General features: G+C 72.2%; 49 protein-coding genes and 1 tRNA gene (2 of these 50 only partly in view). 26 read left to right on the top strand and 24 right to left on the bottom strand.

What is annotated here, in order from left to right; all coding sequences use genetic code 11:
* The 3 genes from hpnJ to BKE41_RS05765 form a co-directional block, all read left to right on the top strand.
* Positions 1-530, top strand: partial view of a hopanoid biosynthesis associated radical SAM protein HpnJ gene (hpnJ, locus tag BKE41_RS05775; protein ID WP_012317976.1) — the end only. Its footprint begins 904 nt before the window's first position; only the last 530 of its 1,434 coding nucleotides appear in the window; its start codon lies beyond the left edge, outside the window; it ends in the stop codon at positions 528-530.
* A 103-nt stretch (positions 531-633) separates the two neighbouring features.
* On the top strand, positions 634-1,476 hold the full coding sequence (hpnK, locus tag BKE41_RS05770; RefSeq protein WP_070998697.1) for a hopanoid biosynthesis-associated protein HpnK: 843 nt from the start codon (positions 634-636) through the stop codon (positions 1,474-1,476).
* Positions 1,477-1,508: 32 nt separating this feature from the next.
* Positions 1,509-2,384 (top strand): helix-turn-helix domain-containing GNAT family N-acetyltransferase, encoded by an 876-nt coding sequence (locus tag BKE41_RS05765; RefSeq protein ID WP_053622396.1) that lies wholly within the window; start codon positions 1,509-1,511, stop codon positions 2,382-2,384.
* A gap of 39 nt (positions 2,385-2,423) precedes the next feature.
* Here the strand turns inward: BKE41_RS05765 and BKE41_RS05760 are convergent, their stop codons facing one another.
* Positions 2,424-5,090, bottom strand: a complete 2,667-nt coding sequence (locus tag BKE41_RS05760; protein WP_063110481.1) for an MMPL family transporter — start codon at positions 5,088-5,090, stop codon at positions 2,424-2,426.
* A gap of 621 nt (positions 5,091-5,711) precedes the next feature.
* On the opposite strand from BKE41_RS05760, the gene hpnH reads away from it, so the two are divergent.
* A complete protein-coding gene (gene hpnH, locus BKE41_RS05755; RefSeq protein WP_012317972.1) occupies positions 5,712-6,875 on the top strand; it encodes an adenosyl-hopene transferase HpnH in 1,164 nt (387 codons plus the stop codon).
* Between the two features lie 78 nt (positions 6,876-6,953).
* Here hpnH and BKE41_RS05750 read toward each other — a convergent pair whose 3' ends face one another.
* Genes BKE41_RS05750 through BKE41_RS05735 form a run of 4 tightly spaced genes read right to left on the bottom strand, consistent with a single transcriptional unit; the run spans position 6,954 to position 9,661 of the window.
* On the bottom strand, positions 6,954-7,574 hold the full coding sequence (locus BKE41_RS05750) for a GNAT family N-acetyltransferase (protein ID WP_070998695.1): 621 nt from the start codon (positions 7,572-7,574) through the stop codon (positions 6,954-6,956).
* A gap of 34 nt (positions 7,575-7,608) precedes the next feature.
* A complete protein-coding gene (locus tag BKE41_RS05745; RefSeq protein ID WP_012317970.1) occupies positions 7,609-8,391 on the bottom strand; it encodes a hypothetical protein in 783 nt (260 codons plus the stop codon).
* 23 nt (positions 8,392-8,414) lie between these two features.
* Positions 8,415-8,615, bottom strand: a complete 201-nt coding sequence (locus tag BKE41_RS05740; protein WP_012317969.1) for a hypothetical protein — start codon at positions 8,613-8,615, stop codon at positions 8,415-8,417.
* A complete protein-coding gene (locus BKE41_RS05735) occupies positions 8,612-9,661 on the bottom strand; it encodes a hydantoinase/oxoprolinase family protein (protein ID WP_024830870.1) in 1,050 nt (349 codons plus the stop codon). The genes BKE41_RS05740 and BKE41_RS05735 overlap by 4 nt, the downstream gene beginning before the upstream one ends.
* 9 nt (positions 9,662-9,670) lie before the next feature.
* On the opposite strand from BKE41_RS05735, the gene BKE41_RS05730 reads away from it, so the two are divergent.
* Both BKE41_RS05730 and leuD read left to right on the top strand, forming a co-directional pair.
* On the top strand, positions 9,671-10,402 hold the full coding sequence (locus tag BKE41_RS05730) for a HisA/HisF-related TIM barrel protein (RefSeq protein ID WP_083374287.1): 732 nt from the start codon (positions 9,671-9,673) through the stop codon (positions 10,400-10,402).
* A 69-nt stretch (positions 10,403-10,471) separates the two neighbouring features.
* The gene (leuD, locus tag BKE41_RS05725; RefSeq protein ID WP_024830872.1) at positions 10,472-11,074 is read left to right on the top strand and encodes a 3-isopropylmalate dehydratase small subunit; all 603 of its coding nucleotides are present in this window, start codon (positions 10,472-10,474) and stop codon (positions 11,072-11,074) included.
* A gap of 71 nt (positions 11,075-11,145) precedes the next feature.
* Here leuD and BKE41_RS05720 read toward each other — a convergent pair whose 3' ends face one another.
* Positions 11,146-11,817, bottom strand: coding sequence for an O-methyltransferase (locus BKE41_RS05720; RefSeq protein WP_012317965.1), 672 nt, complete (start codon positions 11,815-11,817; stop codon positions 11,146-11,148).
* A 94-nt stretch (positions 11,818-11,911) separates the two neighbouring features.
* Here BKE41_RS05720 and BKE41_RS05715 point away from each other — a divergent pair, with 94 nt between their 5' ends.
* Entirely contained in the window at positions 11,912-12,568 is a 657-nt protein-coding gene (locus BKE41_RS05715; protein WP_043073243.1) for a TetR family transcriptional regulator, read from the top strand.
* 51 nt (positions 12,569-12,619) lie between these two features.
* Here the strand turns inward: BKE41_RS05715 and BKE41_RS05710 are convergent, their stop codons facing one another.
* Positions 12,620-12,961 carry a carboxymuconolactone decarboxylase family protein gene (locus BKE41_RS05710; RefSeq protein WP_012317963.1) on the bottom strand — a complete coding sequence of 114 codons (342 nt, stop codon included), beginning with the start codon at positions 12,959-12,961 and terminating at the stop codon, positions 12,620-12,622.
* A 172-nt stretch (positions 12,962-13,133) separates the two neighbouring features.
* Between BKE41_RS05710 and BKE41_RS05705 the strand changes: the two genes are divergently transcribed.
* The 4 genes from BKE41_RS05705 (at position 13,134) to BKE41_RS05690 (ending at position 16,205) form a co-directional block, all read left to right on the top strand.
* Positions 13,134-14,348: a lytic murein transglycosylase gene (locus tag BKE41_RS05705; protein ID WP_175654116.1), complete on the top strand. Its 1,215-nt coding sequence runs from the start codon at positions 13,134-13,136 to the stop codon at positions 14,346-14,348.
* Positions 14,345-14,728 (top strand): RidA family protein, encoded by a 384-nt coding sequence (locus BKE41_RS05700; protein WP_024830876.1) that lies wholly within the window; start codon positions 14,345-14,347, stop codon positions 14,726-14,728. Before BKE41_RS05705 ends, BKE41_RS05700 begins: the two co-directional genes overlap by 4 nt.
* Positions 14,729-15,240: 512 nt before the next feature.
* Positions 15,241-15,870 carry a cache domain-containing protein gene (locus BKE41_RS05695; RefSeq protein ID WP_070998694.1) on the top strand — a complete coding sequence of 210 codons (630 nt, stop codon included), beginning with the start codon at positions 15,241-15,243 and terminating at the stop codon, positions 15,868-15,870.
* On the top strand, positions 15,867-16,205 hold the full coding sequence (locus BKE41_RS05690; RefSeq protein ID WP_052516844.1) for a hypothetical protein: 339 nt from the start codon (positions 15,867-15,869) through the stop codon (positions 16,203-16,205). The genes BKE41_RS05695 and BKE41_RS05690 overlap by 4 nt, the downstream gene beginning before the upstream one ends.
* A gap of 95 nt (positions 16,206-16,300) precedes the next feature.
* On the opposite strand, the gene rplS is transcribed toward BKE41_RS05690, so the two are convergent.
* From rplS to argB, 3 genes are all read right to left on the bottom strand, one after another.
* Positions 16,301-16,699 carry a 50S ribosomal protein L19 gene (gene rplS, locus BKE41_RS05685; RefSeq protein ID WP_012317959.1) on the bottom strand — a complete coding sequence of 133 codons (399 nt, stop codon included), beginning with the start codon at positions 16,697-16,699 and terminating at the stop codon, positions 16,301-16,303.
* 282 nt (positions 16,700-16,981) lie between these two features.
* Positions 16,982-17,731, bottom strand: a complete 750-nt coding sequence (locus tag BKE41_RS05680; protein ID WP_063110474.1) for a pyrimidine 5'-nucleotidase — start codon at positions 17,729-17,731, stop codon at positions 16,982-16,984.
* A gap of 203 nt (positions 17,732-17,934) precedes the next feature.
* Positions 17,935-18,828 carry an acetylglutamate kinase gene (gene argB, locus BKE41_RS05675; RefSeq protein ID WP_012317957.1) on the bottom strand — a complete coding sequence of 298 codons (894 nt, stop codon included), beginning with the start codon at positions 18,826-18,828 and terminating at the stop codon, positions 17,935-17,937.
* A gap of 311 nt (positions 18,829-19,139) precedes the next feature.
* Between argB and BKE41_RS05670 the strand changes: the two genes are divergently transcribed.
* From BKE41_RS05670 to BKE41_RS05660, 3 genes are all read left to right on the top strand, one after another.
* Positions 19,140-20,483 (top strand): UDP-glucose/GDP-mannose dehydrogenase family protein, encoded by a 1,344-nt coding sequence (locus tag BKE41_RS05670; protein ID WP_070998692.1) that lies wholly within the window; start codon positions 19,140-19,142, stop codon positions 20,481-20,483.
* Positions 20,484-20,851: 368 nt separating this feature from the next.
* The gene (locus BKE41_RS05665) at positions 20,852-28,294 is read left to right on the top strand and encodes a type I polyketide synthase (protein WP_199825827.1); all 7,443 of its coding nucleotides are present in this window, start codon (positions 20,852-20,854) and stop codon (positions 28,292-28,294) included.
* The gene (locus tag BKE41_RS05660) at positions 28,291-29,658 is read left to right on the top strand and encodes an aminotransferase class I/II-fold pyridoxal phosphate-dependent enzyme (RefSeq protein ID WP_012317954.1); all 1,368 of its coding nucleotides are present in this window, start codon (positions 28,291-28,293) and stop codon (positions 29,656-29,658) included. Before BKE41_RS05665 ends, BKE41_RS05660 begins: the two co-directional genes overlap by 4 nt.
* Before the next feature lie 171 nt (positions 29,659-29,829).
* Here the strand turns inward: BKE41_RS05660 and BKE41_RS05655 are convergent, their stop codons facing one another.
* The 3 genes from BKE41_RS05655 to BKE41_RS05645 all read right to left on the bottom strand — a co-directional run bounded on the left by BKE41_RS05655 (position 29,830) and on the right by BKE41_RS05645 (position 34,420).
* On the bottom strand, positions 29,830-31,014 hold the full coding sequence (locus BKE41_RS05655) for a polysaccharide biosynthesis/export family protein (protein ID WP_070998689.1): 1,185 nt from the start codon (positions 31,012-31,014) through the stop codon (positions 29,830-29,832).
* 193 nt (positions 31,015-31,207) lie between these two features.
* Positions 31,208-32,698, bottom strand: a complete 1,491-nt coding sequence (locus BKE41_RS05650; protein WP_070998687.1) for an LTA synthase family protein — start codon at positions 32,696-32,698, stop codon at positions 31,208-31,210.
* 219 nt (positions 32,699-32,917) lie between these two features.
* Complete coding sequence (locus BKE41_RS05645) at positions 32,918-34,420, bottom strand: capsular biosynthesis protein (RefSeq protein WP_070998685.1); 1,503 nt, start codon at positions 34,418-34,420, stop codon at positions 32,918-32,920.
* A 337-nt stretch (positions 34,421-34,757) separates the two neighbouring features.
* Between BKE41_RS05645 and BKE41_RS05640 the strand changes: the two genes are divergently transcribed.
* The 4 genes from BKE41_RS05640 to BKE41_RS05625 all read left to right on the top strand — a co-directional run bounded on the left by BKE41_RS05640 (position 34,758) and on the right by BKE41_RS05625 (position 38,281).
* Positions 34,758-36,065, top strand: coding sequence for a capsular biosynthesis protein (locus BKE41_RS05640; protein WP_012317950.1), 1,308 nt, complete (start codon positions 34,758-34,760; stop codon positions 36,063-36,065).
* A gap of 115 nt (positions 36,066-36,180) precedes the next feature.
* Positions 36,181-36,948 carry an SDR family NAD(P)-dependent oxidoreductase gene (locus BKE41_RS05635; RefSeq protein ID WP_012317949.1) on the top strand — a complete coding sequence of 256 codons (768 nt, stop codon included), beginning with the start codon at positions 36,181-36,183 and terminating at the stop codon, positions 36,946-36,948.
* On the top strand, positions 36,948-37,808 hold the full coding sequence (locus BKE41_RS05630; protein WP_012317948.1) for a formyltransferase family protein: 861 nt from the start codon (positions 36,948-36,950) through the stop codon (positions 37,806-37,808). The genes BKE41_RS05635 and BKE41_RS05630 overlap by 1 nt, the downstream gene beginning before the upstream one ends.
* A gap of 62 nt (positions 37,809-37,870) precedes the next feature.
* Positions 37,871-38,281 (top strand): flagellar basal body rod protein FlgC, encoded by a 411-nt coding sequence (locus BKE41_RS05625; RefSeq protein ID WP_012317947.1) that lies wholly within the window; start codon positions 37,871-37,873, stop codon positions 38,279-38,281.
* Here the strand turns inward: BKE41_RS05625 and BKE41_RS05620 are convergent.
* The 3 genes from BKE41_RS05620 to BKE41_RS05610 all read right to left on the bottom strand — a co-directional run bounded on the left by BKE41_RS05620 (position 38,274) and on the right by BKE41_RS05610 (position 42,450).
* Positions 38,274-39,668 (bottom strand): amino acid permease, encoded by a 1,395-nt coding sequence (locus BKE41_RS05620; RefSeq protein ID WP_070998683.1) that lies wholly within the window; start codon positions 39,666-39,668, stop codon positions 38,274-38,276. The genes BKE41_RS05625 and BKE41_RS05620 overlap by 8 nt on opposite strands.
* Positions 39,669-39,782: 114 nt before the next feature.
* The gene (locus BKE41_RS05615) at positions 39,783-40,457 is read right to left on the bottom strand and encodes a hypothetical protein (protein WP_053620703.1); all 675 of its coding nucleotides are present in this window, start codon (positions 40,455-40,457) and stop codon (positions 39,783-39,785) included.
* Positions 40,450-42,450 (bottom strand): hypothetical protein, encoded by a 2,001-nt coding sequence (locus BKE41_RS05610; protein ID WP_070998681.1) that lies wholly within the window; start codon positions 42,448-42,450, stop codon positions 40,450-40,452. Before BKE41_RS05610 ends, BKE41_RS05615 begins: the two co-directional genes overlap by 8 nt.
* A 302-nt stretch (positions 42,451-42,752) precedes the next feature.
* Here BKE41_RS05610 and rpsO point away from each other — a divergent pair, with 302 nt between their 5' ends.
* The 3 genes from rpsO (at position 42,753) to BKE41_RS05595 (ending at position 45,858) form a co-directional block, all read left to right on the top strand.
* Positions 42,753-43,022 carry a 30S ribosomal protein S15 gene (gene rpsO / locus BKE41_RS05605; RefSeq protein WP_012317943.1) on the top strand — a complete coding sequence of 90 codons (270 nt, stop codon included), beginning with the start codon at positions 42,753-42,755 and terminating at the stop codon, positions 43,020-43,022.
* Between the two features lie 221 nt (positions 43,023-43,243).
* A complete protein-coding gene (gene pnp, locus BKE41_RS05600) occupies positions 43,244-45,463 on the top strand; it encodes a polyribonucleotide nucleotidyltransferase (protein ID WP_070998680.1) in 2,220 nt (739 codons plus the stop codon).
* Positions 45,464-45,636: 173 nt separating this feature from the next.
* Complete coding sequence (locus BKE41_RS05595; protein ID WP_012317941.1) at positions 45,637-45,858, top strand: YgaP-like transmembrane domain; 222 nt, start codon at positions 45,637-45,639, stop codon at positions 45,856-45,858.
* Between the two features lie 78 nt (positions 45,859-45,936).
* On the opposite strand, the gene BKE41_RS05590 is transcribed toward BKE41_RS05595, so the two are convergent.
* A complete protein-coding gene (locus tag BKE41_RS05590; protein ID WP_012317940.1) occupies positions 45,937-46,200 on the bottom strand; it encodes a GlsB/YeaQ/YmgE family stress response membrane protein in 264 nt (87 codons plus the stop codon).
* 182 nt (positions 46,201-46,382) lie between these two features.
* On the opposite strand from BKE41_RS05590, the gene BKE41_RS05585 reads away from it, so the two are divergent.
* Positions 46,383-46,739, top strand: a complete 357-nt coding sequence (locus tag BKE41_RS05585) for a RidA family protein (protein ID WP_024830885.1) — start codon at positions 46,383-46,385, stop codon at positions 46,737-46,739.
* Complete coding sequence (locus tag BKE41_RS05580) at positions 46,736-47,863, top strand: polyamine ABC transporter substrate-binding protein (protein WP_024830886.1); 1,128 nt, start codon at positions 46,736-46,738, stop codon at positions 47,861-47,863. The genes BKE41_RS05585 and BKE41_RS05580 overlap by 4 nt, the downstream gene beginning before the upstream one ends.
* 22 nt (positions 47,864-47,885) lie before the next feature.
* Here the strand turns inward: BKE41_RS05580 and BKE41_RS05575 are convergent, their stop codons facing one another.
* From BKE41_RS05575 to BKE41_RS05560, 4 genes are all read right to left on the bottom strand, one after another.
* On the bottom strand, positions 47,886-48,557 hold the full coding sequence (locus BKE41_RS05575) for an ankyrin repeat domain-containing protein (protein ID WP_070998678.1): 672 nt from the start codon (positions 48,555-48,557) through the stop codon (positions 47,886-47,888).
* Positions 48,558-48,762: 205 nt separating this feature from the next.
* Positions 48,763-49,176 (bottom strand): DUF3597 domain-containing protein, encoded by a 414-nt coding sequence (locus BKE41_RS05570; RefSeq protein WP_012317936.1) that lies wholly within the window; start codon positions 49,174-49,176, stop codon positions 48,763-48,765.
* 121 nt (positions 49,177-49,297) lie between these two features.
* A complete protein-coding gene (locus BKE41_RS05565) occupies positions 49,298-49,621 on the bottom strand; it encodes a hypothetical protein (RefSeq protein WP_024830887.1) in 324 nt (107 codons plus the stop codon).
* 22 nt (positions 49,622-49,643) lie between these two features.
* Complete coding sequence (locus BKE41_RS05560; RefSeq protein WP_071000638.1) at positions 49,644-51,449, bottom strand: DEAD/DEAH box helicase family protein; 1,806 nt, start codon at positions 51,447-51,449, stop codon at positions 49,644-49,646.
* 285 nt (positions 51,450-51,734) lie between these two features.
* Here BKE41_RS05560 and BKE41_RS05555 point away from each other — a divergent pair.
* A tRNA-Tyr gene (locus BKE41_RS05555) sits at positions 51,735-51,818 on the top strand.
* 17 nt (positions 51,819-51,835) lie between these two features.
* Here BKE41_RS05555 and ruvC read toward each other — a convergent pair.
* On the bottom strand, positions 51,836-52,459 hold the full coding sequence (ruvC, locus tag BKE41_RS05550) for a crossover junction endodeoxyribonuclease RuvC (RefSeq protein ID WP_012317933.1): 624 nt from the start codon (positions 52,457-52,459) through the stop codon (positions 51,836-51,838).
* A gap of 128 nt (positions 52,460-52,587) precedes the next feature.
* On the bottom strand, positions 52,588-52,908 hold the full coding sequence (locus BKE41_RS05545) for a YnfA family protein (protein WP_012317932.1): 321 nt from the start codon (positions 52,906-52,908) through the stop codon (positions 52,588-52,590).
* A 104-nt stretch (positions 52,909-53,012) separates the two neighbouring features.
* On the opposite strand from BKE41_RS05545, the gene BKE41_RS05540 reads away from it, so the two are divergent.
* Together BKE41_RS05540 and BKE41_RS05535 are read left to right on the top strand one after the other, a co-directional pair.
* A complete protein-coding gene (locus BKE41_RS05540) occupies positions 53,013-53,993 on the top strand; it encodes a tyrosine recombinase XerC (protein ID WP_012317931.1) in 981 nt (326 codons plus the stop codon).
* 189 nt (positions 53,994-54,182) lie between these two features.
* Positions 54,183-55,004: a response regulator gene (locus BKE41_RS05535; RefSeq protein ID WP_244633098.1), complete on the top strand. Its 822-nt coding sequence runs from the start codon at positions 54,183-54,185 to the stop codon at positions 55,002-55,004.
* A 128-nt stretch (positions 55,005-55,132) separates the two neighbouring features.
* Here the strand turns inward: BKE41_RS05535 and lpdA are convergent, their stop codons facing one another.
* On the bottom strand, positions 55,133-56,280 hold the 3' portion of the coding sequence (gene lpdA / locus BKE41_RS05530) for a dihydrolipoyl dehydrogenase (protein ID WP_012317929.1). The gene runs 256 nt beyond the window's last position; the window shows 1,148 of its 1,404 coding nt (coding positions 257-1,404); its start codon lies off the right edge, out of view; it ends in the stop codon at positions 55,133-55,135.

The raw sequence follows: 56,280 nt of genomic DNA, 5'->3' as shown, positions 1-56,280 counted from the left end.
TGGTCGGCTACGAGTCCGGCAACCAGCAGATCCTGCACAACATCAAGAAGGGTATGCGGGTCGAGGTCGCCGAGAAGTTCACCAAGGACTGCCACGACCTGGGCATCGCCATCCACGGCACCTTCATCCTCGGCCTGCCGGGCGAGACCAAGGAGACGATCCAGGAGACGATCGCCTTCGCCAAGCGGATCAACCCGCACACGATCCAGGTCTCGCTGGCGGCCCCCTACCCCGGCACCTTCCTGTACAAGCAGGCGGTGGAGAACGGCTGGCTCGACATCGAGAACGCCGAGCTCGTCGACGAGAACGGCGTGCAGGTCGCGCCGCTGCACTACCCGCACCTCTCGCACACCGAGATCTTCACCTCGGTCGAGGAGTTCTACAAGAAGTTCTACTTCCGGGCTCCGAAGATCGCCTCGATCGTCAGCGAGATGGTGCGCTCGCCCGACATGATGAAGCGCCGCCTGCGCGAGGGCGTCGAGTTCTACCGCTTCCTCAAGGAGCGTCAGGGCACCGCCAAGGCGGCGTAAGTCCGGGGTCCGGGGCCCACGGCCCCGGCGGGGTGTGGGGCAGAGCCCCGCACCTCTTCCAGGGCTCCGCCCTGGACCCGTCGACACCCGTTACGAGGTTTGCGTGAAGCGTCTGGTCGTCACCGCGGATGATTTCGGGCTGAGCCCCGAGGTCAACGAGGCCGTCGAGCAGGCCCATCGCGACGGGATCCTCACGGCGGCGAGCCTGATGGTCTCGGCGCCGGCCGCCGCCGACGCGGTGGCCCGGGCCAAACGGCTGCCGTCCCTGCGCGTCGGGCTGCACCTCGTCCTCGTGGAGGCGTGGCCGACCCTGCCGGCCGCCGAACTGCCCGACCTGACCGACGCGGCCGGCCTGATGCGCGCCGACATGGCCCGCCTCGGCCTCGACTTCGCCCGCAGGCCCGCGGCCCGGCGCCAGCTCGCCGCGGAGATCCGCGCGCAGTTCGAGGCCTACCGGGCGACCGGCCTGCCGCTGGACCACGTCAACGCCCACAAGCACTTCCACGTCCACCCGCTGATCGCCGGGGCGGTGCTGCGCATCGGCCGCGACTTCGGGATGCGCGCCCTGCGGGTACCCCGGGAGCCGCGGGAGATCCTGCGCCGCGCCGAGCCCGGTGCCCGGCCACGGCCGGCCCTCGACATCGCCCCCTGGGCGGCGCTGCTCGCCGTCCGCGCCCGGCAGGCCGGGCTGCTGATCCCCGACCGCACCCTCGGCCTCGCGTGGTCCGGTGCGATGACGCCCGCCCGCGTCGCGGCTCTGCTGGCCGAACTCCCGGACGGGCTGACCGAGCTCTACACCCACCCGGCCACCGCCGGCGGCTTCCCCGGCGAGGCGCCGGGCTACCGCTACGCCGACGAGCGGGACGCGCTGATCACCCCCGCGTCCCTGTCGGCCGCCGGCGCGTCGGGCGCGGCCCGCGGCGGGTTCTCCGACTTCCTGGGTTGATCCAGGCCGATATCTGACTTTAGTCAGATACCATGGATCCTGCCGAGATCGCCCGCGTCCGCCGCTTCGCCCGCGCCGTCACCGCCGAGGTCGGCGCGCTCGACTCCTCGTTCCTCGGCCGAGGCCGTCCCCTGGGGGCGGCGCGCGTCCTGAACGCCGTCGGGGCGGGGCGCGCGGAGATCGGCGAGATCCGCGCCTATCTCGGTCTCGATTCCGGCCTGATGAGCCGTCTCCTGCGCGGCCTGGAGGAGGAGGGACTGGTCGCGACCGCACCGCATCCCGCGGATGCCCGCCGCCGGGTCGCGTCCCTGACCGAGGCCGGGCGGCGCGAGTTCGCGGCCTACGAGGCGCTGTCGGATGCCCGCGCCGTCGCCCTGCTGGAGCGCGCGCCGCAGGTGTCGGCGCTCTTGCACGCCATGGACCGGATCGCCCTGGTCCTCGGCCGCGACGCCATCGCGATCACCGAGGCCGATCCCGCGAGCGCGTCCGCCCGCGCCTGCCTCGCCGCCTACTACGCCGAGCTGGCGAGCCGATTCGCCGGCGGGTTCGACGTCGCCCTGTCGTGCGACCCCGAGGCCGGCGCCCTGGTGCGCCCGCGCGGCACCTTCCTGCTCGCCATCGCGGACGGCCTTCCGGTCGGATGCGTCGGGCTCAAGGGGAGCGGCGGCGCGGTGGCGGAGATCAAGCGGCTCTGGATCGATCCCGCGGCCCGCGGGCTGGGCCTCGCCAAGCGGCTCATGCAACAGGTCGAGGCCGCCGCCCGCGACCTCGGGATCCGGACGCTGCGCCTCGACACCAGCAGCGCCCTGCCCGAGGCCCTAGCGCTCTACCGGCGGTCGGGCTGGGTGGAGATCGACCGCTTCAACGACGACCCCTACCCGGACCACTTCTTCGAGAAGGCCCTCTGAGGATGCCCCGGGGCGCGGGCCGGCGCGGTTCGGCCCCTCCTACTTGGCCGGCACCGGATCCTGGTGCGCGGCGGTCTTGCGCAGGGCCGCGCCGGCCGCCTTCTCGGCTTCCGGACGATCCTCGTCGGGCTGCTCGGGCGGCTCGCCGAGGGTCGCCGGCACCACGAAGAACGCCGCCACCAGGGTGAAGAACAGCGACAGCGCCAGCAGCTTGCCCATGCTCGCCGTGCCGGGATGGCTCGACAGGACCAGCGATCCGAAGGCGCTGCCCGTGGTCAGCGCCGAGAAGAAGATCGCCCGGGTCAGGCTGGAGGCGAGCATGTCGGTCACGCCCGCCCGCCACGCGATCACGTAGTAGATGTGGAACGCCACGCCGACCGCGAGCATCAGCGGCAGGGCGATGATGTTGGCGAAGTTCAGCGGCATGCCGACGATGCGCATCGCCATCAGCGTCCAGAGGGTCGCGATCACCAGCGGGCCGAGGGTCATCGCCACGTCCCACGGCTTGCGCAGGGCGACCGACAGGATGACGAAGATCAGCACGAAGGCCGTCACCGCCGCCTGCACGAAGGCGCCCAGGATCGTGTAGCTCGACTGCGTGGTGGCCACGGGCGCGCCGGTGGCGTGCGGGGCGACCTTCAGGACCTCGTCCGAGAACCGGCGGAGCACCGTGTCGTCGTTCGAGTCGCCCTTCGGGTGGACCTCGATGCGCGCCCGGCCGTCCGCCGCCACCCAGTCGGCCTTGAGCTGCGGCGGCAGGTTCTCCAGCGTGATCTTCTCGGGATGCAGCAGGTCGCGCAGGCGCGCGAGCAGCGGCACCAGGTCCTTGGTCAGCGCCACCGAGGCCGCCTCGCGCATCTGCACCGGGCCGGCGGCGAGCTTGTCGAGGGTGCCGGCGAGCTGCTTCGCTTGCTGGGCGCCCTTCGCGTCCCCCTTGGCGTCGGCGGTGAGCCCGTTGAGCGCCGCGGCGGCGTCCTTGAGCGCCTTGACGTTGTCGGCATCGGTCGGCGGCGGCGGCCGGCGGCCGGGATTGAGCACCGGGTCGAGGAGCTGGGCCGTGTCGGCGATCTGGGCCAGCTTCTTGTCCTGATCCCGCGGCACGAAGGTGTCGATGCTGTTGACCGAGGCCGTCACCGGAAGCGCCAGCAGCGTCTTCGACAGCGCCGGGACCGCCTCGACGCTGGGCGCCAGCACGTCGATGAAGTTCGGGCTCGTCTCGGGATTCTTGATCAGGTCCAGGTAGGTCGCGATGGACTGCGTCTTGGGGCTGCGCAGGTGCATCGGGTTCGAGTCGAACGGTAGGTGCCAGAGCAGCGGAGCGCCGGCCAGGGTGATCAGGCCGACGACGATCAGGATCGGCTTGCGGTGCCGGATGATCCACGGATCGACGCCGACGAGCCACTCGGTCTGCACCGCCGCCTTCTCGCCGACCGGCTTGAACACCGCGATCAGCGCCGGCAGCAGGGTCAGCGAGAACACGAAGGCCACGATCATGCCGACGCCGGCGATCAGGCCCAGCTCCGACACGCCCCGGAAGGCCGTGGGCAGGAAGGCGAAGAAGCCCGCCACCAGCGACACCGCGGCGAGCGTCAGCGACCAGCCCACGCCCCGGGCCGCGGCGCGGATCGCGCTCTCCAGCGTCGGCTGCTCGTAGCGGTCGGCCCGGTAGCGGACCGAGAACTGGATGCCGAAATCGATGCCGAGTCCGACGAACAGGGCCGCGAAGGCCACCGAGATCGGGTTCAGCTCCTTGACCATGACGAGGCCCAGGGCGGCCGTGACCACGAGGCCCGCGAAGGTGGTGATGATCACCGCGCCGACGAGCTTGCCCGAGCGCAGGGCCAGCCACAGGAACAGCACGATCGCGCCGACGATGATGCTGTTGTTGAGGCCGGCATCCTCCGACAGCGTCGCGAACTCCTCGTCCGCCACCGCCACCGTGCCGGTCAGGCGCATCCGCAGGCCGTTCTGGGCGTCGATCCCCAGATCCTTGGCGACGTTGCGGATCAGCTTGGTCGCCTGGTAGCCGGGCTCCAGGGCGTTGAAGTCGAGGACCGGCTGGATCACCACGAACTTCATCTTGTCGGTGACGCTGGTCTCACCCCCCGACAGGAGCTCCTGCCAGGACATCCGCGCCGGCTGACCGGCCAGCACCTTCTGCAGGGTGGCGTCGATCTGCCCCATGGGCTTCTCGAGATCCTCGATCTTCGCGTCGCCGGTCTTCACGCCGCGCGCGCCCAGCGTCAGCACCCGCATGATGCCCCGCAGCGAGGGGTCGGCGGCGAGCGGTCCGAGCAGACCCTGCTGCTGGGTCAGCGCCTCCAGGGTCTTGTCGAGCTCCGCCTGAGACATCAGCAGCAGGCCGTTCTTGTTGAAGAACGGGCCGCCGTCGGGCCGGTACACCGTCTCGATCAGGTTCTTGTGCGCCGTGAGCGCCTTGGCGAGGTTGGCGGCCGCCTCCTCGGTCTCCTCGGGCGTCTCGCCGTTGATGACCGCCACGATGGTGTTGCTGCGCTGCGGGAACGCCTTCTCGAAATTGATCTCGTCCTGCCGCCACGGCTCCTTCGGGTCGATCAGGCGCTCGACGTCGGTGTTGATTCGGAACAGGTGCGCCGCGACTCCGAGGCTCGCGACCGTGAGGAACGCCGTGAGGGCGATCACGATCCACCGATACCGCACCGAGAACGCGACGAGACTTTCGATCACGAGCACCCTGCCTGTTCGCATCGGACGCGCCCCGCGCGCGACCGGCTCCTGCCATCCGTCCGGTCCGAACCCGGGCCACCGACGCCGTCGGGCTCAGGGCTCCGCCGCGCGATCGCTCCGCGATCCGATCGGGCGCGCATCGGGTTCGAGGACCGCCGCACCGCCCGATCCGAACGCGCCGCGCGCGTCCGGCACCCGACTGACTTCGCCCGATGCGGTCCGCGATCCGGACACCGATCGCGGGCCAGGACTTGCATCGCGGCCACGAGGCTCAGTAAAGAGGGCGATGCCAGATTGCAACGCGGCCGCCGCGGCGCGCATCCCGCGCCCGCCCGTGTGCGCTAGCGCACGGCGATTCAGGCGCGGCCTCCCGAATCCTGGGATTTCGGTCGTATTGCCGACGCAATGCACGTGCTGTCCTCAACGATCGGGCGCTTCCGTCCACGGACTTCGCACCCGCAGTCCATGTGGCACCGTTGCGTCAGGAGCGGAATAAGATGTCATCGCCCCGCCCAAACGGGGTCGTTTCAGATTAGTTCCAAGCTAGATCGCTGGAATTCGAGATTTTTTCGCGTTAAGCACCCCGACGCCCCGGGGTCGATGAAGTAAGGAGCCGCAATCTTGGGTATCCCCCTCCGGTACGTCGCGAAGATCGGCGGCTACATCCTGAAGCAGCACCTCACGGGCCGCAAGCGTTACCCGCTTGTGATGATGATGGAGCCGCTGTTCCGCTGTAACCTGGCCTGCGCCGGCTGCGGCAAGATCGACTACCCGGACGAGATCCTGAACAAGCGCCTGCCGGTCGCCGACGCGCTCGAATCGGTGCGCGAGTGCGGCGCCCCGGTGGTGGTGATCGCCGGCGGCGAGCCGCTCCTGCACAAGGACCTGCCGCAGATCGTCGAGGGCATCATCGCCCAGAAGAAGTTCGCGATCGTCTGCACGAACGCGCTGCTCCTCGAGAAGAAGATCAAGGAGTACAAGCCGAGCCCGTACTTCACGTGGTCGATCCACCTGGACGGCGACAAGGAGATGCACGACCAGTCGGTGTGCCAGCGCGGCGTCTACGACAAGGCCGTGGCGGCGATCGCGAAGGCCAAGGAGATGGGCTTCCGCGTCACCATCAACTGCACCTTCTTCAACAATTCCCAGCCGGAGAAGATCGCCGACTTCTTCGACAGCGTGACCCGGATGGGCATCGACGGCATCACCGTCTCCCCCGGCTACGCCTACGAGCGCGCTCCCGACCAGAAGCACTTCCTGAACCGGAAGGCGACGAAGGAGCTGTTCCGCGGCGTGTTCCGGCACGGCAAGGAGAAGGGCCGCGAGAAGTGGACCTTCCAGCAGTCTGGCCTGTTCCTCGACTTCCTGGCCGGCAACCAGACCTACCACTGCACCCCGTGGGGCAACCCGACCCGTACCGTGTTCGGCTGGCAGAAGCCCTGCTACCTGCTCGGCGAGGGCTACGCGGCGACCTTCAAGGAGCTGATGGAGACCACCGACTGGGACGCCTACGGCACCGGCAACTACGAGAAGTGCGCCGACTGCATGGTCCACTCGGGGTACGAGGCCTCGTCGGTCGTCGATTCGGTCCGCAAGCCCTGGAAGCCGCTGGTGCACGCGATTCGCGGCATCAAGACCGACGGCGCGATGGCCCCCGAGGTCAGCCTGGAGAACCAGCGCCCGGCCGAGTTCGTGTTCTCGCGCAACGTCGCGCAGAAGCTGTCCGAGATCAAAGCGGCCGGCGTCGACACGAAGCAGGAAGCCCGCAAGCGCACCGCCGCCTGACCGGGCGCGCACGATCGGCGACACGAGACCCGCGGCCGCGAGGCCGCGGGTCTCTTCGTGTCCGGATCCCGCATCGCCTCAGCCGAGCAGCGGCACGTGCGGGGCGCAGTCGCGCGGCAGAGTCCCGTCGAGCCGCGGATCGGGCGCGACCTCGACGTGGACCGCGAAGGGGACGAAGCCCGAGCGCCGGTAGAAGGCGAGCGCCCCGGGATGGTCCAGGGTGCAGGTATGCACCCAGAACCGCGTGATCGGGCGCGCCCAGGCCCGGCCGATCGCCGCGTTCATCAGCGTGCGGCCGATCCCGGTCCCGACCGCGTCGTCGGTCAATCCGAGGAAGACCAGCTCGCAGGTGCCGGGCTGGCGGAAATCCAGTTCCAGCATGCCGAGGTTCCGCCCGTCGCGCCGGAGCGCGAAGATCTCGACATCGCCGTCGGCCAGGATCGCCGCCAGCGCCCCGTCCGCCAGGGTGAGGCGCGAGAACCACAGCCAGTCGGCGCCGACCTCCCGGAACAGGGTCCGGTAGGTCTCCGGGTCGGTGCCCGCCAGCGGCTCGAGGGCGAGGCCGGGCGGGAGCGGCCGTCCGGGACGCGGCGGCGGCGGCCGGTGCATCTCCAGGCTCGTGACGACGGTGGCGAGATGGCCCCGCGGCACCGCCGCGTAGCCCGGGGTGAGGGGCGGGATCCCCGTATCGGGCAGCATGATTCTCCTCGGCGGTCGCGTCGGCGCGGCCCGGTCAGGCGGCCCGCGGGCGGCGCCGGGCGACCAGCCACGGCAGCACGCAGGCCGCCGACACCGCGATCGACGCGGCGTAGGCCGCGACCGGGTCGATCCGCCCGAGCAGCAGGTGCACGCAGACATAGAAGGCCAGCACGCCGAAGGCGCCCTGGGCGCTGCCGCGCACCACGTCCAGCGCGGCGCCGACCCCGTCCTGCGCCCGGGCGAAGACGATGAGCGGCCAGGAGATGATCGGGATCGGTGCCAGGACGCCGCTCAGGCCCGAGCCGAGATGCGGCGCCAGACCCGAGACCAGCAGGACCAGGGCGGTGGCGGCCGCGAGCCGGGCCGGCATGTCCCAGCGCGGCGGGCGCGCCCGGCGGACCGGCGCCGCGGTCCCGGCGGCCGGCCGGCACAGGGCGACCACCAGCGCCATCGCCGGCAGGTCGATCGCCGTGGCGAGCCACAGGCCGGGCTGGACCACGCCGTGCAGCAGCGCGCCCGCGAGGACGAAGGCCGCCAGGGCGAGCAGCGCGGACGCGAGGTTCCCCGTCCGCGGCGCGGAGACGGCGTAGGCGAGGTAGCTGACCGTGACCGCGCCGAGTCCCTCCACCGAGCCGATCGCCGCCTCGGCGGCGAAGCGCTCGCCCTGCTCGGCAGCGAGGTAGATCGAGATCGGTGCCGAGGTGAGCGGCAGGCCCGAGAGCAGGCCGCCGACGAGGCTGCCCCACCGGCGCGCGGCCGCCGACACGGCCCACATCAGGGTCGGCGTGACGACGATCTTGGCGGCGATCAGGCTCATGGCGACCGGCGGGGCCCGGGGCCTCAGGCCGCCTGGGGCGGCCCGTCATCCTCCGGGTCGGCGGGCGAGTTGAGGATGTCCTCAAGCTCGTCGACCAGCCGGTCGACCTGGTCCTCGGTGGCGAGCACCTTCAGCACCTCCCCGGTCTCCGTCTCCACGGCCAGCTCGATATGCGGCCCGACCCGGGCCGTCAGGATCCGGGCCAGGATCTTGATTGCACTCATGCGACTGCCTCCTCCGCGGCGATGAGGCCGACCGCCACCGCCGGTCCACAGGTCGAGATCCCGTCGCGCGCGCCGCCGATCCGGTCCGCCAGCAGCGCCGCCAGCGGCGTCGAGGGCCGACCGAGCCGCTCGGCGAGGCGGGCGCCCACGAAGGCGCCGGCGCCGCACAGGACGAGGGGCGCGTCCGCGCCGAGATCGGGCCGGCTGAGGATCTCCGCCGCCGCGTCGTGCAGCAGGCGCAGCTGCGCCTCCGCGAAGTGGGCGGCGAGCGCCGTCCAGGCCGCTCCGGGCGCCTCCGCCCGGTCCCGCCCGACGATCCGGGCGAGCCGGGTCTCGCTCTCGGCGACCGTCTTGCCCTTGCGGTCGCCGCTCGGCTGCTGGTCGGCGCCCTCGGGGAGGAGGCCGAGGATGCGGTAGACGTCCGCCATGTGGGCGAAGGTCTCGGTCATCAGCCGGGTCCGGCGGCCCGCGAAGGGGGCGTGGTCGGACAGCGCGATCACCGGCGTGCGCACCGCGCCGGTATAGACGAGCTCGCCGGTCTCCAGCCGCTCGGCGTCGCTGTAGCCGGTCGCGGCCGGCCGTCCGCCCACGACCGGGATCAGGTCGGCGGTGGTCGAGCCGATATCGATCAGGAGCGCGTCCGGGACGTGCCGGCCGGCGAGCGCCGCGGTGGCGTGCCAGTTGGCCGAGGCCACGTCCGCCGCGCGGGACGCGGCCGCCTCCGGGGCGACGAAGCCCGAGCGCCCGGCGTAGATCCGCACGGTCCCGGCGAGGTGCGATCCGGCCCACCCGGCGAGCGCCGCGACGCCGGCGCGCCGGTCGGCGAAGCAGTCGGTCAGCTCGCCCGTCATGGTCACGGCGTGGAGCGCCGCGCCGCGGGCCCAGTCGGGGGCGGCCTCCAGCGCCCGGTCGAGGGCCGGCAGGCCCTGCCAGAGCGGGCACGGCACCTGGGCGGCGGCCGCGACCCGGCCGTCCTCGACCAGGGCGACCTTGACGTGGACCCCGCCGAGGTCCCACCCGATCGTCGTTGGGTTTGATGAGCGCATGGGACCGCGATGAGCGCCTCGATGGACCACAGGATCGGGCGCCCCGGCTTCGCGGTGATCCCGGTGCTCGATCTCCGGGGCGGCCGCGTGGTGCGGGCGCGCCGGGGCGAGCGCTCCTCCTATGCCCCGATCGAGACGCCCTTGGCAAAGGGCTCGGCGCCCGACGCGGTGGCCCGGGGGCTGCGCGACGCGTGGCCCGCCGCCATCCTCTACGTCGCCGATCTCGACGCGATCATCGATCGCGCCGCGCCCGATCTCCGCGCCCTGGAGGCGATCGCCCGCGCCTGCCCGGGCGTCAGCCTGTGGGTCGATGCGGGCTTCGCCGAGCCGGCGGGCGTCGACGCGTTCCTGGCCTCCGGCCTGGGCCGCCCGGTGATCGGCAGCGAGAGCCAGGCGGATGCCGACCTCGTGACGCGGCTCGGCGACCGGGCGGTGTTCTCCCTCGACACGCGCGGCGCGGAGCGGCTCGGCCCGGCGGCCCTCCACGACGATCCGGCGCTCTGGCCGCCGGAGGTGATCGCCATGACGCTGGCGCAGGTCGGCGCCGGGGCCGGCCCGGACCTCGGGGCCCTGGGAGCCCTGCGCGCGCGGGCGCCGGATCGCCGCCTCTACGCGGCGGGCGGCGTGCGCGGCCCGGACGACCTGCGGGCACTGCGGGCGGCCGGGATCGCCGGGGCGCTGGTCGCCTCGGCCCTCCACGACGGGACCCTGTCCCGGTCGACGGCGCCCGACCTCGCCTGACGCTTCCGGCCCGGGCCGGCGGCTGCTAAACCGCCCGGCAGAGAGACCACCGACACGAGCCGTCAGACGATGGAAAAGTTCACCACCCTGGAGGGCGTCGCGGCGCCCCTGCGGACGATCAACGTCGATACCGACCGGATCATCCCGGCGAAGTACCTGAAGACGATCCGGCGGACCGGGCTCGGCAAGAGCCTGTTCGCCGAGATGCGCTACCGCGAGGACGGCTCCGAGAACCCGGACTTCATCCTCAACCAGCCGGCCTACCGGAACAGCAAGATCCTGGTGTGCGGGGACAATTTCGGCTGCGGCTCGTCCCGGGAGCACGCGCCCTGGGCGCTGGCCGATTTCGGCATCCGCTGCGTGATCTCCACGAGCTTCGCCGACATCTTCTTCAACAACTGCGCCAAGAACGGCATCCTGGCGATCGTCGTGTCGCCCGAGGACCTGGAGAAGCTGTTCGAGGACGCCGAGCGCGGCGCGAACGCCACCCTGACGGTCGATCTGGCGGCGCAGACGATCCGGGGACCGGACGGCGGCACCCTGCATTTCGACATCGACGAGGGCCGCAAGCACAACCTGCTGAACGGACTCGACGAGATCGGGCTGACCCTCGAGCGCGTCTCGTCCATCGAAGCCTACGAGCAGAAGCTCGCCCAGCGCGCGTGGGCCTGAGCGGCGGTATCCGCGTCCCGACGGCGGTCGCGTCGCGCTGAGGCGACCGCCGGTCCGACCCGGATGCGGCCTCACCCGAGCCGCATGGACAGTTCGACGTCGTCGGCGAACGGCACCGACAGGTAGCCCCGGCTCGGCGCGCGCACCCGTGCCAGGTAGTCCGGGCTGTGGTCCGCGTTGTCGGCGACCACGAGCGCGCCCGGCCCGAGGCGGCTCTCCACGAGGCTGAGAACCTCCGGATAGAGCCCCTTCGCCCCGTCGAGGAGCAGCAGGTCGACCGAGTCGGGCAGGTCGAGGCCGAGGGTCTGGAGGGCGTCGCCCTCGCGGAACTCGACGAGATCCGCGAGCCCGGCCGCCATCAGGTTCGCCCGCGCCCGCACCACCTTGGACGGCTCGAACTCGCAGGTGATGAGCCGGCCGCCGCCGTTGTCGCGCAGGGCCGCGGCGAGGTGAAGGGTCGAGAGGCCGAAGGAGGTGCCGAACTCGACGATCGAGCGCGCCCGGCGGGTCCGCGCGAGCATGTAGAGCAGCCGGCCGGTCTCCCGCGAGACCGCGAGGGGCATGTCCTTGAGCCGGCTGTAGAAGTCCCGGTAGCCGGTGCGGCTTCCCATGAGCCGCGTCCGCTCGTCCGCCGAGAGATCCCCGACGGCGCTCAACGGTGAGGATGCCTCTGCCTGCACGAAGAGACTGTCCAGCAGCGAGGCGATACGCGGTTCGGCGAGTGTGGAAGCTGAGAGTGACATGGCGCGTTGCTGTCCGTCTTGCGTGTTCAACTGAACACGACGCAGAGTACCGCTGCCCCCTGCCCCCGCCTATTCGCGTTCCGAGCACCACCCCATGCCCGACCGGCCAAGTCTCGGAATTTCCAAGCGAAAGCAGCCCCGGCAGGCGCGCTCCAGCGACCTCGTCGCGGCCGTTCTGGAGGCGGCCACTCAGGTTCTGGGGGAGGTCGGCGCGGAGCGCTTCACGACGGCGCGGGTCGCCGAGCGCGCGGGCGTCAGCATCGGCTCGCTCTACCAGTACTTCCCCAACAAGGCGGCGATCCTGTTCCAGTTGCAGAGCGACGAGTGGCGGGACACGACCGCCCTCCTCGCCGGCATCCTGACGGATCCCGCGACGGCGCCCGGCGCGCGCCTGCGCGCCGCCGTCCACGCCTTCGTGCGCTCGGAATGCGCGGAGGCCGCGATGCGCCGGGCCCTCGACGCGGCCGCCCCCGCCTATCGCGACGCGCCCGAGGCCGCGGAGCCGCAGCTGGCCGGCGCGCAGGCCTTCCGCGAGTTCCTGCACGCGGCCCTTCCGGCGGTTCCCGAGGCGGAGCGTCAGGTCGCGGGCGAGATCATCGCGACGACGCTCGGCACGGTCGGCGAGCGCATCTCGGAGTCGATCCGCGACGAGGCCGCCCTGGAGACCCGCGCGGACGCCCTGGCCGACATGCTCTGCGCCTATCTGGACCGCCTGGGAGGCGAAGGCCGGGCCGTCGGGCCGCCCCGATGACGCGCCACGGCGCCGCCCGAGGTCCCGGGGCGCGGCCCCGGGTCGGCCGGTTCAGCCGGCCTCGCCGGTGAACGCCTCGAAGGCGCGGGCGGTGTAGACCAGGGCGGCGCCGGCGTTCAGCGCCACCGCGACGCCCAGCGCCTCCACGACCTCCTCCTTGCTCGCGCCGGCCTTGCGGGCGGCGTCGGAATGCACGGCGATGCAGCCGTCGCACCGGGTCGTCACCGCCACCGCGAGGGCGATCAGCTCGCGGGTCTTCGCGTCCAGCTTGCGCTCGGTCGGGGCCGCCGCCGCGAGCTGATCGTGGGCCTTGAGGAGGTCCGGGCTCACCGCACCGATGCGCCCGAGCGTGCTGACGAGCTCGGCGCCGTACTGATTCCAGTCCTTCATCATGCGTCCTGTCTCCCTGCTCGGTGGGGCCGACCACTGGCGGGCCGGCTCCGCATCAACCTACCGGTTGGTAGGCAGATGGGTCAAGGTAAGGCGGGTTTCCTCACCGTTCGTTAACCCACATGTCGCCTGAATCCGCGCCCAGACTCCGTTCCGCATCGTGAGGATCGTCAGCATGCCGAAGCACCCGACGGGACCGAGGACGGCGCGCGCGCTCGGGCTGCTCGCCGGCATCGCGGTCCTGCCCTTGGCGAGCCTGCCGGCGCGGGCCGATTTCGACAGCTGCCTCGCCGGCATCCAGTCCCAGGCGGCGGCGGCGGGCGTCTCGGCGCAGACCTTCCGGTCCGCCACGAGCGGCATCAGCTACGACGACAAGGTGATCGAGCTGTCCCAGGCGCAGCCCGAATTCAAGACGCCGATCTGGGACTACATGGCGGCGCTCGTCGACGACGAGCGGGTCGAGGACGGGCGCGCGGCCATGCGCCAGAACGCGGCGGCGCTCGCCCAGGCCGAGTCGCGCTACGGGGTCGACCGGTACACGATCGCGGCGGTCTGGGGCGTCGAGTCGAATTTCGGCAAGAACCTCGGCAAGATGCCCCTGGTGCAGTCGCTGGCGACGCTGGCCTGCTCCAACAACCGCCGCCGGGACTTCTTCCGCGGCGAGCTGATCGCCACCCTGCGGATCATCGAGCGCGGCGACATCGCGCCGGAGCGGCTGACCGGCTCCTGGGCGGGCGCCTTCGGCCAGACCCAGTTCATGCCGACCACCTATCACCGCCTCGCCGTCGACGGCGACGGCGACGGGCGGCGCGACGTGGTCGACTCGACGGCCGACGCCGTCGCCTCCACGGCGAACTTCCTGCACGTCGCCAAGTGGCAGCACGGTCAGGTCTGGGGCTACGAGGTGAAGCTGCCCCGCGGCTTCAACGTCGCCGCCGCCGGGCGCAAGAACAAGAAGCCGGTCGCCCACTGGGCGTCGCTCGGCGTGACTCGCGTGGACGGCCGTCCGCTCTCGGGCGAGGGGCCGGCCGGGATCATCGCGCCCGCCGGCATCGACGGGCCGGCCTTCCTGGTCACCAAGAACTTCGACGCGATCTACTCGTACAACGCCGCCGAGTCGTACGGCCTCGCCATCGCGGTCCTGTCCGACCGGCTGCGCGGCAAGGCCGGCGTCCAGGCGGCGTGGCCGACCGACGACCCGCCCCTGTCGCGGGCCGAGCGGCGCGATCTCCAGACCCGGCTGGCCGCCCGCGGCTACGACGTCGGCGAGCCGGACGGCAAGGTCGGCCAGAAGACGCGCGACGCCATCAAGGACGTGGAGCGCCGGCTCGGCATGACGCCCACGGGCCGCGCCGGCGGCAAGGTGCTGGAAGCCCTGCGCGGCGGATGAGCCGGCGGCTGATCACCTCGGGCTCCCCGTTCGAGCGGGATTACGGCTACTCCCGGGCGGTAATCGACGGCGACACCGTCTACCTGTCCGGGACGACCGGCTACGACTACGCCACGATGACGATGCCCGACGGCGCCGCCGCGCAGGCCGAGGCCTGCTGGCGCACGATCCGCTCGGTTCTCGCCGAGGCCGGGACCGGCCTCGCCGGCCTCGTGCGCGCCACCTACTACGTCACCGACCGGGACGATGCCGAGGCCGTGCTGGCGGTCTGCGGCCGGGTGCTGGCAGATGTCCGACCGGCCGCCACGATCGTGATCGTGGCGGGCCTCCTGCGCCCCGAGATGCGCGTCGAGATCGAGGTGACCGCACGGATCGGCTAGCCGCCGTGCACCGACCCCGAGCGCGCCCCGATCGCGCCGGCCCCGCGCCGTTCCGCCGGGCCGCGGCGTCCCTTCGATCCGCCGACGACATCATTCCCTCGCGGGCCCGAGCGGTGCGTGCAAGCGGCCGATTCGATCCCGGTCTTTCCGGGTGGTGGGGCATTCCGCCCGCGTGCCGCGCGCACGATCTCAGGTCCTCTTCGGCGGCCGAAGGCCCGTCCCTGCGCCCGGCGCGGGCGGCGTCGCGGGTGACGGACTTCTCGCCCGCTCTGCACGTCCGAGGCCCGTGCCTTCCAGATCTCGTCCGGGATCTCACAGGTTCCGATGACAGGTGGTCTGAGAATTATCAGGTCACGCCGCGGTATCGCCGAGACTGGCGATCGGGCGGACGGTATCATGACAAGACGATTTTAAGTATCGGTCTCTCTCATCGAATGATGGGGCACGTCGCGCTCACAGGGCTGCTCATCGCAGTCATCGGTGCCGCTTGATTGTGAGTATATTATCAGGAAATGCTGTCGGAGCGGCTCCAGTCCCTGCGCACGGGCACGGAGCCGTTCACCACCTATGCGCAGAGCCTCGAGGCCCGGGTCGGGAGCGGGGCCCTGTCCCGCGAGGCGGCCCTGGCGGAGCTGACCGAGACCGCGATGGCCATGCGCTTCGACGGGGGCACCAACGACGTCGCCGGCTACGCGATGGGCGGCACGGCTCTGGCGGTTCCCGACCGCCGGCTCGTCGGCAGGCATCGGCCGCGGAGCCGGGTCAACGGTGTCCGTGTGGCCGGGACGCTGACCGACCTGCTGAAGACCTCCGACACGGCTACGATGAGCTATCTCTGCCCCAGGCCCGGGCATGACGGCATGTCACCGAAGACGACGCTCGCCGTCAGGTTCAGGCCCTGGAATATCTTGATCGCGGCGGGGACCTACACCGACGACGTCAACGCCGCCTTCCGGACACTCGCGCTCGCGGCGATCGGCCTCCCGCTCGGGCTCGGTGCCCTCGGGGTGACCGGTTCGCTCCTGATCGGGCGCGGCATCGTGCGCCCGCTCGACCGGCTCGGCCGCCGGATGCAGGCGCTCGCCCAGGGCGACGGCGCGGAGCCGATACCCGGGCTCGGACGGACGAGATCGGTCAGATGACCCGGACCGTCGAAGTGTTCCGGCTGACCCTGGTCGCCAAGGCCGAGATGGACCGGGTGGCCGCGCAGGAAGCGGAGGCCGAGGCCCGAGGCCCGGGCCGCGGCGCTGATGGAGGGCGTCTCCGCCCCCGCAACGGAGATGCAGGCGACCGCCGAGGCGGTGGCGCGGACGGCACGGAGGCCGTCACCGGCAACATCGCCGACGTCTCGCAGGGCACCGAGGCGACGGGTGAGGCGGCCGTGCAGGTTCTCGGCGCCGCGATCGACCTGTCGCGCCGGTCCGATCAGCTCTCCGCCGAGACTCACCGGTTCCTCGACGGAGTCCGGGCTGCCTGAGGGGCCGTCGGCCAAGCAAAAACCGGCCCGGCTGAGCCGGACCGGTCTGAATGAAACGGGACGATCGCTCCGGCCCGCGGAGCGGATCGGACAGCTTACTCGGCGGCGGGCGCCGCGGCCGGGGTGTCCTTCGCCTTGTAGCGGTCGGTGCGCTCGACGATGCGGGCCGACTTACCGCGCCGATCGCGCAGGTAGTACAGCTTGGCACGGCGCACCTTGCCGCGGCGGGCCACCTTGATCGAGTCGATCATCGGGGAATGGACCGGGAAGACGCGCTCCACGCCCTCGCCGTACGAGATCTTGCGGACCGTGAAGCTCTCGTTGAGGCCGCCGCCTGAGCGGGCGATGCAGACGCCCTCGTAGGCCTGCACGCGGGTGCGCTCGCCTTCCTTCACGCGGACGTTGACGATGAGCGTATCGCCCGGCTCGAAATCCGGGATGGTCTTGGCGAGGCGCGCGACTTCCTCGCGCTCCAGCTGCTCGATGATGTTCATGGCATAGCTCCGGCCGTCGCGCCGTTCCGCCCCTCATGGGCGATCGGCGCCAGGATTTCGGCGATCCTGTTGTGAGTTGGGCGGCTCTCTACAGGATCGCCGCCGGCTTGTCGATTGGGTACGGGCGCGATCGATCCGCGGCGCCGCCGGGATGTCGGATCGTGCGATCGATCCCGGACGGAGCTCCGCCGCGTCCCGCTCCTCCACTCCAGGTGGGGCCGGGTCTTCGCCACGCCCCTCCCCGGCCGCGGAGGCACCGCGACCGCGCCGCCCGGCTTCGCGTCAGCGGCGCTCCTCGGATCCCGACCGCACTTCGGGCAGCACGCAGGCGGAGAGGAAGGCGGCGAGATCGTCCGTGATGTGGTCGATATGCGGCTCGCGCACCGCCTCCTGCTCGAAGGCCTCGCGATAGGGATCGGTGACCTTCGGAACCACCAGCACGGTCGCCATGCCGAGGTCGTGCGGCACCGCGAGGTTGCGGGCGATGTCCTCGAACAGGGCGGCCCGGGTCGGCTCGACGGCGTGCTTCTCCAGGAACCGCTCGTAGGTCGTGCGCTCCGGCTTCGGGACGAAGTCGGCGGCGGCGATGTCGAACACGTCCTCGAAGTGGTCGAGGATGCCGAGCTTGCCGGCGACGTTCTCGGCGTGGCGGCGCGACCCGTTGGTCAGGATCAGCTTGCGCCCGGGCAGCCGCTCGATCGCGTCGCCGAGGCTCTTGTCGAGCTTGATCGACGAGTGGTCGATGTCGTGGGCGAAGTCGAGGAAGTCGTGCGGATCGATCCGCGACTCGACCATCAGCGCCGACAGCGTCGTGCCGTAGCGGTGATAGAAGTACTTCTGCAGGGCGCGGGCCGAGATGCCGTCGAGCCCGTAGAGCTGCATCACGTACAGGGTGATGCGCTCGTCGACCTTCGGCCAGACCGCGGCGTCGCTCGGGTAGAGGGTGTTGTCGAGATCGAACACCCAGGTGTCGACATCGGCGAAGCCGCGCGCCGCCGGCGTGGTGAACTGGGCCTTGTCGGGGTGGTGCACCGGAACCCCTCAGGTTGCTGTTGCCCCGGAATCTGGACCGGAACGGCCAAGCTCGCAAGTTTGATGCTTGTCCGGACCTTGTGAGGCCGGCCCCTCCGGGGCGGGCGGGGGTACGACAATGCGCCGGGCGCGCGGAGGTTGCGTCCGCGCACCGCACCGCAGCGCGCCGTCGGGGGCGGCGCGGTGCGCGGGCGGCCGCGTTCTCAGCCCCGACGGATCAGGGTGCCGGCACCGTAATCGGTGAACAGCTCGAGGAGCACGGCGTGGTTGACCTTGCCGTCGAGGATGACGACCGCCTCGACGCCGCGCTCGATCGCGTACATGCAGGTCTCGATCTTCGGGATCATCCCGCCCGTGATGGTGCCGTCGGCGATCAGGCGCCGGCAATCCTCCACGGTCAGCTCGGGGATCAGCTTCTTGTCCTTGTCGAGCACGCCCGGCACGTCGGTGAGCAGCAGCAGGCGCTTGGCCCGGAGCGCCCCGGCGATCGCCCCCGCGAAGGTGTCGGCGTTGACGTTGTAGGTCTGCCCGTCCGCCCCGTAGGCGACCGGCGCGAGGACCGGGATCAGCTCGGCCTTGAGCACCGCGTCGAGGACGCCGCGCTCGACGTGGTCCGGCTCGCCGACGAGGCCCAGATCGACGGTCTGCTCCACGTGGCTCTCGGGATCGACGACGGTCTTCATCGCACGCTTGGCCCGGACCATGTTGCCGTCCTTGCCGCACAGGCCGACCGCCCGGCCGCCCTCGGCGGAGATCCAGCCGACGATCTGCTTGTTGATCAGGCCCGCCAGGACCATCTCGACGACCTCGACGGTGGCCTCGTCGGTGACGCGCAGGCCGCCGCGGAACTCGGACTGGATGCCGAGCCGGTCGAGCATCTTGCCGATCTGCGGACCGCCGCCGTGCACGACGATCGGCTTCAGCCCGGACTGCTCCAGGAGGACGATGTCCTCGGCGAAGTCCTCGGCCGCGGCCCGGTCGCCCATGGCGTGGCCGCCGTACTTGATGACCACGATCTCCTGGTCGTAGCGCTGCATGTGGGGCAGCGCCTGGGCCAGGACCTCGGCACGCACGTGCACGTTGGGCAATTCGGTCATCGCGGTCCTTCACCGATCCTTGGGTCGGGTCCTCGGGGCGGATCCGGGCCTCCCCGCCGGGCGGGGGCGCTTCTACAGGAAGCCGCCCGCGCTGCGAAGCCGCCCCGCGCGCCTTCGCGGAGGCGCGGCCCGCGGACCGGCGGCCGATGCGGGCCGCCCCGCGGCCGGCTGTCAAACTACAGTCATCCTTCGCGGGTGTTGCATTCCCGTGACAGACTGGAGCAGATCCAGGCTGGCCCGGGTTGCATCCGCGTGCGCCCCGGATCATGTTGCATCGCAGCAAGCCGAGGGCGAGCTGCCGGGAGGGCCCGATGCGGATTGCGATGATTGGGGCCGGATATGTCGGCCTGGTCTCCGGCGCCTGCCTGGCCGATTTCGGCCACACGGTCGTGTGCGTCGACCGGGACCCCGACAAGATCGCCAGCCTGAACGCCGGCCGCATGCCGATCTACGAGCCGGGCCTCGACGTCCTGGTCGCCGAGAACGTGCGCCAGGGCCGGCTCGCGTTCAGCACGTCCATGCGGGAGGCCGTGGCCGAGGCCGACGCGGTGTTCATCGCGGTGGGCACGCCCTCCCGCCGCGGCGACGGCTTCGCCGACCTGAGCTTCGTGTTCGACGCCGCCCGGGAGATCGCCGGCGCGCTGTCCGGCTTCACCGTGGTGGTGACCAAGTCGACCGTGCCGGTCGGCACCGGCGACGAGGTCGAGCGCATCATCCGCGAGACCAGCCCCGGGGCGCAGTTCGCGGTCGCGTCGAACCCCGAGTTCCTGCGCGAGGGCGCGGCCATCGCCGACTTCAAGCGCCCCGACCGCATCGTCGTCGGTGCCGAGGAGGCCAGCGCCGAGGCGGTGATGCGCGAGGTCTACCGGCCGCTCTACCTCAACCAGGCGCCGATCATGGTCACGTCGCGGCGCACGGCCGAGCTGACCAAGTACGCGGCGAACGCGTTCCTGGCGGCGAAGATCACGTTCATCAACGAGGTCGCGGACCTGTGCGAGGCGGTGGGCGCGGACGTGCAGGCGGTCGCGCGCGGCATCGGCCTGGACAACCGGATCGGGTCGAAGTTCCTGCACGCCGGGCCGGGCTACGGCGGCTCGTGCTTCCCCAAGGACACGCTGGCGCTGGTCAAGACGGCGCAGGACGCCGGAACGCCGCTGCGGCTGGTCGAGACGGTGGTGGCGGTCAACGACCAGCGCAAGCGCGCGATGGCGCGCAAGGTGATCAGGGCCTGCGGCGGCTCGGTGCGGGGCAAGACGGTGGCGCTGCTCGGCCTGACCTTCAAGCCGAACACCGACGACATGCGCGACGCGCCCTCGCTGGCGATCGTGGCCGGCCTGCAGGATGCCGGCGCCGTGGTCCGCGCCTACGATCCCGAGGGCATGGAGCAGGCCCGGATCCTGATGCCGGCTGTGGATTACGCCGAGAACGCCTACGCCTGCGCCGAGGGCGCGGATGCGGTGGTGATCGTCACCGAGTGGAACGCGTTCCGGGCCCTCGACCTCGACCGGCTGCGTCGGGCCATGTCGTCCGGCGAGGCGGCTCCCGTGCTGATCGACCTGCGCAACATCTACGACCCGGTGAGCGCCGCCCGTCACGGTTTCACCTATTGCGGGGTCGGACGAACCAAGGAGAGCGTCGCCCGGATCGGGTCTTGATCGTCGCCGCGCGAGCTCGCGGACCCGGATTCCTGTGCGGGATCTGCCCGACACCGCGAAGATTTCTTCCGGAATCGGCATCGATGCCGCTAGACGGGCGGCGGCCGCGGAGGCGCAACTGTGGCTTTCTCGTGATCGAGCCCGCGTCTCGAAAGCCGGTCCGGCGGTTCAAACTTGGCGTTTTGGCCGCAGGAATTGGATAAGCTTCTGATGAATACATGTCACAGCCTCCGGCAATTTTGCCACGCAGGGATGACCTCGCGTTGGGGCTGGTTGGACACCGCAATGGTGCCACAGTAAGGGGTGAGAGGGTACTCACTCGTCGAGAGCCGAGCCGACTTCCGATAACGAGCGTGTGCGAACCGAACGTGACACAACGTACAGACATTGCGATCGTCGGACGCGCATGCCGACTGCCCGGGGCCCCCAGCGTGGACGGCCTGTGGTCACTCCTCTCCGAGGGGCGCTGCGCCGTCAGCAAGGTGCCGGCCGACCGGTTCTCCCTGGAGCGGTTCGCCCACCCGCGCGCCCATGAGCGCGGCAAGAGCTACACCTGGGCGGCGGGCGTCATCGACGACGTGTGGTCGTTCGATCCGGCGGTGTTCGGCATCTCGCCCCGCGAGGCCGAGCAGATGGACCCGCAGCAGCGGATGCTGCTGGAGCTGACCTGGGAAGCCCTCGAGGACGCGGGCCTGCGCCCGTCGAGCGTCGCCGGCAGCAACATCGGCGTGTTCGTCGGTGCCTCGTCCCTCGATTACGGCAACCTGCGCATCCTCGACGCGCCGTCGGGCGACGCCTACGCGGCGACCGGCAACACGCTCTCGATCATCTCGAACCGCATCTCCTACATCTTCGACCTGAAGGGCCCGAGCTTCACGGTCGACACGGCCTGCTCGTCCTCGCTCGTCGCCTTCGACAACGCCGTGCAGGCGATCCGGTCGGGCCGCGTCGACACCGCGGTCGTCGCCGGCGTGAACGTGCTGGCGAGCCCGTTCAACTTCATCTGCTTCTCCACCGCGCAGATGCTCTCGCGCACCGGCCTGTGCCAGGCGTTCTCCAAGAACGCCGACGGCTACGTGCGCTCCGAGGGCGGCGTGGTGTTCGTGCTGCAATCGGCCGAGGCCGCGCGGCGCAACGGCGCCACCGTGCGCGCCGTGGTCGCCGCCTCCGGCATCAACTCCGACGGCCGGACCACCGGCATCTCCCTCCCCTCGGGTTACGCCCAGGGTGCCCTGCTGGAGAAGGTCTATCGCGAGGCCGAGATCCGGCTCGACGACCTCGCCTTCATGGAGGCGCACGGCACCGGCACGCCGGTGGGCGACCCGATCGAGGCCTCGGCCATCGGCTCGAAGCTCGGCCGCGGGCGGCAGGCGCCGCTGCCGATCGGCTCGATCAAGACCAATATCGGCCACACCGAGCCGGTCTCCGGCCTCGCCGGCCTGATGAAGGCGACGCTCGCCCTGGAACACGACCTCGTGCCGCCGTCGCTGCACGCGGCCGAGCTCAACCCCGAGATCCCCTTCGGCGAGCTCAACCTGCACGTCGTGCGGGAAGCGATGCCGATCAGCCGCGGCGCCCGCGAGCGCTTCGCCGGCGTCAACTCCTTCGGCTTCGGCGGCACCAACGCCCACGTCGTCATCACCGACGCCCCCGCCTGGGCGAAGCCCGCCGCCGCGACCGCGGAGCCCCAGGCCCAGGTGCTGCTGCTCTCGGCCCAGAGCCGCGCCGCGCTGAACGAGCTCGCCCTCGACTACGCCGAGCGCCTCGAGTCCGCCCCCGAGCAGGTCGCGACCGTTGCGGCCGCGGTGGCGCATCGCCGCGAGCGCATGCCCGCCCGCCTCGCCGTCGCGCTCGACGGCAAGGCCGACGTCGCCGCCGCGCTCCGCGCCGTCGGCGAGGGCGAGGACACGCCGGACGCCTTCACCGGGACCGCGGTCGACCGCGTCGCCGAAGTGGCGTTCATCTACTCGGGCAACGGCAGCCAGTGGGCCGGGATGGGCCGCGAGGCCTACGAGGAGAACGCGGTCTTCCGCGCGACCTTCGACCGGATCGACACCCTGTTCCGCGCCTACTCGGACTGGTCGCTGAAGGACGCGCTCTACGCCGACGACCTCGACGAGCGCCTCGCGCTGACCAGCGTCTCCCAGCCGCTGATCTTCGCCATCGAGAGCGCCTCGACGGCCGCGCTCAAGGCGAAGGGCCTGATCCCGTCCTACGTCCTCGGACACAGCGTGGGCGAGATCGCGGCCGCCGAGGCCGCCGGGATCCTGAGCCTGGAGGACGCGGTCCGCGTCATCTACTACCGCAGCCACCACCAGGAGACGACGCACGGCCAGGGCACCATGGCGGTGCTGCTGATGCCGTCCGAGGAGGTCGAGACCTTCCTCAAGGATTACCCGACCCTCGACATCGCCGCCTACAACAGCCCCAAGGCCGTCACGGTCGCCGGGCCGGTGGCCGACATCGACGCCGCCCTCAAGGCCCTGTCGCGCAAGCGCCGCCGCGGCCGCAAGCTCGACCTCGCCTACGCCTTCCACGGCCGGCTGATGGATCCGACCGAGAAGCCGCTGCTGCGCGACCTCGCGGGGCTGAAGGCCAAGGCCGGCACCACCGCGATGGTCTCCACCGTCACGGGCAGCGTGCTCGACGGCTCCCATTTCGGCGCCGGCTACTGGTGGCGCAACATCCGCGAGCCGGTGCGCTTCTGCGAGGCCGTGCAGGACGCGACCCGCCGCGGCGCCCGCGTCTTCGTCGAGGTCGGCCCGCGCGCGACCCTGATGTCCCACGTCGGCGACGCGGTCGAGCCGCTCGGGATCGAGACCGCCACCGTCGGCGTGATGCACCGCAAGGCCTCCGGCGGCGACCCGATCGCCAAAGCGGTCAGCGCCGCCCTCGTCCAGGGCGCGCAGGTCGACGAGACGCTGCTGTTCGGCGACGCGCCGAAGGGCGACGTGCGCCTGCCGACCTACCCCTGGCAGCGCCGCCCGTTCCGCCTCGCCGACACCACCGAGGGCGTGGGCGCGATGAGCCCCCGCCCCTACCACCCGCTGATCGGGTCGCGCACGGCCTTCGACGGGCTGGAGTGGAACGGCTTCGTCGATCCGGTGACCGTGCCGGAGCTGGAGGATCACAAGGTCGACGGCCAGGTGATCATGCCGGGTGCCGGCTTCGTCGAGATGGCGCTGGCCTGCGTCCGCGAGGCCCTGCGCGACGACGCGGTCGTGCTCGCCGACTTCGAGATCGTGGCGCCGATGGTGTTCGCCGAGGACGCCCTGCGCGAGGTCGCGGTGCGCCTGTCGGGTTCCGGCAACGGCATCCAGGTGCTGAGCCGTCCGCGCCTGACCCAGACCCCCTGGCAGCTCCACGCCCAGGCGAAGATCGTCGAGGGCAGCTTCTCGGCCCCGAAGGCGCCGGATCTCGACGGCTTCAGCTTCGAGACCGCGGGCGACCACGTCCTCACCGGCGACGCGCTCTACGCCAAGGCCCTCGCCTCCGGGCTCGGCTTCGGCCCGAGCTTCCAGCAGGTGGCGATGAGCGCCCGGCTCGACGACGCGACCATCGTGTCCGACCTGCTGCCGGCCGAGCCCGACACCCGCTACGGCCTGGTGCCGAACCGGCTGGACGCCTGCTTCCACGGGCTGATCCTGCTCTTCGCCGACCTGCTCGGCGAGAACGGCGGCAAGGCCTATATCCCGGTGCGCTTCGGCGAGGTGCGGCTGCTGCGCCCCGGCGCGGTGATCGCCCGCTCGATCATCCGGACCCGCCGCTGCAACGAGCGCTCGATCCTGGCGGACTTCACGCTCCTCGACGCCGAGGGCGCGGTCATCGCCACGATCCGCGAGGGCCGGTTCCAGGCCCTGCGCGCCAAGAGCGGCGGCGACCTCTCGGCCTTCGCGATCTCGCAGGTGCCGGAGCTCGCCACCGAGCCGACCGCGATCCCGATGGAGCGCCGCCCGAGCGTGGCCGCGCGTCTCCGCCCGCTCGCCGCCGAGGCGAAGGGGCCGGCCGACGCCGCCCTCTCGCCGGGCCACCTCCTGCTGGAGGGCTGGGCGACCTCGCTCGCCTACCGCCTGGCCTCCGGGCTGGCGCAGGGCGAGACCGTCACGGTCACCGACAGCCGCGTGCCGGAGGCTCTGCGCCCCTGGCTGCTGAACGCCCTCTACGCCCTGGAGAGCAGCGGCCTCGCCGAGCGCGCGGGCCCGAACTGGACGCTCGGCGACGGCTCCGCCCTGCCCGCGCCCGACGAGATCATGCGCTGGATCGCCGGCGACCACCCGGATCTCTCGGCCGAGCTGGTGCTGATCGCCGATGTCGGCGCCCTGGTCGACCGGCTGCTCGCCGGCACGCTGAGCGACGCGCCGGCCCTGCCGCAGGGGGCGATCGACGCCTTCGTGCTGCGCTCGGCCACCGCGCGCCACGGCGCCGACGTGGTCGCCGACCTGATCGAGCGGAGCCGCGCCCAGCTCCCGAAGGAGCGGGCGCTGCGGGTCCTGCAGGTCGGCTTCGGCCCGCTCTCGGCCCAGACCGCGACCTTCGCGGCCGCCGCCGAGGCCCGGCTCACGGTCTTCGAGACCGACCGCCGGCTCGCCGAGCGCGCCCGCCTGTCCCTCGGCCGCGCCGCCGCCGTGGTCGAGACCGCCGAGGAGCTCGCGCCCGGCAGCTTCGACCTGATCCTGGCCTCGGGCAGCCTGCATCGCGGCGACCGCGCCCTGCCGGGCCAGCTCGCCGGGGCGCTCGCCACCGGCGGCCTGCTGGTGGCGGTGGAGCCGGGGGCCTCCCTGTTCCGCGACCTCGTGTTCGGTCTCACGGCCGGCTGGTTCGAGGAGGCCGCGGGCGGCCTGCCCGTGGGCCGGCTCGAGGACATCGAGGGCTGGCAGCGCATCCTGAGCGCCCACGGCCTGGTCAAGGTCGAGGTCGAGCGGGCGGCGTCGGCCAACGGCGACGACCTGCTGCTGACGGCCGAGGCGCCGGTGCGCCCGGGCCCGGCCCCGGCGCAGAGCTTCGCCTTCATCATCGGCTCGGACGACGAGTTCGCGGCCGAGACCGCCTCCTCCCTGGCCACCCTGCTGGTCGCGGGCGGCGTGCACGTCTCGATCATCCTCGACTCCGAGACCTCCCTGATGGAGCTGGAGAAGGAGACCCCCGACACGGTGGTGTTCCTGGCCGGCGCCTTCACCCGCGGCGGCGAGGCGGCCGAGCGGCTGCGCGACCGCTGCCTCAGCCTCAAGCGCTGCACCGAGCATCTGGGATCCCGCCAGACCCGACTCTGGGTCGTGGCGCCCGGCGCCACCCGCGACCGCGGCGGCCAGACCACCAACATCGAGGCCGGCGTGTGGGCCTTCTCCCGCACGCTCGCCAACGAGGCCCCGAACCTCGACGTCCGCCGCATCGACCTCTCCCCCGAGATGTCGTCGAAGCGCGCCTCCGAGCGCCTGCGCGACCTCATCCTCTCCGGCACGCCGGAGACCGAGATCGTGCTGGACGACGAGCGGACCCAGGTCGTGCGCTTCCACGCCGGCCGGCCGCAGCACCGGGATCCGGCCGACGCCGTCCCGGCGGAGGCCGCGCGCCTGGAGCGCAGCAACACCGGCGGCCTCAGCGAGATGGTCTGGGGTCCGGCCGAGCGCCGCGCCCCCGGCAAGGGCGAGATGGAGATCGCGGTCGAGGCCACCGGCCTCAACTTCCGCGACGTGCTCTGGGCGCTCTCGATGCTCCCCGAGGAGATCCTGGAGGACGGCTTCGCCGGCCCCCGCCTCGGCCTCGAGTGCGCCGGCCGCGTCACGGCCGTCGGCCCGGGCGTGAAGGGCTTCAAGGTCGGCGACCCGGTCGTCGCCTTCGCCCAGTCGGGCTTCGCGACGCACATCGTGGTGCCGGACCTCGTCGTCGCGCCGATGCCGCAGGGCCTCGACCCGATGGCGGCCGCCACCGTGCCGGTGGCCTTCCTCACCGCCTATTACGGCCTCGTCTCCTGCGCCCGGATGCGGCGCGGCGAATGGGTGCTGGTCCACGGCGGCGCGGGCGGTGTCGGCCTCGCGGCCCTGCAGATCGCCAAGCTCAAGGGCGCGCGGGTCATCGCCACGGCCGGCTCCCGCGAGAAGCGGGCGCTGGTGAAGGCGCTGGGCGCCGAGCACGTGCTCGATTCCCGCTCCCTCGCCTTCGTGGACGAGGTCCGGGCGATCACCGGCGACGGCGTCGACATCGTGCTGAACAGCCTGTTCGGCGAGGCGATGGAGCGCTCGCTCAACGCGCTCCGGCCGTTCGGCCGCTTCGTCGAGCTGGGTAAGCGCGACTACGTCGCCAACACCCATATCGGCCTGCGCCCGTTCCGGCGGAACCTCAGCTACTTCGGCGTCGACCTCGATCAGGTGATCCAGCACCAGGGCGACGACGGCGCGCGGATGTTCCGCGAGGTCATGGCGCTGTTCAACGACGGCGGCCTGAAGCCCCTGCCGTACCAGCCGTTCACGGCGGCTGAGACCTCGGACGCGTTCCGGCTGATGCAGCAGTCCGGCCACATCGGTAAGATCGTGATCAGCCCGCCCAAGGCCGGCACGATCATGAAGGACACGGCCCGCCCGTTCACGGTCTCGGCCGAGGGTGTCCACCTGCTGACCGGCGGCCTCGGCGGCTTCGGCCTGGAGGCGGCGCGCTGGCTGATCGACCGGGGCGCCAAGCACCTCGTGCTCGCGGGCCGCAAGGGCGCGGCCACCGACGAGGCCAAGGCGATCGTGGCGGAGCTGTCGGCCCGGGGCTTGACCGTCGAGGCCAAGGCCGTCGACATCACCAGCCGCGCCTCGGTGGACCGGCTCATCGCCGGGATCGAGCAGGGCGGCAAGAAGCTGGCCGGCGTGCTCCACGCCGCGGCGGTTCTTCAGGACGGCCTGATCTCCAACATCGACGCCGCGGCGCTCGACGCGGTGATCGGCCCGAAGGTGATCGGCGCGCAGCACCTCGACGCCGCCACCCGCGACCGGAGCCTGGACTACTTCGTCCTGTTCTCCTCGGCGACGACCTTCATCGGCAACCCGGGCCAGGGCTCCTACGTGGCCGCCAACGGCTTCATGGAAGGCCTCGCGCGCCAGCGCCGCCGCCGCGGCCTGCCCGCCCTGGCGGTGGCCTGGGGCGCCATCGGCGATGTCGGCATGCTCGCCCGCAACAAGGCGGTCATGGAAGGCCTCGCCGGCCGCGTCGGCGTCACGCCGATGGAGGCCCGCCGCTGCCTCGACCTGATGGCCGAGGCGCTGGGCAGCCAGGGCGCGTCCCCGGACGAGGGCGTCATCGCGATCGCGGCGATGCACTGGGGCAAGGCGCGCGAGCGTCTCGCCACCATGCGCTCGCCGAGCTACGCGGAACTCGGGTCCGACCAGCAGGCCGAGGCCGGCGGCGTCCAGGCGATCAACATCGCCGCGCTGCTCAAGGGCGGCGACCTCGACGCGGTCCGCAAGACCGTGTCGGACGCGATCGTCGAGGACATCGCCCGCATCCTGCGGCTGCCGAAGGACGACATCAGCCGCGTGCGCCAGCTCTCGGAGATCGGCCTCGACTCGCTGATGGGCGTCGAGCTCGGCGCCAGCCTGCAGGAGCGCTTCGCCCTCGACGCGCCGCCCGCCGGACTTTCGTCGGGCATGACCGTCAATGAGCTGTCGGAGTCCTTAATTCAGGCGGTTTCCGCGCCCATGGACGAGACGGCCGGCGTCGCGATGAGCCTCGTCTCGAAGCATGTCGGCGGTGAGGTCGATGCGCAGATCCTCGCGCCTCTCAAGGAACTCATCGAGCAGACGTCCAGCGAGATCAAAGAGACCAACTCATGACCGACACGGCACGGCCGGACGGTGGGCGCGCGGCGCTCGCCGGCTTCGTGACCAACCGGCTCGGGCGCGCGACGCCGCGCCCGGCCCCCGTCAAGACGGCCTCTCCCGCCGGCAAGTCGGCGGCGCAGAACTTCGAGAACCTGCCGGGCTACCGCGAGCTGAAGCTCCAGCGCCAGGCGGCCGATCTGATCGGCCTGGGCAACCCGTTCTTCCGCGTCCACGACGCCAAGGCCGGGGCCACGACGCGGATCGACCAGAAGAGCTTCACCAACTTCTCGTCCTACGACTACCTCGGCCTGAACGGCCATCCGCGGGTGAGCAACGCCGCCCGGGAGGCGATCGAGGCTTACGGCACCTCCGCGTCGGCGAGCCGCGTCGTGGCGGGCGAGCGGCCGGGGCACATCAGCCTCGAGCAGGCGCTGGCCAAGCACTACCAGTCCGAGGGCTGCATCGTGATGGTGAGCGGCCACGCCACCAACGTCACGACCATCGGCGCCCTGCTGGAAGCCGGCGACGTGATCTTCCACGACGCGCTGTCCCACAACAGCATCGTCACCGGCGCGCAGCTGTCGGGCGCCCAACGGCGCTCCTTCGCGCATAACGATCTCGACGCCCTGGAGACCCTGCTCCAGTCGACCCGCCACGAGCATCGCCGGGCGCTGATCGTGGTCGAGGGCCTCTACAGCATGGACGGCGACGCGCCGGACCTCGCCGGGCTCGTCGCCCTCAAGAAGCGCTACGACGCGTGGCTGATGGTCGACGAGGCGCACGGCCTCGGCGTCACCGGCCGGACCGGCGCCGGCCTGTTCGAGCATTGCGGTGTCGACCCCCGCGAGGTCGACATCTGGATGGGCACGCTGTCGAAGACCCTGTCGACCTGCGGCGGCTACATCTGCGGCCCGATCGCGCTGATCGAGTACCTGAAGCACACCGCCGGCGGCTTCGTGTACAGCGTCGGCATGTCGCCGCCGCTCGCGGCCGCGGCCGAGGCGGCGCTCGCCGTGATGCACGCCGAGCCCGAGCGGGTCGAGCGCCTGCGCCAGAACGGCACCCTGTTCCTGGCCACCGCCAAGAAGCTCGGCCTCGACACCGGTTTCAGCCTCGGCCTCGCGGTCGTGCCGATCATCGTCGGCGATTCGCTGAAGGCCGTGACCCTGTCGGACCGGCTGTTCCGCCGGGGCATCAACGTGCAGCCGATCATCCACCCGGCCGTGCCGGAGCGGGCCTCGCGCCTGCGCTTCTTCCTCACCTCCGAGCACACGCCCGACCAGATCCGCGACACCGTGAACGCGGTGGCCGAGGAGCTGGCGGCCATCGACAAGGGCGGCTCGCTGATCGAGCAGTTGCTGGCCAAGCGGGTCTGAGCCCGGCCGGGGCCGCGCGCCCCGGTTCTTCGAGACCCTCACGAAGAAGGGGCGCGGATGATATCCGCGCCCCTTCTTCGTATCGACAGACCGCGGCAGTCTCGGTCGGACGCGCGCGGCACCCCCAGCGCGGCGACCGGCGGCGGTGCCGCCCGTCGCGGAGCACGGGTCCTACTTGGCGTAGGAATAGGCCAGGGCGGCCGAGGAGGCCGGGCCGGTGATGCCGCTGAAGGCGGTGAGGACCTTCTGGACCTCGGTGAAGGGCGCGTTCGACACGTAGATCAGGTCGCGGTTGCGCATCCGGAACGCCTGCGACACGAACAGGCTGTTGGGGTCGCGCATGTCGATCCGGTAGACCACCGGCACCAGAGGCGTGCCGAGCAGCTTCGAGCCAGGGCTGAGCCGGCGCACGACGCTGGCGGGCTCGAACCGGAAGATGAAGGTGCCGGCCGGGTCGGCGGCGAAGTCCGACAGGCCGCGCGCCTTGGCCAGCGCCTGCGCCAGCGTGATCCCGTCGGCCTGGAACGGCAGCTCGGTGCTGTTGCCCAGCGCGCCCACCGCGATGAAGGTCTGCGGGTCGCGCACCAGGGTCAGCACGTCGTTGGGCCGCAGGTAGATGTTCTCACGCGGGTTCGACACCACCGTGGTCAGCGGCACGGTCGCGGTCACCGGCCCGCGCGAGAGCCGCACGAAGGTCTCGTTGACCGGCGCGCGGTTGCCGCCGGCGGCGGCGATGACGTCGAGGATGCGGTCGCCGTGGCCCGAGAGCGGCAGGCGGGCGCCGGCGGCGCCCTCGCCGGTGACGGTGACGGCCTGGGAGATCGGGCGTGTGACCGAGACCAGCACCTGCGGCTGGATGGCCTTGCCGGCGAGCTCGTTCTCGATGAGCGCCTGGACGTCCTGGGTGCGGCGGCCGGCGACCTTGATGCGGCCGGCGTAGGGCACCGAGATGGCGCCGTCGCGCCCGACGGGCTGCTCGGGGATGAGGGCGGACTTGGAGCCTGCGGAGAAGCGGTCGGCGACGAGGGGCCCGGAGAACAGGCCGCCGGACCCGGCTTCCCAGACGGAGACCGAGACCATGTCGCCGATGCCGATGACCGGCTCGGAGGAGGGGCGGTGGTCGCCGAAGGAGGCGAGCAGGCTGTCCAGCGGCCGGCCGCGCAGGGCCTCGACCACGGAGGGAGTGACGTCGATGATCTCGTAGCGGGCGAGCAGGCCTCCGTCGGCCGTGGCGACCTCGGATCCGGCCTGGATCGCGCTCGCCGTCGGACCCGCCGCGGGCAGGTACGTGCAACCGCCGGCAGATCCAGCCGCCAGGGCGGCCATCAGGGCGGTGCACGCCGTCTTACGCAGCATCACAAAGATTTCTCCTCGCCGAGCCCGCGCCATCGCTGGCCCGGGCCGGGACACCCAGTTTGACCGCCAAACGCTGCGATCGCTTTAACGGCCGCGCCGGAGCGGCGGCCGTCGCGTGGCCGGTCGCGCTATCCGCGGGCAATGCGTCACCAGCGTGGCACGGCCACGCTTATGCCGCGCAAGCTTAACCTTATCATGTCCCCGCGGCGACGTCCGCGGGCGCGGTCGCGAGACTCGCACGCAGCGCCCGCCCGAGCTCGTCGGCGCCGATGTCGGCGCGCTGCGGGGCCTCGTGCGGGCGGCCGAAGCGGAACAGGGCGTACTCGGTGGTCCGCCCGCCGAAACCGGGTTTGCAACTCGGCAGCGACGGTGCGTGGTCGCCGAACACGCAGAGCGTGATGGTCTGGCCCCGCTCGCGGGCGATGGCGTCCAGGCCGGCGACGAGATCCTCGACCATCTGCCCGGTATGGGCGACGTGATGGAGATACTGCGCCTGCGGGTCGTCGATCCCCGGCAGCCGCCCCGGCTTCCACGGACCGTGGTTCTCCATGGTCACGCAGAACAGGAACAGGGGCGCGCGGCGGGCCCGCACTTCCGCGAGGAGGCGCGCGCCGAGGGCGACGTCCCCGACATAGGGCCCGACGCGCGGCGCCTCCGCGAAGGCCTCCCCCATCACGAGATCGGCGAAGCCGAAGGCCTCCATCACGCGCGCCCGCCGGAAGAAGTCGCGGTGGAACGGGTGCAGGAACAGGGTCCCGTAGCCCCGTCCCCCGGCCAGCCGGGCGAGGCTCGTCGGCTCGTCGCCGCTGCGGGACGTGTAGGGGTCGAAGCGGCCGAAGCCGAGGCTCTCGGACGGTCGGCCGGTGAGCACCGCGTGCTCGCTGCGCATCGTGTAGGCGCCGTGCGCCGGCACCCGCAGGCGCCCGTACTGCGCGGCCCGGGTGCGGAAGAGGTCCATCGCCGGCAGTTTCGGGCCGCCGAGCCGCTCCGGATCGACGAAGGATTCGAGCTGGATCACCACGACGACGTCGTCGCCCGGGCCCTCCGGCAGCGCCGGCGCCGCCGGCACCGGCACGCCGCCGGCCATCGCCCGGGCGGTGTAGCCCAGGAGGCTCGCCGGGAGGCCGACCCGGGTGACATCCGCCTCCAGATCGGGTTCGGGGAACCAGCGGGCGATCAGCCGGGCGAGCGGCGGGCGCGGGGCCGCCCGGACCAGCAGCCAGAGCGCGAGCGGGAGGCCGAGCAGGCACAGCACCCGCGGCAGGGTCGCGACGGGCAGCACGCTCGGCTCGATCCAGTACCACAGCGCGGTGACCGCCAGGGTGAGCAGGACCGGCACGGAGATGCGCGGGTCCCACAGGGGCGGGATGTAGTAGAGCTGCGGATGTCGCGGCACCTGGGGCAGCAGGGCGAAATCGCTGAACAGCAGCGGCTCGCCGATCACCGAGCGCTTCGCGCGGCTGACGACGATCAGGATCGCCACGGTGATCACGCAGGTCAGCCCGGCGAGCCAGGGCCGCCAGGAGAACTCGAACCAGAACAGCAGGATCAGCAGGTAGCCGAGCAGCCGCAGGCCGAGATCCCGCGGCGCGAGGCTCGCCCGCGCGATCGAGTCGCCCGCGAACACCTCCAGGGCGAGGCACGCGGCGAGCGCGAGACCGGTGGCGATGAGGAACGTCGTCAAGACACGGACACTCGGCGTGGGGCGGGCCTGCTCGCCGCCGGGATCCGGTCCGGCGGGAAACAGCGCGCGGGAGCAAGGCGTTACGGGCCGTTCCTGATCCAGAACGATCGGAATCGGCCCCGGGGACGGGCGGCTGCGGGCGGACTCTAGCAGCGCGCGCTATCGCTTTGGTGTCACATCAGGGTCTCGCGGAACGGGATTCGCGCCGCGCGCGCCGCCCTAGCGCGGCCCGCCGCCGGCCTCGCGGCCGACGCCGCGCCGGCTGCGCAGGGCCCGCACGACGGGATTGAGGAGGCCGTAGCGGGCGCGCATCACCAGATGGGCCGTCCGGCCGAGGGAGAGGGCGTTGCGCGGCGCCGCCGCCCGGGCCGCGCTGAGGCGGTCGAGGAGCTGCTCCGGGGTGCACGGCTTCATCGCCATCGGGTCGAGGTAGCGCGCGTAGAGGATCATGGCGCCGGCCACCAGCTCGTCGAGGCTCAGCCGGCGGCCGCGGTCGGCCCCCGGCGCGAGATCCTCCGACAGGCCCCAGCCGGAGTAGAACGGCCGGCCGTGGGTCGCCACGGTGAGGCCGCGGATCAGGGCCTCGAACCCGGCCAGCGACGTCATGGTCTCGACGTGATGCACCCGGTCGAGGAGGTCGACGATGCTGATGCCGCCCACGATCCGGTCGGCAAGAGTCAGGGCCTCCGCCTCCGGGATGATGCCGGGACGGAACCCGGCCTCCACGTCGGGATGCGGTTTGTAGAGCAGGAACGCGTCCGGGTTGCGCCGCCGCGCCGCTTCCAGCAGCGCCCGGTTCGAGCGGACCAGCGGCGAGCCGTGGCGCACCGAGGCGTCGTCCTCGACCTGGCCGGGCACGAGCACGATCCGCCGGCCCGGCGGCCAGTCGAGCGCGGCGGCGTCGAGGCCGACATTGTACTTGCTGAGCCGACGCGCCACGACCTCCTCGCGCAGGCGCCGCGCCCGGGCGACGAGGTCCGGGGTGAAGTCGGCCTCGGCGAGCAGCCGCTGCAGGCGGCTCTCCCGCCGCGGGTCGTAGTAGATGCCGAGGTCGTCCACCACGATGGAGGCGCCGGGCTGCAGGCTGGCGCCGAGCCCCACGGAGCGCAGGAACCCGTCCTCGACCCGGGCCAGCGGCAGGCCGGCCCGCGCGCAGGCCTCCTCGAGCTGGCCCGGTGCCCGCGTCGCCCAGGCCAGGATGCGGCCGCCGTGGCGCTGTCCCGCGGCGATCGCGGCCTCGGTGGTCATGGTGTGGATCGGCCGGCCGGCGGGCCCGGCGCCGAGGACGTCGAGGGCGGGCCGCTTCCAGCGCGACATCCCGACATAGATCACCCGCCGGTCGTTCTCGGCGAAGCGCGCGGCGAGCCACGCCACCCGCTCGGCGCAGGCCGCGCGGTCGATCGGCGCCCGGCTCCAGGGATCGAGGTAGTGGACGCCGCCCTCCCCGCCCAGGGGCGCGCCGTCGAGGCTGATCCGCAGGGACGCGAAGCCGGTCTCCGGCGAGTCGTAGGGGCTCAGGACCGGCCCGGGCGCGACCACGAGCCGGCGCCGCCCCGTCAGCGCCAGCAGGCGCCCCGCGAGGCTGCCCGCGCCCCAGGCCGCGCCGACGGCGCCGGGCCGTGCCGGACCGAAGGCGAGGCCCGTCGCGGCCTCGATCTCCGCCCGCAGGCGGCGGATCGTGCGGCCGGTCGCGTAGAGCGACGGGGTCGGGTCAGCGGGCATGGTCGGTGCGTCCGGCTCCGGTCGGGTCGAGGTGCGGAAGCTGCCTGTAGCGCATTTTCGTCGGCATGGGATGGTGATGCAACGCGGGGACAACCTGAGCGCGCGTCGCCGTCGCCACGTCCTGGAAAGGATTTGGACATATCGTCGCCGCGATTGCCCGCCTAATCCGGAGGCTGAGCCGCAGGCGCGGGACCGTTGCAGACGGGCCACGCTGGCGCGGAAATGCCATGCCGCGGCGTGGCTTCGGATTGCGGGGCCGCCGGGCACCGTGCCACCTCAAGAGTCTCTCGCCGGTGCGGTTCATCCGGCCCAGGGTCAAGGACAGAAGCGCCGCGGAATGCAACAGCCCGCCCCCGACGCCCTCCGCGACCGCCCCGCGACCTTCCTCTTCCTGCAGGGCATCGCGACGCCGTTCTTCTCCGATCTCGGAAAGGCGCTGCGCGCGCGGGGACACAGCGTCCGGCGCATCAATCTCTGCCCCGGCGACTGGCTGTTCTGGAGCGGCGAGGCCGACAATTACCGCGGCCGCCGCGAGGCCTGGGGCGAGTATCTCGAGGCCTATCTGGACCGCGAGAGCGTGACCGACATCGTGCTGTTCGGCGATTGCCGGCCGTTCCACAAGGCGGCCCGCATGATCGCCGAGTATCGCGGCCTGCGGGTGCACGTGTTCGAGGAGGGCTATATCCGCCCGAACTGGATCACCTGCGAGCTGGGCGGCGTGAACGGCTTCTCGTCGCTTCCCCGGACGGCCGCCGAGATCCGGGCCCTGGCGCGGCGCCTGCCGCAGCCCGGCCGGGCGATGCCCTCCACGGGCGACATGGCCCGCCGCAGCGTCTGGGACGTCGGCTACAACCTCGCCAACGTGCTGTTCCCCTACCTCTTCCCGCATTTCCGCAGCCACCGGCCGACCCATATCGCGGCCGAGTATGCCGGCTGGATCAAGAAGTTCGCGCGCCGCGCCCATACCCGCCGCGAGGCGGCCCGCTGCGACGAGATCTACCGCGCGGTCGGCTGCGACTACTTCCTGCTGCCGCTGCAGCTCGACAGCGACTACCAGATCCGGGTCCACTCGCCGTTCCTCGGCGTCGAGGGCTTCATGGACCGGGTGATCAAGTCCTTCGCGGACGGCTCGTCGGCACCGACCCGGCTGCTGGTGAAGCTGCACCCGCTCGACAGCGGCCTGATCAACTGGCGCAAGTTCGCCCGCGCCTCGGCCCGGCGCCACGGCGTCAGCGACCGGCTCGACTTCATCGACGGCGGCGACCTCCCGGCCCTGATCAAGGGCGCCCGCGGCGTGGTGATCGTCAACTCCACGGTGGGGATGCTGTCCCTCGAGATGGGCTGCCCGACCCACGCGGTCGGCACCGCGATCTACAACATGGCCGGCCTGACCCATCAGGGCGATCTCGACAGCTTCTGGAAGAATCCGACGCCGCCGGAGATGGACCTGATGGCGGATTTCCGCCGCGTGGTCCTGCACCGGACCCAGGTCAACGGCGGCTTCTTCTCCAAGGAGGCGATCGACCGCGCGGTGGCCGGCTCGGTGCCGCGGATGGAGGCGGCCCTGCCCGACGCGATGCTGGCGGCGGCGCGGGCGGTCAGCGAGGTGGCCGAGCGCGACGGCGAGCTCGCGCCGGTCTACTGACCGGACTCGCCGGACTCCGGGACCGTCGCCGTTCGGCGGCCTTTGAAGCGCGTTTCACCGCCGGTGAGCCTTTCCCGGCCTTGATCTTTCCCCGCGCGGCGGCGTAACCCGCCCCATGCCCCGTATCCTGATCACCGGCGCGTCGAGCGGCATCGGCGCCGCGCTGGCGCGCCACTACGCGCAATCCGGCACGAGCCTCATCCTGGTCGGCCGCAACGCCGAGCGGCTGGAGATCGTCGCCCGCGACTGCCGCGCCGGCGGCGCGACCGTCGAGACCGCCCGCCTCGACACCCGCGACCGGGCCGCCACCGTGGCGCTGGTCCACCGGTCGGATGCCGAGGCCCCCCTCGACCTCGTCATCGCCAACGCGGCGGTGAACGGCGGCAATCAGGAGGGGCAGGTGGAGGCCGAGGACGTGGCCTTCGAGACCGCCGACATCAACTACACCGGCACGCTCAACGTGATGCTGCCCACCCTGACGCTGATGCTCCAGCGCGGGCGCGGTCAGATCGTGCTGCTGTCGTCGCTCGCGGCCTACGCGCCGCTCCAGGACGCGCCGGCCTACAGCGGCGCCAAGGCGGCTCTGGTCGCCCACGGCCTCGCCCTGCGCCAGAAGGTCGCGCCCCGGGGCGTGAAGGTCAACGTCGTCACCCCGGGCTACGTGAAGACGCCGATGGGCGGCGAGCTCAAGGGCTGGCGGCCGCTGGAGATCAGCGCCGAGGAGGCGGCCGTGCGGATCGCCAAGGGCATCGCGGCCAACCGCGACGTGATCGCCTTCCCGTTCATCCTCACGGCGCTCGCCCGCACCGTGCTGCTCCTGCCCGAGAACGTCCGCAAGGCCGGCCTCTACGCCTTCCGGTTCCAGCGGCGGAAGCGGCGCTGATGGCGCGGCCCCGGATCGCGCTGTTCGTCCTGGAGGCGCTGCCGAACGCCCGCGCGGTGCGCCGGCTCGTCGCCGATCTCCGGGCCGACATCGCGCTGGTGGGGCTCTCGAACGCCGAGCGGCCGTCGAGCGGCGGTCTGACGGGGCAGATCCGGCGGCACCTCGCGCGCTCGGGCACCGGGATCCTGCCCTACCTCGCGGTCAATTTCGGCCTGCCGGACCTGCTGCGGCCCCTGGCGCCCCTGACCCAGGCGGCGTCCGGAAGCGGCGACGCGCCGGAGGCGACGCCGCTCAGGACCCTGTGCCGCCGCCTGGGCATCCCGACCCTGACGGTCGACGACGTCAACGGCCCGGACGTCGCGCGGGCATTGCGGGACGCCGCACCGGACCTGATCCTCACCTACCATTTCGATCAGATCCTGAAGCCCGAGATCATCGGCCTGGCGCGGCTCGGCGGCGTCAACGGGCATCCCGGCCTGCTGCCGCGCCACCGGGGCCCTGTGCCGACGATCCATGCCCTGGCCGACGGGCCCGGACAGTTCGGCATGACCCTGCACCGGCTGGCCGCCACGATCGACACCGGCGCGATCCTCGCCCAGGAGGCCGTACCGCTGCCCGAGGGCACGACCGCGACCCGGGCCTCGGTGGCGCTCCACGCCCACGGGCGCGCGATGCTCGACCGGCTCCTCGACGAGGTCGCCCGGACCGGGGCGCTGCCGGAGGGGCGGACCGCGCCGGTTCTGCCGTACTGTCCGTTCCCCGACCGCGCGCTGCTCTCCGCGCTCCGCCGCCGCGGCCTGCGCCTCACCGATGGCCAGGATCTCCGGGACGCGCTGAGCCTGTCCGCGCGGCCCTCTTAACCCCCGGTTAAGGCTGTTCGGCGAGGACTCGGTCAGATCGTCGCCGTCGACGGGGCCCGCGCATGCCGGACACCAGCGCCCTCCACTCGGCCTCCGCCGCCCTGGCCGCCGGCCGGCAGGTGCAGAGCGGACGGATCCGCGCGATCTCCGAGAACCTCGCCAACGCCGATTCGGTCCCGACCACCCCGGGTGGGGCCCCCTACGCCCGCAAGATCGCGGTGTTCGCCCCCGTGGCGGCGGACAGCCCCCGCGACCCGGTCGGTCGGATCGCCCGCGACACCACCGGCTTCCGCACCCGCTACGACCCGACCAGTCCCGGGGCCGACCCGAGCGGCTATGTCCGCCTGCCGAACGTGAACAGCGCGGTCGAATCGGCCGACCTGCAGCGGGTGGTCCGGAACTACGAACTGAGCCTGAGCGCCTCGGCCTCGATCAAGACGCTCGCGCAGGCCACCATCAACCTGATCAGCTGAGCCGACCGTGCCGCCGGCCGTAGCCGGCGTAGATCGCGAGGCCGATCGCCAGCCAGACCGCGAGGCGGATCCAGGTGTCGGCCGGCAGCGAGGCCATCAGCGCGAGGCAGGACAGGATCCCGAACCCCGCCGTGAGCGTCACCGCCGGCACGCGGAACGGGCGCGCCCGGTCCGGATCGGTCCGGCGCAGGATCAGCACCGTCGCGCAGACGAGGCAGAACGCCAGGAGCGTGCCGATGCTGACGATCTCGCCCAGGATGTCGATGGGCACGAGCCCCGCCACGGCCGCCGTGAACAGGCCGATCACCAGCTGGCTCGCCACGGGCACCCGCGTCACCGGATGGACCCGGCAGAAGATCCCCGGGAGGAGCCCGTCGCGGGCGATGGCGAAGAAGATCCGGCTCTGCCCGTAGAGGGCGGTCAGCGCCGAGGTGGTCAGGCCGATCAGGGCGCCGGCCTTGATGATCGTCGAGAAGCCCGGCAGGCCGATCACGTCGACCGCCTTGGCCACCGGGTCGGCGACGTCGAGGTCGCGGTAGGGCACGAGGCCGGTGAGGACGGCCGCCACGGCGACGTACAGGATCGTGGTGATCAGCAGGGACCCGATCAGGCCCACCGGCGCGTCGCGCTGCGGTGCCCGGCACTCGCCCGCGGCCGTCGCCACGGTCTCGAAGCCCACGAAGGCGAAGAACACCACCGCGGCGCCGCGGAACACGCCGCTCCAGCCGTAGGCGCCGAAGGTCCCGGCATTCTCCGGCACGAACGGGTGCCAGAGGTCCGGCCGGAGATGGGCCACGCCGACGCCCACGAAGGCCAGGATGATCGCGACCTTGCAGGCGACCAGCAGCCCGTTGACCAGGGAGGCCTCCTCGGTGGCGCGCATCAGCAGGGCGCTGAGCAGCAGCACGATCCCGGCCGCCGGGAGGTTGACGAGGCCGCCGTCGCCGGGCGCCCCGGCCAGGGCCCGCGGCAGATGCAGGCCGAACTCCGCCGCGAGGGACTGCGCGTAGCCCGACCAGCCCACCGCCACGGTCGCCGCCGCCACGGCGAATTCGAGGACGAGGTCCCAGCCGATGATCCAGGCGGGAAACCGCCCGAGGCTCGCGCGGGTGTAGGTGTAGGTGGATCCCGGCTCCGGGATCATGGCGGCCAGCTCGGCGTAGCACAGGCCCACGAGGCCGCAGGCGATGCCGCCGATCACGAAGGAGAGGCTGAGCGCCGGGCCCGCGTACTGCGCCGCCGCCGTTCCGGTGAGCACGAAGATGCCGGCGCCGATCGTGGCGCCGAGGCCGATGGCGACGAGGCCCGGCGCGGTGAGGCTCCGGGCGAGGTCGCGCCCTGCCCCCGCACCCGCCCGCTCACCCGTGGTCACCGCGGACTCCGCCATCGCGTCCGTTCCCCTCGCCCGGATCGTCACCCGGCATATTCCATGCCCGGACGGCGGCCTCCGCGAAACCGTCCCGGCCGCTGCCGCACCGCTCGGCGCCCGAAACGGTACCGCCTACCGCCGCACCGCACCGCCCCCGTCGGGCGCTCCCGGATCGACCGCGCCCGGCGGGGGCGGTGCGGCGGCCGCGCCGATCATCCGGGTGTCGGTCCGGAACGCCCGGGCGACGAGGCCGCAGAAGCGGATGAAGGCGCTGCCCTGCGGGGTGATGACGTAGCCGTCACCCGCCCGCGCGACGTTGCCGGAGGCCTGCTGCTCGGTCAGGCGCCGCTCCATCTGCCGGAACTCGCCGAGATAGACCCGCTCGAACACCGCCCGCGCCCGCTCCGGGGTGAAGCGCTCCCCGGGATGGGCGGCCATCTGGCCGAGCAGGAACACGCTGATCGAGCGGTCGACCGTCACCGGCAGGATCACGAAGGCGCTCAGGTTCAGGGACAGCGACAGGACGCAGGCGCCGAGGGCGTCCCGCCGGCGCAGCCCCCAGGACCGGCCGAGCCCGGCGAGGGCCGCCGTGACCGACAGCGTCAGCAGGAAGGCGACCGCGAGCAGGATCAGGCCGCGGTAGAACAGGATCGTCACCCCGGACCAGAGATCCGTCTGGAACAGCAGCACGAAGCAGCCGAAGCCGAGGAGGACGGCGCCGGCCTGCAGCAGCGCCTGGGCGCAGAGCCAGCGCAGGGCCTGCGCGGCGCGCGGGTGGGCGGGTGCCCTAGGACCGGCTTCAGTCATGGAGATCCTCGACCCGCAGGATCCGGACGAGCGGATCGGCGTAGACCGCTTGGCTGCGCCAGACCCAGGAATCCGGGCCGCTCCAGGGCGCGTCCTGCGCGGTGACGACCAGGGCGCCGATCCCGGCCGCCTCGGCGCGCCGCCGCACCTCCGCGCCGTCCAGGCGGTCGCGGAAGATCGGCGCGACGTCGGCGAGCCGCGACGCCACGGCCTCCGGCGGGGCGCCGAACAGCCGGGCCTCCGCGTCGGCCACCCCCGTCGGCTGGAGGCCGTAGAGCCCGAAATCGAACACCCGCCGCGGCACGGGCGATTGCTGCAGCACCAGGTCCCGGGGCAGGTGCGTGCCGGCCCAGGCGTAGGCCGCGCGCAGCGCCCGGTCGATGTCGGGACGGCCGGCGAGGCGGGCGAAGGCGGGCCGGTCGGAGGCCGTATAGGCGCGCATGCCGACGAAGCCGTAGAGGGTCGTCGCGTAACCGAGGGCGAGCAGCGCGGCGAGGAGGCCGGGGAACCGGAGCCGCCGCGCCTCGCTGAGGCGGGTCAGGGCCACCACGGTCCAGACCAGGGTCGCGACCTGCGCGAGCAGGACCACGCGCGCGCCGAGGTCGTTGTTGAGGATCGCCGAGCGCAGGACGCCGCCGAGGAGCAGGCTGGCCGCCGCGCAGAGGGTGAGCAGCCGCCCGGCCTCGCGGCCGTGGGCCTCGCGGCGGGGCACGAGGCGCCAGAACAGCAGCGCACCGGCGGCGCAGACGCCCAGGGCCGCGTAGTAGTTCAGCGGCAGGAGGACCAGGCGGAGCGCGCTCAGGGCCGGCTCGTCGACGAGGCCGTCGAGCGGCCCGAATCGCCGGATCGAGAACCGGATCGGCGCGCCGCCGTCGGTCCGGTTGGCCAGCACGCTGAGGAGGTAGGGGGCGGCCAGCGCGGCGCTGAGCAGGCCGGCAGCCGCCAGCCGGGCCGCGGCGCGCCAGCGGCGCTCCAGGCCGAGCAGCGTCAGCCAGATCCCCGCGGCGCCCGCCGTGCCGAGGCAGACCCAGACGGACAGGCCCGCACAGGCCGCGAAGGCCAGCCCCGCGACGCCGACCGCCGCCGCCTCCGCGCGCCGGTCCGGTCGCGTCCGGTCCGCGACCTCCGCCAGGGCCAGGAGACCGAGCCACCCGGCCAGGGCGCCAGCGACGTGGTGCGGCACCCAGACCAGCGAGGCGGGCCAGTTGAGGACCTGCTCGTTCAGCCATTCCGGGATCGGCAGCCACGTCCCGGAGGTGGCCCGGTCCGCGACGACCAGCAGGATGTCGAGGCTTCCGGCCGGCAGCAGCAGGAGCACCGCGCGGCGCACGAGCCGGGGGGCGGCGTCCGCGACGAGGCCGGTCGCGGCGAGGAGCCGGTCGAGCAGGCCGAGGAGCGCGAGGCCGGTCCAGAAGGCCAGGCCCGCGAAGGCGGTCCGGCCGTCGACCAGCCGGCCGCCCGCCCAGTCGACCAGGGCAGTGAGGGTGTAGAAGCCGTAATAGTAGCCCGCCCGCTCGGGCCGGGCGAAGAACGGGTCCACCGGCGGCAATCCGTGCTCGACGATCGCGCGCGTGAGGGCGGCGTGCTTGACGAGGTCGATGACCGTCACGGGCCGGTAGAGGGCGGTGCCGGTGTCGACGTCGATCAGCGCGTAGGCCACGACGCCGAGCCAGAGCAGCGCGAGGGCCAGCGCCGCCCGGTCGCGGGAATCCCGCAGGTCGCGCAGGGCCGGACGCAGCGCGACGAGCCCCGCGGCGCCGGCGGCGAGCGCCGCGGCCGGGACGCCGGCCGCCTCGATCAGAAGGCTGTCGAGGGCCGGCAGGAGCCCGATTCCGAGGAGCGCCCCGCACAGGAGGCGGTCGCCGGGCGCGAGCGCGCGGAATCCGAGGATGCCGGTCAGCCTGCCCAGGGCGTAGCCCGGGAGGAGAACGAGGGGGATGCCGAGCAGCGTCGCGACGACGACGCCGCACGCATCCGAGAAGGTGCCGTTCATCGCCGGGCCGCGTCGCGTGAGCGGCTCCGGGTAGCACGGGGGCGTTAACCGTTCTTTCGGGCGACTCGGGGCGAGGCCGGACCGCCGCGACGCGCAGCCGCCGCGGCTCGCCCGGCTCGGGACTGGCATAACCGTCGGTTTCGTGTATGGATCGCGCGGCCTCGACCCGGGTTTCCGGGCGGGGCTTGAGCCGCTTGGCGCTGTGACCGTGCTGGACGACATCCCGGCACTGGCCGAACGCCGAGCCCGCGCGCGCCCGTTGGGGGCGCCGCATCCGACCAGCACAACCCGAGAGGCACGCGATGTCGATCACGGCAGAGCGCAAGACCGCGCTCATCAAGGAACACCGCAAGGACGCTAAGGACACCGGCTCCCCCGAGGTCCAGGTGGCGATCCTCACCGAGCGGATCACCAACCTGACCGGCCACTTCAAGACCCACGGCAAGGACAACCATTCCCGCCGCGGCCTCCTGAAGCTGGTCTCGCAGCGCCGCTCGCTGCTCGACTACGTCAAGCGCAAGGACGAGGCCCGCTACCGCGCCCTCATCGAGCGTCTCGGCATCCGCCGCTAAGGCGCACTCCGCGCGGTTCCGGGCCCGGCCCGGGGCCGCGTTTCACCATCGCGGGCTGCCGGAATGGGTCCGGCCTCCCGGCAAACGGGCCGCTTCGAGGCGCCAGCGTCGGGGCAGGATCGCGAGACACTTCGCCGAGGGTTCTCAGGCGCAGTGTCTCGCCGTCTTGCCCCCGGGCGGCGCCGGGCTTGGGCCCGCCGCAGGCAAGGAAGAGATTGAGAATGTTCGACGTTCAACGCGAAGAGCTGATGTGGGGCGACCGCAAGCTCGTCCTGGAGACCGGCAAGGTCGCCCGCCAGGCCGACGGCGCCGTCATCGCCACCTACGGTGAGACCTCGGTGCTCGCGACCGTGGTCGCGGCCAAGGAGCCGAAGCCCGGCATCGACTTCATGCCGCTCACCGTGAACTACCAGGAGCGCGCCTACGCCGCCGGCCGCATCCCGGGCGGCTACTTCAAGCGCGAGGGCCGTCCCTCCGAGAAGGAGACCCTGGTCTCCCGCCTGATCGACCGCCCGATCCGCCCGCTCTTCATCGAGGGCTGGCGCAACGACACGCAGGTCGTCGTCACCGTCCTGACCCACGATCTCGAGAACGATCCCGACATCGTCGCGATGGTCGCGGCCTCCGCGGCCCTGACCCTGTCGGGCGTGCCGTTCATGGGCCCGATCGGCGGCGCCCGCGTCGGCTACATCAACGGCGGCTACCGGCTGAACCCGCTGGTCACCGAGACCAAGGAAGAGTCCAGCCTCGACCTCGTCGTCGCCGGCACGCAGGACGCGGTGCTGATGGTCGAGTCGGAGGCCAAGGAGCTCTCCGAGGACGTGATGCTCGGCGCCGTGATGTTCGGCCACAAGCACTTCCAGCCGGTGATCGAGGCGATCATCCGCCTCGCCGAGAAGGCCGCCAAGGAGCCGCGCGACTTCAAGGCCCCCGAGAACGCCGACGTCGAGAAGGCCGTCCTGGAGGTCTGCGAGGCCGAGCTGCGCGCCGCCTACACCAAGACCGTCAAGCAGGAGCGCTACGCCGCCGTCGACGCCGTGAAGGCGAAGGTGATGGCCGCCCTCTGCCCCGAGGGCGCCGAGAAGTTCTCGGCCGAGAAGGTCAAGGCCGCCTTCAAGGAGGCCCAGTCGAAGGTGGTCCGCTGGAACATCCTCGACAGCGGCGCCCGCATCGACGGCCGCGACGTGAAGACGGTCCGCTCGATCCTCTCCGAGGTCGGCGTTCTGCCCCGCGCCCACGGCTCGGCCCTGTTCACCCGCGGCGAGACCCAGGCGCTGGTCGTGGCGACGCTGGGCACCGGCGAGGACGAGCAGTTCATCGACGCGCTGGAAGGCACCTACAAGGAGCGCTTCCTGCTTCACTACAACTTCCCTCCCTACAGCGTCGGTGAGACCGGCCGGATGGGCTCGCCGGGCCGTCGCGAGATCGGCCACGGCAAGCTCGCCTGGCGGGCGATCCGTCCGGTCCTGCCGCCGGCCCACGAGTTCCCCTACACGATCCGCGTCGTGTCGGAGATCACCGAGTCCAACGGCTCGTCCTCGATGGCCTCGGTCTGCGGCGGCTCGCTGTCGCTGATGGATGCCGGCGTGCCGCTGCGCCGTCCGGTGGCGGGCATCGCCATGGGCCTCATCCTCGAGGGTGAGCGCTTCGCGGTCCTGTCCGACATCCTCGGCGACGAGGATCACCTCGGCGACATGGACTTCAAGGTGGCCGGCACGGACGAGGGCGTGACCTCGCTCCAGATGGACATCAAGATCGCCGGCATCACCGAGGAGATCATGAAGATCGCCCTCGCCCAGGCGAAGGACGGCCGCGCCCACATCCTGGCCGAGATGGCCAAGGCCCTGACGGCGGCCCGTCCGGAGCTCGGCGAGTACGCGCCGCGCATCGAGACGATGCAGATCCCGACGGACAAGATCCGCGACGTGATCGGCACCGGCGGCAAGGTGATCCGCGAGATCGTCGAGAAGACCGGCGCCAAGATCAACATCGAGGATACCGGCGTCGTGAAGATCGCCTCGGCCGACGGCAAGGCGATCAAGGCGGCCTACAACTGGATCCGCTCGATCGTGGCGGAGCCGGAGGTCGGCGTGATCTACGACGGCACGATCGTGAAGTGCATGGAGTTCGGCGCCTTCGTGAACTTCTTCGGCGCGAAGGACGGCCTGGTCCACATCTCGGAGCTCGCCGCCCAGCGGGTCGCCAAGGTTCAGGACGTCGTCAAGGAAGGCGACAAGGTCAAGGTGAAGTTCCTCGGTCAGGACGACCGCGGCAAGATCCGCCTGTCCATGAAGGTCGTCGACCAGCAGACGGGCGAGGACATCACCGACAAGATCAAGGCGCAGCGCGACGCCGAGCGGGCCGAGCGCGGCGACGAGCCGCGCGAGCCCCGCGAGGGCGGCCGCCACCGCGGCGAGCGCCGCCGCGAGGCCGGCGAGTAAGAAGGGGAACACCCGCGCCGGCTGCGGTCGGCGCGGGGTGACTCAGACGGGCGCGGTCCTCCGGGGCCGCGCCCGTTTTCGTTCCGTCGCGGGAAGGGGCCCGCGCCGGCCGCCGGCCGGGAACGGGGCGCCCGATGCCGCGTTCCCCCGCGACTTCCCAACCGGAGACCCTCATGGCTAACGACATGATGCACGACATCTTCAGCGGGCAACCGAACCTGTCGACGACGGAGCGCGCCGTCTCGGTCGCGCTGGGCCTCGGCATCGCCGCCGCGGCCGCGCAGCCCCGGCCGAACAAGCTCCTGAGCCTGCTGGCCCTCGTGGTCGGAGTCGGCCTCGCGGTGCGCGGCGCCACCGGTCACTGCGCCGTGAAGGCCGCGTCGGAGCATTTCTGAGATTCACGGCCGGTCGCGGCCACGAAAAAGGGGCGCCCCTCGGGGCGCCCCTTGTCGTTTCCGGACCGGCCGGAGAGGTCAGTAGGTCGTGGTGCGGCGGCCGGCGATCAGGCCGTAGATGAACAGCACGACCACGGCGCCCACGATGGCGCCGATGAAGCCCGCGCCCTGGTTCGGCCCGTACCAGCCGATGGCTTGGCCCAGGAAGGTCGCCACGAAGGCGCCGACGATGCCGAGGATCGTGGTCAGGATGAAGCCGGCGGGCTCGTTCGGGCCGGGCATGAGGAACTTGGCAATGACGCCGGCGAGAAACCCGATGATGATGGTCCAGAGAATACCCATGACTGACCCCAAGGCGTGATTGTCGATGGCGGCAGAACGCTTCGAGACCCGCGACGGTTGCCCGCACCCTGGCCACCGATGACGATTTTCCTCGGGTTCAAGCCTCGCGTGCGCGCGCGGGCCTTTACGGCTAGGCCGGTGCGGCGGCAGATACGCCGGTTCTCGAGGATGTGGAGACGGGTATGGACATTCAGCGTATCGAGCCGGGCAAGCGGATGTCGCAGGCCGTCACCTTCGGCGACATGGTCTACCTCGCCGGGCAGGTCGCGTCCGACACGGTTGGCACCGGGGTCACGATCCAGACCCAGCAGATCCTGTCGGAGATCGACCGGCTCCTGGCCGCGGCCGGCAGCGACAAGGCGCGGATCCTCTCGGCCACCGTCTATCTCGCCGATATCGCGACCTTCGCGGAGATGAACGCCGCCTGGGACGCCTGGGTCTCCCCGGAGAACCCGCCGGCCCGCGCCACGGTCGAGGCCAAGCTCGCCGCGCCCGAGTACCTGGTCGAGATCGTGGTCGTGGCCGCGAGGAGCCGGTGAACGGCGGGCGCCGGTCCGTCCTGGCAGCCGCTGCGGCCGTTCTCGCGGGAGGGCTCCTGGCGGCCCTGCCCCTCGTGCGGCCGGCACCGGCCGCCGAGGAGCGGGTCGTCAACATCTACAACTGGTCGGACTATATCGACCCCACGGTGCTCGAGGCCTTCACCCGCGAGACCGGGATCAAGGTCGTCTACGACACCTACGACAACAACGAGATCCTGGAGACCAAGCTGCTCGCCGGCCGGTCGGGCTACGACATCGTCGTGCCGTCGGGGCCCTACCTGCAGCGCCTGATCCGGGCCGGCGCCTTCCTGCCCCTCGACAAGTCCAGGCTGAAGAACCTCGGCAACCTCTGGCCCGAGGTGACCAGCCGGCTGGCGGCCTACGATCCCGGCAACACCTACGCCGTCGACTACATGTGGGGCACGACCGGCATCGGCTACAACGTCGCCGCCGTCCGCGAGCGCCTGGGCGCCAACGCGACGGTGAACTCGTGGTCCGTCGTCCTCAACCCCGCCTCGGCGAACAAGCTGAAGGAGTGCGGGATCATGATGCTCGACAGCCCCGAGGACCTGATCCCCAGCATGCTCCCGGCCTTCGGCGCGAAGGCGGATTCCAAGCGCTGGGACGACATGACCCTGGTGACCGACGCCCTCTACAAGGTGCGCGGCGCCGTGCGGAAGTTCCACTCGTCGGAGTACATCCAGGCGCTGGCGAACGGCGATATCTGCCTGGCCGTCGGCTACTCGGGCGACATCATGCAGGCGAAGCGCCGCGCCGAGGAGGCCAAGAACGGGATCGACATCGCCTACGTCGTGCCGAAGGAGGGCGCGCTGATGTGGTTCGACACCTTCGCGATCCCGAAGGATGCCGCCCACCCGGCCGAGGCGCTGGCCTTCATCGACTACATGATGCGGCCCGAGGTGGCGGCGGCCAACACCAACTTCGTCTCCTACGCCAGCGGCAACCTCGCGGCGAAGAAGTTCGTGAAGCCCGAGATCCTGAGCAATCCCGGCATCTACCCGGACGAGGCGACGATGCAGCGCCTGTCCATCAACACCGCCTGGGACGACCGCACCCAGCGCTTCGTCACCCGCCTCTGGACTCGGGTCCGCACCGGGCGCTGACGCGGAGCCCGGCCGGGTCTCGTCAGCGCCCCGCCTCCGCGGGGACGCCGTGCCGGACGAGCCACGCGCGGACCGCCGCGCGGGTCTCGCGCGCTTCGTCGTTGAGCAGGCGATCCGGCGTCGCGAAGAAGTACGGCTGGAAGGTCTTTTGCTGCGCGTTGCGCAGGGTCGGGTCGATCCCGGCCTCGAGCAGCCGCAGCACCCAGGGATTGGCCGCGCCGACCTGGGCGGCCACGTGCAGCAGCGAGTTGCCGGTAGCGTCGACCCGGCTCAAATCCGCGCCGGCTCGCAGCAGCAGCACGATCTGCGCCTCGCGGCGGTTCTGGACGGCGCGGAACAGCGGTGTCCACCGAGCGCGCGGGCTCACCGGGTCGACCGGCGCGCCGTACCGCAGCAGGATCTCCAGGTAGGTTGGCTCCTCGACCATCGCCGCCATGTGCAGCGCGGATTCCTGATCGAGCCCCGGCACGGACGGGTCCGCGCCCGCGTCGAGCAGGGCCGACACCGCGCGCGGCCGCGCGTTCCAGATCGCCCATTCGAGCAGCGTGAGGTTCCGGTCGCCGCGGAGGGAGAGATCCAGACCGGGCGCCAGCGCGGCGATGCGTGCCACGTCACCGCGGGCGACCGCCGCGGCGATCGCGGCGAGAGGGGACGCCTCGAAGGCGCCGCTGCGGTCCCCGGTCGGGCTGTCCATGACCGTTCGCTCCTCGGCGCCGCCTGATTCGGCGCTGCGTGACGCGGGCCATGTGACCGAGAAAGACCGGGGCGCTGCAAGGGCTCGTCTGCAGGTGTCGCCGTCGGCGTGAACCGCCGGCGCCCGACGGGCCCGAGAAGCGACATCGCCGCGGCGACGGTCGAGACCGTCCGCGGCGATGCCCGTCGATCGCGGGGTCGGCGCTCTAGTGCTTCAGATCGTCCGGAACCTTGCCGCCGTTCTCGGCGAGCTTCTGCATGACCTGCTTGTGCAGCCAGATGTTCATGCTCGCCGAATCGTCCTTGTCGCCGGTGTAGTGGAGCTCGTCGGCGAGCTGCTTGCGCGAGGCGAGGCCGGAATCGAGGCCCAGCAGCTTCATCAGGTCGACGATCGAGTGGCGCCAGTCGAGCTTCTGCGGGTTCTTCTCGGCGAGGCTGGTGAGCACCGCCTCGACGTCCACCGGCTCGCTGCCGCCGGCCGTGCCGGGGGCCGACGGGGTCGAGGGCGTGCTCGTGCCGGCCGGGCCGCCGGAGCCGGCGTTGGGCGCGGGGGCGGCGTCCGCGGTGCCACCACCGAACGGATGGAGGATCTTGCTGACGATGCTGCCGAGGAGGCTCATGGATCCGCTCCGATAATCGAGGCCCGATCTCCGCGCCGGGCGGCCATTCAACTGGCTGTGAGCCTTGGCGTTCCGCGGTCCGGCGGGCCCGGGACGGTCGACGCGGCGCCGCCCGGAGCGGTCAGGACGGTGCCCAGAGGGCGGCGATGAGCGCGGTCCGCTCCTCCGCGAGCGTGCCGTTCGGGACCGGGCGGTCGGCGCGGGCGTACCAGTAGCGCGCATTGCCGTCGTCGCCCTCGATCCGGTGGAGATGGGCATGGACCCAGGCCGCGTCGGGTCCCCCGGCGTCCTGGACGAGGCGGTGCGCCCGCTCCCAGGCGGCGGAGGCCGGTCCGGAGCCGTCCCGGGCGAGCCACCAGAGCGCGGCGAGCGGGGCGGCCCAGCCCCTGGGCGGCTCGGACGCGGTGAGTGTCGCGGCGAAGGCGGCGGGCAGGCTCTCGGTCACGGCTGTCTCCTTCCCGGGCGATTCAGCGGCCGGCGGCGCGCTCCGGCTGCCAGCGCCCGCGGCGCTGGCGGGCGGACCACGCGTAGCGGGCGTCGCCGTCGAGGCGGTCGAGATGGTCGGAGAGGCGGTTGCGCTCGAGCCAGGACAGGGCCGCCTCCAGCTCCGGGAGGGTCATGGTCGCGCGGCCCTTGCCGATCACGCGCTTGAGAACGGCGTTGTAGCGGTGGGCGAGATTGCCGCCGCGGGGGACGCGCAGGGAGGTCTCGTCCTCCACCGCCTGGGCGGCCACCGCGGCGGCGAGCCGCTGGCGCAGGGTCCGCTCGGTGACGGAGGGCGGTTCGGGCGCGGCCGCCGCGGGGACCGGTTCGGGGAGGCGCGGGCGCAGCAGGGCGTAGCGCATCCCGATCGCGTTGCTCTCCAGGGGCGTGATCCCGCCCGGCTCGTCGTCGCGCCAGCGGGTCCGCTCGGGCACGACGGCGCTCGCCGGCCGCTCGCGGGGCGGCCGGACGCTGCTGCCCTGCTCGGTCTCGAGTTCGAGGCGAAACCGCGCGAAGAGCGGGTCGTCCGGGTGGAAGATCAGCGCCTGCTGCCCGTCGTAGGGCCCGGCATGGGGATCGACCCGGGTGGCCCGGGCGAGCATCTGCTCGAGCCAGGGCCGGGAGCGGATATGGGTCAGGGCCGCGACCACCGCGACCTCCGGGGCGTCGAGGCCCTCGTAGGCCATCGCCACCGTCACCAGCACGGCCGGTTCCGGCGTGAGCCGGAACGCGGCCAGCGCCGCGTGGGCGTCGCCCTGGCCGGAGGTCGCGAGGCGGACATCGCGCTCGCCCTGCCCGGCCGGCATCCAGTCCCGCAGGGTCCCGAGATAGGCCCGCGCGCTCGCCTGATCGGGCGCCACCACGAGGAGCTTGCCGAGCCCCCGGGCCGGCTCGCCGGGCGGGAGCTCGCGCTCGACCCGGCGCCGGGCGCGCAGGCGCTTCGTGGCGAAGAACGCCTCGCTCAGGAGGTCGCGGGCGAACCCGGTCCGCAGGGCGGTGAACAGCGCCGGCCGGGTGGTGATCCGGACCGAGCCCGCGCCGAGCCGGTGCGGTCCGACGCGCGGGCTGTCGCCCGCGATCCGGCCGCCCTCCAGCCAGCTCGCCTCGCCGTCGATGGCCCCGAACGTCACCGGCAGCACCGCCCGCTCGGCCAGCGCCTGCGCCCGCGAGTAGCCGATCACCGCGAGGCCGGGAGCGTCGAGGTCGAGCTCCGGACCGCGGCCGGGCCCGGCGGGTCGGTAGGGCAGCCCGAGGATCCGCCGCCCGTCCGCCCGCTCCAGCGTTCCGGACAGGTACAGGCGCACGGTCGCCGCCTCCATGACGGGCAGCATCGCGCGGGACCACGCCCCGGCCTCGGCATCCTCCGCGGAGGGGTCGTCGGCGCCCGGGCGGCCGGGGACCGGCAGGTGATGGACCTCGTCGACCACCAGCAGGGTGCGGTGCGCCCGCGCCTCCGCGAGGTGGAGCGCCGGGGCGGCCGCGACCGCCTGATAGGTGGTGACGTAGCCGGCCAGACCCCGCGCCGGGTCGCGCTCGTTGTCGGCCGCCCGCACGCTGAGGGCGTGCCCGAAGGCCGCGCGCCAGAGCGGATCGGCGAAGGCCTCCTCGGCCTGCAACCGCAGCGAATCCCGCGGCACCACCCAGACCACGCGCTCGACGAGCCCCGCCGCGATCAGCCGGTGCGCGGCGATGACCGGCAGCAGCGACTTGCCGCCGCCGGGGGTGACCGCGGCCAGGATCTTCCGGACATGGGCCGCCTCCCCGCTCGCCATGGCCGCGACCAGGGCCATCAGCGTGCGCTGGTGCGACCGCAGGGACGGGGCGGGACGGGTCAAGGGCCGGCGAAGCAGGGCGACATCGGCGCACCGTGGCCGATCCGGATTCCTTTGTGAATCCCCGCAGTCGCGGAACGTTCGCGTTTTCGTCCCGGCGGCGGAGCCGCGGGCGCGGCGCTTTCGGGCGAAACCGCCCCGCTCTCCACGATTGCCGCACCCGCCGGGCCGGATCGGTGCACCATAAGCGTTGACACCCGGCCCACCCCTCACCATAAGGGCGCCGCGGGCGATGCCCGCCTTGGGGGAATGTCCCGAGCGGCAAAGGGGGCGGACTGTAAATCCGCTGCGTAAGCTTCGTAGGTTCGAGTCCTACTTCCCCCACCAAGTCCTTCCCGATCCCGTCAGCCTTGTTTCGCCAGCGCGGCCTCGATGCGTGCGGCGGCGGCGGCGGAGAATCCCTTCCCTGCGAGCCCCTGTCCCGCGGCCGCCTGACCGGTGAGCGAGCGGCGCTTGCCCCCCGGCAGATGCGCCTGCCGCAGCGCGTGGGCGTCCCGGTGACTGGCATGGGTGATCGCGATGGCCAGCGCGTCGGCGGCGTCCGCGACGCGGAACTCCGCCTTCGGCAGAAGGAAGCGGACCATCGCCTGGATCTGCACCTTCTCGGCGTGGCCGGAGCCCGCCACGGTCTTCTTGATCAGGTTGGGGGCGTACTCGAACACCGGCAGGCCGGCGAGGGCCGGCACGAGCAGCGCCATCGCCCGCGCGTGGCCCAGCTTGAGCGTCGCCTGGGCGTCCTTGTTGACGAAGGTCTCCTCCACGGCGACCTCGTCGGGCCGCACGGCCTCGACGATGCGGCCGATCCCCTCGAACAGCTCCCGCAGGCGCAGGGCCAGCGGAAGCTCCCCGTCCGAGGTCACGACCCCGCAATCGCCGTAGGTGAGCTTCGTACCCTGCGCGGTGATCAGGCCCCAGCCGGTGCGGCGGAGTCCGGGATCGATGCCGAGAATGCGGACGGGGCTGGTCATGGGGCTCCACGGCTCGGTGAACGGCCCGAGGCTGCCGTACGTATCGTGAACGCTTGGTTTCACCAAGGTTCCGGCCGCGGAGGTTGCCACCTGTGGCCGTCCCGGCACGGTGCGCTGCCGCGCCGCTGTCACCCCCGGCGGCCGAGGAGGATCAGCGCCGTTCCGGCGAGGCAGACCGCGCTGCCCGCGAGGTCCCAGCGGTCGGGCCGCTGGCCCTCCGCGAGCCACAGCCACAGGACCGAGGCCGCCACGTAGACGCCGCCGTAGGCCGCGAAGGTGCGCCCCGCCGCCGGGCTGTCCACGAGGGTCAGCAGGGCCGCGAAGGCCGCCAGCGAGGCGAGACCCGGAAGCGTCCACCAGGCCGACCGTCCGAGCCGCATCCAGGCCCAGAACGCGAAGCAGCCGGCGATCTCGGCGAGGGCGGCGGCCGCGTAGGCGAGGAGGCTCATCGGGTCAGCTTGGCACGGCGCGCCGCGCGGCACGAGCCCGGCCCTGGGGGCGGACGGCGACCGGCATTAAGCTCCCGGCAACGCGGATCCGGTCGAGTGTCGCCATGAGCACGCACGCGAGCACGCACGAGACCCAGGGCGACCGGCTGCTGTTTCCGGGTGACGCCCGCCTTCGCGACGCCGTCCTGGCCTGGATCGAGGCGCTGGCGCGGGAGCGGCGGATGTCGTCCAACACCGTCGAGGCCTACGGGCGCGACCTTCGCCAGTTCCTCCACCACCTCGCGTCCCGTCAGGGGACACCGACGATCCCGATGCTGATCGGGCTCAAGGTGCGGGACATCCGCGGCTTCATGGCCGCGCGCCGGGCCGACGAGGTCTCGGGGCGCTCGCTGATGCGCATGCTGGCAGGCCTGCGCTCCTTCGCCCGCTTCCTCGAGCGCGAGGGCTTCGGCACCGTCTCGGCCCTGGGCGGCGTGCGCTCGCCCAAGGTTCCGCGGCGGCTTCCACGCCCCCTGCCCGTCTCCGCCGCGGTGGCGCTGACCGATACCGCGATCCGCGCCGGCGAGGAGCGGGAGCCCTGGGTCCTGGCCCGGGACGCCGCCGTGCTGGCGCTGCTCTACGGCGCGGGGCTGCGCATCTCCGAGGCGCTGGGCCTGAGTCGCCGCGACGCCCCCCTGCCGGGCGTCGATCAGGTCACCGTGCTCGGCAAGGGCGGCAAGCAGCGCATGGTGCCGATCCTGCCCGTCGTGGCGCAGGCCGTGGCCGACTACGTCGCCGCCTGTCCCCTGCCGCTGCCGCCGGAGGGGCCGCTGTTCCTCGGTGCCCGGGGCGGCCCGCTCTCGCCGCGCATCATCCAGTACACGGTCGCGCGCGCCCGCGGCGCCCTGGGCTTGCCCGAGAGCGCCACGCCGCACGCCCTGCGGCATTCCTTCGCAACCCATCTGCTGGCGCGCCAGGGCGAGCTGCGCGCGATCCAGGAACTCCTGGGCCACGCTTCCCTGTCCACGACGCAGCTCTACACGCAGGTCGACGCCGCCCGTCTCATGAGCGCCTACGCGGCGGCCCACCCGAGGGCCGGCCATTGACCAAGATTGCTAAAAACTTGGACTTCGAGAGAGCTCATCGGCGGCTATAGGCGCGTCATCCGTTTCGCCTAGTGCATAGCCGCGCTCTTTAAGAGCTTCGTCACGATCCTCGGCCATTATGGGCAACGAACGGGATCGGCTTGGGCGGGCGTCATGGATCTTCAGGATGGGAGGGCGCCGGCACGTGTCGTGATCGCGGACTGCGATCCGGGACGCCGCCTCTCCCTGAGGGAGATCGTCCTGCGGTTCGATCCCGGCGCCGTGATCGACGAGGCGACCTCGGGTCAGGCCCTCTGCGACATCCTCCTCCGCCACCGTCCGACCCTGGCCTTCGTCGGGCTGCAGCTCGACGACCTCAGCGGACCCGAGGCGGTCGCCGTCGCGCGTCGCGCGGGTGCGGAGCCCCCCTGCCTGGTGCTGGTGGCGACCCGCGTGCTGCCGCACTGGCAGGAGATCGCCACGAGCCTCGGGGCCTACGAGGTGCTGAAGACGCCCCTCGACCCGAGCCATATCGAGCAGCTGCTCCACGCGGATGCCCGCCGTCGCGCGCCGACACGGGCCTTGCTCGCCTGCTCGACCCCGGCCGGGCGTTCGGCGATCAGCCGCGTCGTGGCGCGCAGCGGCTTCGCGATCGAGCTCGACGAGACGGATGACGGCCGCCACGCTCTCAAGCAGCTGAAGCTCGCCGCCTACGACTTCGCCTTCATCGACGTGAAGCTCGGCGGCATCGACGGGCTCGAACTGGCCTGCCAGATCCAGCCCCTGGGCCTCCCGACCCGGATCACCCTGCTGACCACGTCCGAACTGGAGCCCGTCGCCCAGGCCGGCCGCTACTTCGGCGTCGACGCCGTGCTGCGGATGCCGTTCTACGCCCGCGACATCGATCTCGCCCTGCACAACGCGCTGGGCCTGCGCCGGCCGTACCTCCTGAACGCCCTGACGGCCCCGCCCGCGCCGAGCGCGCTGCTGCGGATCGCCGACCTGCCCAATCCCCGGCGCAAGATCGCCTGATCCCGCGCCGGGGCTTCCCCCGACGGGCCGCACAAACGCGAGGCCCGCGGCCCTTCGAGCTGACGGCTCAGCCTGCCGAGCCATAGAACGCGTGCCGCCGTGGGCCTTCGCCCGTCAGACGTGGTCCGTCAGACGTGGATCGCGCGCTTGTTCACCGCCAGCGCGGCTTCCTTGACGGCTTCGGTCAGCGTCGGGTGCGCGTGGCAGGTGCGGGCGATATCCTCCGACGAGGCGCCGAACTCCATCGCCACCGCCACCTCGGCGATCAGGTTGCCGGCATCCGCGCCGACGATGTGCACACCGAGCACCCGGTCGGTCTGGGCGTCGGCGAGCACCTTCACGAACCCGTCCGTGGTGCCGTTCGCCTTGGCCCGGCCATTGGCCGTGAACGGGAACTTGCCGGCGTTGTAGGCGATGCCGTCCTTCTTCAGCTCCTCCTCGGTCTTGCCCACCGAGGCGACCTCCGGGAACGTGTAGACCACGTTCGGGATCACGCCGTAGTTCACGTGGCCGGACTGGCCGGCCAGCATCTCGGCGATCGCCACGCCCTCGTCCTCGGCCTTGTGGGCGAGCATCGGGCCGGCGATGACGTCGCCGATGGCGTAGATCCCGGTCACGTTGGTGGCGTAGTGGGAATCGGTGAGGACCCGGCCCTTGTCGTCCCGCTGGACGCCGACCGTGTCGAGGCCGAGGCCCTCCGTGTAGGGCGTCCGGCCGATGCAGACGAGGACCACGTCCGCCTGCAGCGTCTCGGCGGCGCCCCCCGCGGCCGGCTCGACCGTAACCGTCGCGCCGCCCTTCTTGCCGACCTCGACGCCGGTCACCTTGGTGGACAGCTTGAAGGCGATGCCCTGCTTGGTCAGGATCCGCTGGAACTGCTTGCCGACCTCGCCGTCCATGCCGGGCAGGACCCGGTCGAGATACTCGACCACGGTCACCTCGGAGCCGAGCCGGCGCCAGACGGAGCCCAGCTCCAGCCCGATCACGCCGGCGCCGATGACGAGGAGCTTCTTGGGCACCCGGTCGAGCTCGAGGGCGCCGGTGGAGGAGACCACGACCTTCTCGTCGATTGTGACGCCTGGCAGGCGCGCCACGTCCGAGCCGGTGGCGATGACGATGCTCTTGGTCTCGAGCATCCGGTTGCCGCCGTCCTCGGCGATGACCTCGACGCGGCCGGCGCCCGCGATCCGGCCGGTGCCGTGGAAGGTGTCGACCTTGTTCTTCTTGAGCAGGAACTCGACGCCCTTGGTGTTGCCGGCGACGCCCTCGGCCTTGA

It is taken from the genome of Methylobacterium sp. C1, assembly GCF_001854385.1.
Lineage (GTDB): Bacteria > Pseudomonadota > Alphaproteobacteria > Rhizobiales > Beijerinckiaceae > Methylobacterium > Methylobacterium radiotolerans.
The sequence above is the reverse complement of the archived record's forward strand: the minus strand, read 5'-3'. Positions and strand labels throughout refer to the sequence as shown.

Excerpts from the sequence above, each read along its gene's own strand:
- BKE41_RS05765 (WP_053622396.1), top strand. The coding sequence starts at position 1,509 with ATGGATCCTGCCGAGATCGCCCGCGTCCGCCGCTTCGCCCGCGCCGTC.
- BKE41_RS05750 (WP_070998695.1), bottom strand. The coding sequence starts at position 7,574 with ATGCTGCCCGATACGGGGATCCCGCCCCTCACCCCGGGCTACGCGGCG.
- BKE41_RS05745 (WP_012317970.1), bottom strand. The coding sequence starts at position 8,391 with ATGAGCCTGATCGCCGCCAAGATCGTCGTCACGCCGACCCTGATGTGG.
- BKE41_RS05740 (WP_012317969.1), bottom strand. The coding sequence starts at position 8,615 with ATGAGTGCAATCAAGATCCTGGCCCGGATCCTGACGGCCCGGGTCGGG.
- BKE41_RS05735 (WP_024830870.1), bottom strand. The coding sequence starts at position 9,661 with ATGCGCTCATCAAACCCAACGACGATCGGGTGGGACCTCGGCGGGGTC.
- BKE41_RS05730 (WP_083374287.1), top strand. The coding sequence starts at position 9,671 with ATGAGCGCCTCGATGGACCACAGGATCGGGCGCCCCGGCTTCGCGGTG.
- leuD (WP_024830872.1), top strand. The coding sequence starts at position 10,472 with ATGGAAAAGTTCACCACCCTGGAGGGCGTCGCGGCGCCCCTGCGGACG.
- BKE41_RS05720 (WP_012317965.1), bottom strand. The coding sequence starts at position 11,817 with ATGTCACTCTCAGCTTCCACACTCGCCGAACCGCGTATCGCCTCGCTG.
- BKE41_RS05715 (WP_043073243.1), top strand. The coding sequence starts at position 11,912 with ATGCCCGACCGGCCAAGTCTCGGAATTTCCAAGCGAAAGCAGCCCCGG.
- BKE41_RS05710 (WP_012317963.1), bottom strand. The coding sequence starts at position 12,961 with ATGATGAAGGACTGGAATCAGTACGGCGCCGAGCTCGTCAGCACGCTC.
- BKE41_RS05705 (WP_175654116.1), top strand. The coding sequence starts at position 13,134 with ATGCCGAAGCACCCGACGGGACCGAGGACGGCGCGCGCGCTCGGGCTG.
- BKE41_RS05700 (WP_024830876.1), top strand. The coding sequence starts at position 14,345 with ATGAGCCGGCGGCTGATCACCTCGGGCTCCCCGTTCGAGCGGGATTAC.
- BKE41_RS05695 (WP_070998694.1), top strand. The coding sequence starts at position 15,241 with ATGCTGTCGGAGCGGCTCCAGTCCCTGCGCACGGGCACGGAGCCGTTC.
- BKE41_RS05690 (WP_052516844.1), top strand. The coding sequence starts at position 15,867 with ATGACCCGGACCGTCGAAGTGTTCCGGCTGACCCTGGTCGCCAAGGCC.
- rplS (WP_012317959.1), bottom strand. The coding sequence starts at position 16,699 with ATGAACATCATCGAGCAGCTGGAGCGCGAGGAAGTCGCGCGCCTCGCC.
- argB (WP_012317957.1), bottom strand. The coding sequence starts at position 18,828 with ATGACCGAATTGCCCAACGTGCACGTGCGTGCCGAGGTCCTGGCCCAG.
- BKE41_RS05670 (WP_070998692.1), top strand. The coding sequence starts at position 19,140 with ATGCGGATTGCGATGATTGGGGCCGGATATGTCGGCCTGGTCTCCGGC.
- BKE41_RS05660 (WP_012317954.1), top strand. The coding sequence starts at position 28,291 with ATGACCGACACGGCACGGCCGGACGGTGGGCGCGCGGCGCTCGCCGGC.
- BKE41_RS05655 (WP_070998689.1), bottom strand. The coding sequence starts at position 31,014 with ATGCTGCGTAAGACGGCGTGCACCGCCCTGATGGCCGCCCTGGCGGCT.
- BKE41_RS05645 (WP_070998685.1), bottom strand. The coding sequence starts at position 34,420 with ATGCCCGCTGACCCGACCCCGTCGCTCTACGCGACCGGCCGCACGATC.
- BKE41_RS05640 (WP_012317950.1), top strand. The coding sequence starts at position 34,758 with ATGCAACAGCCCGCCCCCGACGCCCTCCGCGACCGCCCCGCGACCTTC.
- BKE41_RS05635 (WP_012317949.1), top strand. The coding sequence starts at position 36,181 with ATGCCCCGTATCCTGATCACCGGCGCGTCGAGCGGCATCGGCGCCGCG.
- BKE41_RS05630 (WP_012317948.1), top strand. The coding sequence starts at position 36,948 with ATGGCGCGGCCCCGGATCGCGCTGTTCGTCCTGGAGGCGCTGCCGAAC.
- BKE41_RS05625 (WP_012317947.1), top strand. The coding sequence starts at position 37,871 with ATGCCGGACACCAGCGCCCTCCACTCGGCCTCCGCCGCCCTGGCCGCC.
- BKE41_RS05620 (WP_070998683.1), bottom strand. The coding sequence starts at position 39,668 with ATGGCGGAGTCCGCGGTGACCACGGGTGAGCGGGCGGGTGCGGGGGCA.
- BKE41_RS05615 (WP_053620703.1), bottom strand. The coding sequence starts at position 40,457 with ATGACTGAAGCCGGTCCTAGGGCACCCGCCCACCCGCGCGCCGCGCAG.
- BKE41_RS05610 (WP_070998681.1), bottom strand. The coding sequence starts at position 42,450 with ATGAACGGCACCTTCTCGGATGCGTGCGGCGTCGTCGTCGCGACGCTG.
- rpsO (WP_012317943.1), top strand. The coding sequence starts at position 42,753 with ATGTCGATCACGGCAGAGCGCAAGACCGCGCTCATCAAGGAACACCGC.
- pnp (WP_070998680.1), top strand. The coding sequence starts at position 43,244 with ATGTTCGACGTTCAACGCGAAGAGCTGATGTGGGGCGACCGCAAGCTC.
- BKE41_RS05595 (WP_012317941.1), top strand. The coding sequence starts at position 45,637 with ATGGCTAACGACATGATGCACGACATCTTCAGCGGGCAACCGAACCTG.
- BKE41_RS05590 (WP_012317940.1), bottom strand. The coding sequence starts at position 46,200 with ATGGGTATTCTCTGGACCATCATCATCGGGTTTCTCGCCGGCGTCATT.
- BKE41_RS05585 (WP_024830885.1), top strand. The coding sequence starts at position 46,383 with ATGGACATTCAGCGTATCGAGCCGGGCAAGCGGATGTCGCAGGCCGTC.
- BKE41_RS05575 (WP_070998678.1), bottom strand. The coding sequence starts at position 48,557 with ATGGACAGCCCGACCGGGGACCGCAGCGGCGCCTTCGAGGCGTCCCCT.
- BKE41_RS05570 (WP_012317936.1), bottom strand. The coding sequence starts at position 49,176 with ATGAGCCTCCTCGGCAGCATCGTCAGCAAGATCCTCCATCCGTTCGGT.
- BKE41_RS05560 (WP_071000638.1), bottom strand. The coding sequence starts at position 51,449 with ATGGCCCTGGTCGCGGCCATGGCGAGCGGGGAGGCGGCCCATGTCCGG.
- ruvC (WP_012317933.1), bottom strand. The coding sequence starts at position 52,459 with ATGACCAGCCCCGTCCGCATTCTCGGCATCGATCCCGGACTCCGCCGC.
- BKE41_RS05545 (WP_012317932.1), bottom strand. The coding sequence starts at position 52,908 with ATGAGCCTCCTCGCCTACGCGGCCGCCGCCCTCGCCGAGATCGCCGGC.
- BKE41_RS05540 (WP_012317931.1), top strand. The coding sequence starts at position 53,013 with ATGAGCACGCACGCGAGCACGCACGAGACCCAGGGCGACCGGCTGCTG.